The 57,671-nt window shown below is 68.7% G+C and carries 50 protein-coding genes; 20 read left to right on the plus strand and 30 right to left on the minus strand.

Annotated elements, in window-relative coordinates:
- Positions 1-471: 471 nt before the first annotated feature.
- Together bluB and AC069I_RS19665 are read right to left on the minus strand one after the other, a co-directional pair.
- The gene (bluB, locus tag AC069I_RS19660) at positions 472-1,119 is read right to left on the minus strand and encodes a 5,6-dimethylbenzimidazole synthase (protein ID WP_478224636.1); all 648 of its coding nucleotides are present in this window, start codon (positions 1,117-1,119) and stop codon (positions 472-474) included.
- 21 nt (positions 1,120-1,140) lie between these two features.
- Positions 1,141-1,974 (minus strand): alpha/beta fold hydrolase, encoded by an 834-nt coding sequence (locus tag AC069I_RS19665; protein ID WP_478266143.1) that lies wholly within the window; start codon positions 1,972-1,974, stop codon positions 1,141-1,143.
- 98 nt (positions 1,975-2,072) lie between these two features.
- Here AC069I_RS19665 and AC069I_RS19670 point away from each other — a divergent pair, with 98 nt between their 5' ends.
- Positions 2,073-2,486: a winged helix-turn-helix transcriptional regulator gene (locus AC069I_RS19670; RefSeq protein ID WP_478232075.1), complete on the plus strand. Its 414-nt coding sequence runs from the start codon at positions 2,073-2,075 to the stop codon at positions 2,484-2,486.
- On the opposite strand, the gene AC069I_RS19675 is transcribed toward AC069I_RS19670, so the two are convergent.
- Together AC069I_RS19675 and AC069I_RS19680 are read right to left on the minus strand one after the other, a co-directional pair.
- Positions 2,468-2,890 (minus strand): hypothetical protein, encoded by a 423-nt coding sequence (locus tag AC069I_RS19675; protein WP_478224639.1) that lies wholly within the window; start codon positions 2,888-2,890, stop codon positions 2,468-2,470. The two genes, AC069I_RS19670 and AC069I_RS19675, sit on opposite strands and share 19 nt — an antisense overlap.
- Positions 2,887-4,110, minus strand: coding sequence for a hypothetical protein (locus AC069I_RS19680; RefSeq protein WP_478266144.1), 1,224 nt, complete (start codon positions 4,108-4,110; stop codon positions 2,887-2,889). The genes AC069I_RS19675 and AC069I_RS19680 overlap by 4 nt, the downstream gene beginning before the upstream one ends.
- Positions 4,111-4,292: 182 nt before the next feature.
- On the opposite strand from AC069I_RS19680, the gene AC069I_RS19685 reads away from it, so the two are divergent.
- Positions 4,293-4,736, plus strand: a complete 444-nt coding sequence (locus tag AC069I_RS19685; RefSeq protein WP_478224641.1) for a DUF1345 domain-containing protein — start codon at positions 4,293-4,295, stop codon at positions 4,734-4,736.
- A gap of 4 nt (positions 4,737-4,740) precedes the next feature.
- Here AC069I_RS19685 and AC069I_RS19690 read toward each other — a convergent pair whose 3' ends face one another.
- Positions 4,741-6,351 (minus strand): helix-turn-helix domain-containing protein, encoded by a 1,611-nt coding sequence (locus AC069I_RS19690; RefSeq protein WP_478266145.1) that lies wholly within the window; start codon positions 6,349-6,351, stop codon positions 4,741-4,743.
- Between the two features lie 202 nt (positions 6,352-6,553).
- On the opposite strand from AC069I_RS19690, the gene AC069I_RS19695 reads away from it, so the two are divergent.
- Positions 6,554-7,732 carry a phospholipase D-like domain-containing protein gene (locus AC069I_RS19695; protein ID WP_478266146.1) on the plus strand — a complete coding sequence of 393 codons (1,179 nt, stop codon included), beginning with the start codon at positions 6,554-6,556 and terminating at the stop codon, positions 7,730-7,732.
- 282 nt (positions 7,733-8,014) lie between these two features.
- Here the strand turns inward: AC069I_RS19695 and AC069I_RS19700 are convergent, their stop codons facing one another.
- Entirely contained in the window at positions 8,015-10,438 is a 2,424-nt protein-coding gene (locus AC069I_RS19700) for a glucan 1,4-alpha-glucosidase (RefSeq protein ID WP_478266147.1), read from the minus strand.
- 144 nt (positions 10,439-10,582) lie between these two features.
- Positions 10,583-11,167: a TetR/AcrR family transcriptional regulator gene (locus AC069I_RS19705; RefSeq protein ID WP_478266148.1), complete on the minus strand. Its 585-nt coding sequence runs from the start codon at positions 11,165-11,167 to the stop codon at positions 10,583-10,585.
- A gap of 99 nt (positions 11,168-11,266) precedes the next feature.
- Between AC069I_RS19705 and AC069I_RS19710 the strand changes: the two genes are divergently transcribed.
- Entirely contained in the window at positions 11,267-11,674 is a 408-nt protein-coding gene (locus AC069I_RS19710; protein WP_478224646.1) for a DUF6463 family protein, read from the plus strand.
- Between the two features lie 55 nt (positions 11,675-11,729).
- On the opposite strand, the gene AC069I_RS19715 is transcribed toward AC069I_RS19710, so the two are convergent.
- From AC069I_RS19715 to AC069I_RS19730, 4 genes are all read right to left on the minus strand, one after another.
- Positions 11,730-15,026 carry a fibronectin type III domain-containing protein gene (locus AC069I_RS19715; RefSeq protein ID WP_478266149.1) on the minus strand — a complete coding sequence of 1,099 codons (3,297 nt, stop codon included), beginning with the start codon at positions 15,024-15,026 and terminating at the stop codon, positions 11,730-11,732.
- Between the two features lie 398 nt (positions 15,027-15,424).
- Positions 15,425-15,715, minus strand: coding sequence for a hypothetical protein (locus AC069I_RS19720; protein ID WP_478266150.1), 291 nt, complete (start codon positions 15,713-15,715; stop codon positions 15,425-15,427).
- Positions 15,716-15,761: 46 nt separating this feature from the next.
- Entirely contained in the window at positions 15,762-15,914 is a 153-nt protein-coding gene (locus AC069I_RS19725) for a hypothetical protein (protein ID WP_478224649.1), read from the minus strand.
- A 355-nt stretch (positions 15,915-16,269) separates the two neighbouring features.
- Complete coding sequence (locus AC069I_RS19730; protein ID WP_478266151.1) at positions 16,270-16,848, minus strand: hypothetical protein; 579 nt, start codon at positions 16,846-16,848, stop codon at positions 16,270-16,272.
- A 546-nt stretch (positions 16,849-17,394) separates the two neighbouring features.
- Between AC069I_RS19730 and AC069I_RS19735 the strand changes: the two genes are divergently transcribed.
- On the plus strand, positions 17,395-17,574 hold the full coding sequence (locus AC069I_RS19735; protein ID WP_478224651.1) for a hypothetical protein: 180 nt from the start codon (positions 17,395-17,397) through the stop codon (positions 17,572-17,574).
- On the opposite strand, the gene AC069I_RS19740 is transcribed toward AC069I_RS19735, so the two are convergent.
- From AC069I_RS19740 to AC069I_RS19750, 3 genes are all read right to left on the minus strand, one after another.
- A complete protein-coding gene (locus tag AC069I_RS19740) occupies positions 17,549-18,442 on the minus strand; it encodes an aminoglycoside phosphotransferase family protein (protein WP_478224895.1) in 894 nt (297 codons plus the stop codon). The two genes, AC069I_RS19735 and AC069I_RS19740, sit on opposite strands and share 26 nt — an antisense overlap.
- A gap of 224 nt (positions 18,443-18,666) precedes the next feature.
- On the minus strand, positions 18,667-19,791 hold the full coding sequence (locus AC069I_RS19745; RefSeq protein ID WP_478266152.1) for an HAF repeat-containing protein: 1,125 nt from the start codon (positions 19,789-19,791) through the stop codon (positions 18,667-18,669).
- A 1,241-nt stretch (positions 19,792-21,032) separates the two neighbouring features.
- Positions 21,033-24,485, minus strand: coding sequence for an indolepyruvate ferredoxin oxidoreductase family protein (locus tag AC069I_RS19750; RefSeq protein WP_478266153.1), 3,453 nt, complete (start codon positions 24,483-24,485; stop codon positions 21,033-21,035).
- A gap of 162 nt (positions 24,486-24,647) precedes the next feature.
- Here AC069I_RS19750 and AC069I_RS19755 point away from each other — a divergent pair, with 162 nt between their 5' ends.
- Positions 24,648-25,118: an Lrp/AsnC family transcriptional regulator gene (locus AC069I_RS19755; RefSeq protein WP_340688386.1), complete on the plus strand. Its 471-nt coding sequence runs from the start codon at positions 24,648-24,650 to the stop codon at positions 25,116-25,118.
- 94 nt (positions 25,119-25,212) lie between these two features.
- Here the strand turns inward: AC069I_RS19755 and AC069I_RS19760 are convergent, their stop codons facing one another.
- Positions 25,213-26,184, minus strand: coding sequence for a helix-turn-helix transcriptional regulator (locus AC069I_RS19760; RefSeq protein ID WP_478266154.1), 972 nt, complete (start codon positions 26,182-26,184; stop codon positions 25,213-25,215).
- 56 nt (positions 26,185-26,240) lie between these two features.
- Here AC069I_RS19760 and AC069I_RS19765 point away from each other — a divergent pair, with 56 nt between their 5' ends.
- Positions 26,241-28,589 (plus strand): excinuclease ABC subunit UvrA, encoded by a 2,349-nt coding sequence (locus AC069I_RS19765; RefSeq protein ID WP_478266155.1) that lies wholly within the window; start codon positions 26,241-26,243, stop codon positions 28,587-28,589.
- Positions 28,590-29,102: 513 nt separating this feature from the next.
- Here AC069I_RS19765 and yidC read toward each other — a convergent pair.
- Together yidC and AC069I_RS19775 are read right to left on the minus strand one after the other, a co-directional pair.
- On the minus strand, positions 29,103-29,882 hold the full coding sequence (gene yidC, locus AC069I_RS19770; RefSeq protein WP_478224656.1) for a membrane protein insertase YidC: 780 nt from the start codon (positions 29,880-29,882) through the stop codon (positions 29,103-29,105).
- Positions 29,883-29,948: 66 nt separating this feature from the next.
- Positions 29,949-30,257, minus strand: coding sequence for a DUF6412 domain-containing protein (locus AC069I_RS19775; protein WP_478224657.1), 309 nt, complete (start codon positions 30,255-30,257; stop codon positions 29,949-29,951).
- Positions 30,258-30,320: 63 nt separating this feature from the next.
- Here AC069I_RS19775 and AC069I_RS19780 point away from each other — a divergent pair, with 63 nt between their 5' ends.
- Positions 30,321-31,940, plus strand: coding sequence for an ABC-F family ATP-binding cassette domain-containing protein (locus tag AC069I_RS19780; protein ID WP_478266156.1), 1,620 nt, complete (start codon positions 30,321-30,323; stop codon positions 31,938-31,940).
- A gap of 127 nt (positions 31,941-32,067) precedes the next feature.
- The gene (locus AC069I_RS19785; RefSeq protein WP_478224659.1) at positions 32,068-33,081 is read left to right on the plus strand and encodes a YdcF family protein; all 1,014 of its coding nucleotides are present in this window, start codon (positions 32,068-32,070) and stop codon (positions 33,079-33,081) included.
- Between the two features lie 681 nt (positions 33,082-33,762).
- On the opposite strand, the gene AC069I_RS19790 is transcribed toward AC069I_RS19785, so the two are convergent.
- On the minus strand, positions 33,763-34,683 hold the full coding sequence (locus AC069I_RS19790; RefSeq protein ID WP_340683814.1) for a proteasome assembly chaperone family protein: 921 nt from the start codon (positions 34,681-34,683) through the stop codon (positions 33,763-33,765).
- A gap of 106 nt (positions 34,684-34,789) precedes the next feature.
- Here AC069I_RS19790 and AC069I_RS19795 point away from each other — a divergent pair, with 106 nt between their 5' ends.
- Both AC069I_RS19795 and AC069I_RS19800 read left to right on the plus strand, forming a co-directional pair.
- A complete protein-coding gene (locus AC069I_RS19795; RefSeq protein ID WP_478226419.1) occupies positions 34,790-35,329 on the plus strand; it encodes a PH domain-containing protein in 540 nt (179 codons plus the stop codon).
- A complete protein-coding gene (locus AC069I_RS19800) occupies positions 35,326-36,840 on the plus strand; it encodes a PH domain-containing protein (RefSeq protein ID WP_478266157.1) in 1,515 nt (504 codons plus the stop codon). Before AC069I_RS19795 ends, AC069I_RS19800 begins: the two co-directional genes overlap by 4 nt.
- On the opposite strand, the gene AC069I_RS19805 is transcribed toward AC069I_RS19800, so the two are convergent.
- On the minus strand, positions 36,831-37,739 hold the full coding sequence (locus tag AC069I_RS19805; RefSeq protein ID WP_340683817.1) for an SDR family oxidoreductase: 909 nt from the start codon (positions 37,737-37,739) through the stop codon (positions 36,831-36,833). The two genes, AC069I_RS19800 and AC069I_RS19805, sit on opposite strands and share 10 nt — an antisense overlap.
- A 111-nt stretch (positions 37,740-37,850) precedes the next feature.
- Between AC069I_RS19805 and AC069I_RS19810 the strand changes: the two genes are divergently transcribed.
- From AC069I_RS19810 to AC069I_RS19825, 4 genes are all read left to right on the plus strand, one after another.
- A complete protein-coding gene (locus tag AC069I_RS19810; RefSeq protein ID WP_478226418.1) occupies positions 37,851-38,630 on the plus strand; it encodes an IclR family transcriptional regulator in 780 nt (259 codons plus the stop codon).
- 134 nt (positions 38,631-38,764) lie between these two features.
- Positions 38,765-39,259, plus strand: a complete 495-nt coding sequence (locus AC069I_RS19815; RefSeq protein WP_478226401.1) for a GNAT family N-acetyltransferase — start codon at positions 38,765-38,767, stop codon at positions 39,257-39,259.
- A 111-nt stretch (positions 39,260-39,370) separates the two neighbouring features.
- The gene (locus tag AC069I_RS19820; RefSeq protein ID WP_020631236.1) at positions 39,371-39,565 is read left to right on the plus strand and encodes a hypothetical protein; all 195 of its coding nucleotides are present in this window, start codon (positions 39,371-39,373) and stop codon (positions 39,563-39,565) included.
- On the plus strand, positions 39,544-39,966 hold the full coding sequence (locus AC069I_RS19825; RefSeq protein WP_478266158.1) for a VOC family protein: 423 nt from the start codon (positions 39,544-39,546) through the stop codon (positions 39,964-39,966). The genes AC069I_RS19820 and AC069I_RS19825 overlap by 22 nt, the downstream gene beginning before the upstream one ends.
- Before the next feature lie 177 nt (positions 39,967-40,143).
- Here the strand turns inward: AC069I_RS19825 and AC069I_RS19830 are convergent, their stop codons facing one another.
- Together AC069I_RS19830 and AC069I_RS19835 are read right to left on the minus strand one after the other, a co-directional pair.
- The gene (locus tag AC069I_RS19830) at positions 40,144-40,629 is read right to left on the minus strand and encodes a pyridoxamine 5'-phosphate oxidase family protein (protein WP_478226399.1); all 486 of its coding nucleotides are present in this window, start codon (positions 40,627-40,629) and stop codon (positions 40,144-40,146) included.
- Positions 40,626-41,501: an NAD(P)-dependent oxidoreductase gene (locus AC069I_RS19835; protein WP_478266159.1), complete on the minus strand. Its 876-nt coding sequence runs from the start codon at positions 41,499-41,501 to the stop codon at positions 40,626-40,628. Before AC069I_RS19835 ends, AC069I_RS19830 begins: the two co-directional genes overlap by 4 nt.
- A gap of 83 nt (positions 41,502-41,584) precedes the next feature.
- On the opposite strand from AC069I_RS19835, the gene AC069I_RS19840 reads away from it, so the two are divergent.
- On the plus strand, positions 41,585-42,589 hold the full coding sequence (locus AC069I_RS19840) for a GlxA family transcriptional regulator (protein ID WP_478226397.1): 1,005 nt from the start codon (positions 41,585-41,587) through the stop codon (positions 42,587-42,589).
- 6 nt (positions 42,590-42,595) lie between these two features.
- Here AC069I_RS19840 and AC069I_RS19845 read toward each other — a convergent pair whose 3' ends face one another.
- The 9 genes from AC069I_RS19845 to AC069I_RS19885 all read right to left on the minus strand — a co-directional run bounded on the left by AC069I_RS19845 (position 42,596) and on the right by AC069I_RS19885 (position 53,760).
- Positions 42,596-43,867: an aminotransferase family protein gene (locus AC069I_RS19845; protein WP_478266160.1), complete on the minus strand. Its 1,272-nt coding sequence runs from the start codon at positions 43,865-43,867 to the stop codon at positions 42,596-42,598.
- A 132-nt stretch (positions 43,868-43,999) separates the two neighbouring features.
- A complete protein-coding gene (locus AC069I_RS19850; protein WP_478226395.1) occupies positions 44,000-44,695 on the minus strand; it encodes a GntR family transcriptional regulator in 696 nt (231 codons plus the stop codon).
- 4 nt (positions 44,696-44,699) lie between these two features.
- Positions 44,700-45,485, minus strand: a complete 786-nt coding sequence (locus tag AC069I_RS19855; RefSeq protein WP_478226394.1) for an SDR family NAD(P)-dependent oxidoreductase — start codon at positions 45,483-45,485, stop codon at positions 44,700-44,702.
- A gap of 2 nt (positions 45,486-45,487) precedes the next feature.
- Complete coding sequence (locus AC069I_RS19860; RefSeq protein WP_478226393.1) at positions 45,488-47,197, minus strand: hydantoinase B/oxoprolinase family protein; 1,710 nt, start codon at positions 47,195-47,197, stop codon at positions 45,488-45,490.
- Positions 47,194-49,254, minus strand: a complete 2,061-nt coding sequence (locus AC069I_RS19865) for a hydantoinase/oxoprolinase family protein (protein ID WP_478226392.1) — start codon at positions 49,252-49,254, stop codon at positions 47,194-47,196. Before AC069I_RS19865 ends, AC069I_RS19860 begins: the two co-directional genes overlap by 4 nt.
- Positions 49,251-50,882 (minus strand): thiamine pyrophosphate-binding protein, encoded by a 1,632-nt coding sequence (locus tag AC069I_RS19870; RefSeq protein ID WP_478226391.1) that lies wholly within the window; start codon positions 50,880-50,882, stop codon positions 49,251-49,253. The genes AC069I_RS19865 and AC069I_RS19870 overlap by 4 nt, the downstream gene beginning before the upstream one ends.
- Before the next feature lie 107 nt (positions 50,883-50,989).
- The gene (locus tag AC069I_RS19875) at positions 50,990-51,613 is read right to left on the minus strand and encodes a pyridoxamine 5'-phosphate oxidase family protein (protein ID WP_478226390.1); all 624 of its coding nucleotides are present in this window, start codon (positions 51,611-51,613) and stop codon (positions 50,990-50,992) included.
- Positions 51,606-52,763 carry an NAD(P)/FAD-dependent oxidoreductase gene (locus AC069I_RS19880; RefSeq protein ID WP_478226389.1) on the minus strand — a complete coding sequence of 386 codons (1,158 nt, stop codon included), beginning with the start codon at positions 52,761-52,763 and terminating at the stop codon, positions 51,606-51,608. Before AC069I_RS19880 ends, AC069I_RS19875 begins: the two co-directional genes overlap by 8 nt.
- Positions 52,747-53,760, minus strand: coding sequence for a glutathione S-transferase family protein (locus AC069I_RS19885; RefSeq protein WP_478266161.1), 1,014 nt, complete (start codon positions 53,758-53,760; stop codon positions 52,747-52,749). The genes AC069I_RS19880 and AC069I_RS19885 overlap by 17 nt, the downstream gene beginning before the upstream one ends.
- Before the next feature lie 95 nt (positions 53,761-53,855).
- Between AC069I_RS19885 and AC069I_RS19890 the strand changes: the two genes are divergently transcribed.
- The 4 genes from AC069I_RS19890 (at position 53,856) to AC069I_RS19905 (ending at position 57,615) form a co-directional block, all read left to right on the plus strand.
- The gene (locus AC069I_RS19890) at positions 53,856-55,232 is read left to right on the plus strand and encodes a WS/DGAT/MGAT family O-acyltransferase (protein ID WP_478231888.1); all 1,377 of its coding nucleotides are present in this window, start codon (positions 53,856-53,858) and stop codon (positions 55,230-55,232) included.
- A gap of 459 nt (positions 55,233-55,691) precedes the next feature.
- Entirely contained in the window at positions 55,692-56,117 is a 426-nt protein-coding gene (locus AC069I_RS19895) for a hypothetical protein (protein WP_478231889.1), read from the plus strand.
- 74 nt (positions 56,118-56,191) lie between these two features.
- A complete protein-coding gene (locus tag AC069I_RS19900; protein ID WP_478266162.1) occupies positions 56,192-57,346 on the plus strand; it encodes a PLP-dependent cysteine synthase family protein in 1,155 nt (384 codons plus the stop codon).
- Positions 57,343-57,615 carry a hypothetical protein gene (locus tag AC069I_RS19905; RefSeq protein WP_478226384.1) on the plus strand — a complete coding sequence of 91 codons (273 nt, stop codon included), beginning with the start codon at positions 57,343-57,345 and terminating at the stop codon, positions 57,613-57,615. Before AC069I_RS19900 ends, AC069I_RS19905 begins: the two co-directional genes overlap by 4 nt.
- Positions 57,616-57,671: the final 56 nt, after the last annotated feature.

Consider the following 57,671-nt stretch of genomic DNA (forward strand, 5'->3'; position numbering starts at 1 on the left):
GTGACCCCCGTACGGCGTTTTCCGGGGGGGGGTGGGGGGGGTTTTTTGGCTCCCAACCCAAAACCCCCCCCCACGACCCCCTCGGGAAAGCGCCTATCCGTGCATCAATCGGACATTGAGTCAGCGAAAAGTGTCCTTGGTGGACACTCAGGGGCGCAGTCGGCTCCCGTCGGCAAGGGCAACCGAGCGCGTGACCTGCGGCAACCCTCACCGCTTACGATCAAGACCCCCATTCAAGATCAACTTAAGCTATGCGGCATTGCGTTCTAACCTCAAATCGGGCACTTCCACTTCGAGAAGTGTCCCTTGTGGACGGTCGAGAAGATGTCAGCTCTCCTGCGTCCGGCCGCAGGCCGGCCACCCCTCGGCACGTGCTCCCCCACGCGGTACACGACCGCCGCGCAGCCGCACCATCAGACCATCGTCGACGGCCGGCCCCAGGCAGCGCGACCGTCCTTGACGAAACGATGATCATCCACCGGATACGTACCGTTCGTAGTGCAACACGGCGTCGAGCGGAAGACGTTCCCGCCAGCCGTGCCGCTCCAGATCGGGGACGGCGGGCAGGTCTCGCACCGGGCCGACGCACAACCACGCCACCGGACGGACGTTTCCGGGGAATCCCACCAAATCGCGCAGGAACTCTTCGCGGTAGAAGCTGACCCAGCCGACGCCGAGCCCCTCGGCGGTAGCCGCCAGCCAAAGGTTCTGAATGGCCAGGCACACCGAATACAGGCCGGCGTCGGCGATCGCGTGCCTTCCCAGCACGTCGGGCGCGCCGCGTGCCGGGTCGTAGCCGACCACGATCCCGGCGGAGGACTCGACGATCCCCTCGATCTTGATGTTCGCGAAGACACGGGCCCGCTCGACGTCCAACCGGTCTTCGAACACCTCGCGTTCGGCCAGCACGTGCTCGCGAAACCGCTTTCGAAGGTCCATATCGGACACCACGACGAAATCCCAGGGCTGGGACAGGCCCACACTCGGCGCGGCGTGCGCCGCGCTCAGCACTCGGCGCAGCACCGCTTCCGGAATCGGCTCGCCGGTGAACTCGCCCCGGGTGTCCCGTCGCCGGAAGATCGTGCCGTACACCGAACCGTCCTCTGTCTCACGCGTCATGTGCCTGATCGTGCCGGGGCCTCAGAGGGTGGCGAGGAACGGGGTCAGCAGGCGAAGCAGTTCCGCGGGCCGGTCCAGCGGGATGATGTGGCCACAGTCCTCGATGAGGTGTCCGGTGAGGTCGTCGGCGACGGGACACAATTGCCGTTCCAGCGCATGACCGACCGGGTGGGCACCGATCGTCATGGTGGGCATCGTGAGCCTGCTGCCCGTCACCGCTTCACCGATCTGGCGGGCGGTGACCGGCAGTGCGCGATAGTAGGAGAAGGCGCAGCGCAGGGCGTCCTGCCCGGTGTAGGCGTCGACGAAGGCGTCACGGATCTCCGGCGGCACACCGCGTCCGAGCGTTCCCGCCGCGAGGAACCAGTCGATGTATTCCGCCTCGTGCCCGATCAGGACCTTTTCCGCGAGACCGGGAACGGCGTGGAAGCCGAACCACCACGGCCGCCCGCCCGCCAGGAAGTCCTCGGCGCCGGGCAGCGAACCCACCAGCGACTCCATCACGACGAGCCGCCGCACCAGATCCGGCCGCCGCAGGGCGAGCAGGAAGGCGACCGGCGTGCCGGCGTCGATGGCGACGACGTCCGCCTCGGTTTCGCCAAGGGCGTCGAGGATGCCTTCGGCGTCGGTGACCAGCGTGCTCGCGTCATAGCCGTCCACGGCGCGGGTGCTGTCGCCGAGCCCACGCAGATCCGGGGCGATGACCCGGTGATGCTCGGCCAGCGGGCCGCTGATCTCACTCCAGAGCCGCCAGGTATGCGGGAAGCCGTGCAGCAGCAGGACCGCGGGCCCACTGCCCACGATGGTCACGTTGACCTCGATGCCGTTGATGCCGATCCGTCGCAGCTGGGGCACGTCGCCTCCGTAGTGGTTACCATTGGTTACCAGAAAACCGTAGGTAACTTCCGGCGTGCCGCCAAGGCAGCACTTTCCCCACAGGTGGTGAGCTCCAGGTGACCTCCCGGCAGCCGCGCTCGACGACACGGCGCGGCGATCTGTTCGACCCCGAGTGCCCTACCCGCCGTCTGCTGGACCGCATCGGCACGAAATGGACGTCGATGGCGGTCAAGGTCCTCGCGGAGGCGGCTCCGCACGAGGTGCGTTTCGCCGAGCTACGGCGCAGGATCCCCGGCGTATCACAGAAAATGCTGTCGGTGACCCTGCACAGCCTGGTCCGCGACGGCCTCGTCGCCCGCCGGGTCGAGCCCACCGTGCCGCCCCGCGTGCACTACCGGCTGACCGACCTCGGCCGGTCGCTCGACGTGCCGCTGGCGGCCCTCCGGAACTGGGCCGAAGAGCATATGGCGCGGATCGACGAGGCCAACGCGATGGCGGACGACACCCCGGCTCAGAGCGGCTCCAGATAGGACCTCTCGGACCAGTCGTCGTCTTCGTCGTCCCGGGGACGACGGTTCCGCGCGGGCGGGTCCTGCGCCGGCGCGGACAGCTTTTCCAGCTCCGCGACGGCGTCGTCGACGTCCAAAGTGGCCAGTTCGCCGACCTGCCGCTCCAAGGACGACCAGGCTTCGCCGGCGAGCCGCTGACGTTCCTCGGCGGGCAGCGCGTCGATGACCTGCCACCAGCCTCGCGCCTCCTGGACGAACTCGTCCAGTACCGGGCCGTGGGCCAGCAGTTCGTGCGGCCGCCGTCGCCCGGCGAGCACCTCCCCCGCGAAGTCCCCGGCGGCACCGCCGGTCGCCGCCAGCAGCCGCATGGCCGCCTGCCGCGCCCGCTCGCCCTGCTCGGAGCCGAAGAGCTCGTGTCCCGTCACAGCCGCACCCGCCTGCTCTTGGCCGGGCACTCGGCGTCCCGGTGTTCGTAGTCCTGCGGCCACTGCGGCGGTTCGCCCATCGCGATGGTGGCTTCCAGCAGTTCGTCGAGCGTCTTCTCGCCCGCGAAGGCGTGTGCCAGCCCCAGCGCCGCACTGATCCAGGTCTGGATGATCCCGACGATTTCGTTGAACGACAGCACCAGGTGGATGATGTCGCGCAACTCGGGGTCCTTGAAGATGTTGACGAGCTTGCCTCGGCGTCCCAGCTCGGACAGCGCTTCGCTGATCACCTCCGCCACCCGGACCCCGCGCTCCAGCCCGAGTTTCTTGCCCTTGGTGAGGATCAGCAACGCGATGTCGATCGCCGAGCTGTAGCCGTGCCTGATCTCCTGCATCATGTGGTACGCGAGCTTCGCCAGTGCCTGGATAGCCCGGCACGCGCCATGGAAGTACTGGGCCAGCTGCAGCACGCAGGCGCGGTAATCGGCCAGCCAGTTCTTCGCCCGGTCGGCGGCCTCCCCTGCCCACACCCCCTGGATCCCGAACCGGCCCTGGTTGATGTTGGCCGCGATGTTCTCCAACCCGGTCGCGGCGTCGTGGTAGAGCACCGCCTGCTCCTGCAGCACGGTCCAGTCGCCGACGAGCAGGTCGGCGAGCATGGTGATGAAGTCCTTGTCGGCCCCGGTGAGCATCTTGATCACCTCGGCGACATCGCCCAGCGATCCCCCGAGATCGAGAAGCTTCTCGCGCTCCTGCTCGGCCTTCACCGGCCACCAGGTCGGGTCGGAGATGGCCACCGGGTCGGGTCCGCCGTAACCGACCAGGACGGCGTCGCGGAACGCCGCGGCCCCCGCCGGGTCGCGCACCTCGTCCGCCGGGATCCGCGGGGCGTCCGGCTCCGGGTTGAGCCGGTCCAGCAACTCGGCCGCGTGTGCGTCCACCACGCCGTACCAGTGCGCGACGCACCGCAGCTCGTGCCCGCCGCCCGCGGCGAGATCGGCCGCGAACCGCGACTGGCTCAGCGCCGTGCGCTGCCACTCGTCCAGTTTCGGCCAGGCGGCGGCCAGGAACCCTTCGCCGCGTTCGGTGTCGAACCCGGCCCCGGCACCGACCAGCCGATCGAACCACTGCCGATAGGTGTCCGCGCCCGCGCCCGCCCGCAGGACCAGGTCTCCGAGCGCGCGCACCGCGGCCGGCTCGACCGAGAACCCCTGCCCCATTCGTCCCCCTCGTACTCCGGAAGTGTTCCTTCGACGCTCCCGAAGTCTGACAGGTTGCCATGAAATGTCACATCACTGGAACGGAGTACCGCGTGCGAAACTGGCCCGGTCGACGGCGAAAGGAGACCACGCTGTCTCGCCAAACGGCTCGGATCTGGCTGTCCGAGCGCCGCAGGAGCGGCTTGAGCGTCGCGTTCGCGCTGGTCATCGCCGCGTTGGCGGTCGTGTTCCGCGAGGACGTGCTGTCGATCGCGATGGTCGACGCGGGTGTTCTGGTCCTTCTCGCGTATCTCGTCGGCTACCTCGTCGTGACGGTGGCCGCGTTCGGCGCGGCGACCTCCGAGCAGATCCAGGACTGGGCACGCCGGGTGCGCGCGTGGAAGTCGCGGTGGCGCTGGTCGTCGTCGGGTGGATCTGTGTCCTGGTGTCGTTCGCGATCGCCTACCACGCCGACGACGTGGTCGAACGAGGCAACGCCCTGCGGTTCCCCTGCGACGTTCGGGACGACCGACGTGGACGTCGTCTCCCGGGAGATGCGCAGGACGGTGACCACCCACGCGGCCATCGCCTTCGTGTTCAACACGGTGACCGTGGCGGCGGTCGTGTCCACTTTGAACAGCGGCTGAAGCCTCAGCCCAGTTTCAGCAGGACCGGGCTGCCGGTGACGGTGACCTCGGCGCCGGGTTCCGCCGGCGTGACGGCCCCGTCGAGGTCTTCGACCGACGTGGTGCCCTGAGCCGCCGGGATCCGCTCTGACCGGTCGATGGTCCACCAGATCAGGAAGGCTTTGCCACCCTGATCGAAACGGCACTGCCACAGGTGATCGGGTAATCCGGCCGCGTGCCCTTGCCCGCAGGAATGGATCCGGCTGCCCGACAACCAGGTGTGCAGGCGTTCCACGTGTCGCGCCGCCTTGGTGTGCGGGCCGCCTGCGGGCTGCAGCACGATGGGGACCTTGGCGCTGCCCCAGTTGTAGAAGTACATGCGGCGGTATTGCGCGTAGAGGCCGGAAAGGAAGAACCGGACAGCGTGCCGGGCACCCCGATCGGCGTCGACGGGCCGCTGCCTGTTCACGTCGTAGGCAGAGCCGGTGCTCCACAACCTGATGCCGGCGCCGGCTTCATGCAACACCTTCTCGATCTCCTGTGCCAGCGGCAGCATCGTCTCCGGTGGCTCGGAGTCGTTGCGGGGAGCCAGTTTCATCGCGGCGGCGTCGCAATGGTCGTAGCCGCCGAGCTTGGCGAACCGCCGGAACCCCTCGAACGCCGCGGGATCCCAGAGCTCGCCCATGGACGGGCAGACCACGGTGGCGGCGGGGTCGGCGGACTTGATCACCTGGCTCCCCTTGCGCGTCATTTCCACCAGTCCGGCCATCGAACCGGAGAAGAAGTCCTGATGATTGGCCATGTCCCACAGCTCGTAGGCGTCGATCCGGCCGCGATACTGCTCGACCACGGCCCGCACGAAACGTTCCCAGTCGGCGAGGTCGTCGGGCGGGCCGGTGCGGGAGTCGTCGGTGTAGACGGATTTCGGGCTGCTCGGGCTCGCCCAGGACGGGGTGCCGCCGAAGGTCAAGGCCACCGGGAAACCGGCACCACGGGCACCGTTGACGAGCCGATCGAGCGTCTTCCAGTCATAGCTGCCGCGGGCGGGCTCCAGGTTCTGCCACCGGGTGCGTGTGTTCCACAACCGGACGGATCCGACGCGGAACGTCGGCATCAGCCCGGTGTTGGAGTTCGCCGTCACCCCGACGAATTCCGGATCGAGTGTGCGTGGCGCGCTCGTCCACATCGCCGCCTGGACGGCGGGTGCCGTGACCGGCGCCTGCCGGTCCGGCGGGTTGGCCACGGCGCCTCCGGCGAGCAGGACGGCTCCGAGGACCACGACGAGCGCGACATGGGTCAGCGGCCGTCCGCGAGCGGGCTCCGCCACGTCGATCTCCCGGATGACCGGCGGCTCGGACACGGGGGTTTCGCCCAGGTCCGCACGCTCCCACACCCGGTACAGCTTCGCGAGATCCTCGCGGCTCGCGCCGCACACCGTCGCGATCGCCTCGATCGGCGCGAACGTCGTGGGCACGTTCCTCCCGGTGCAGTAGCGGTGCACGGTCGACCGGCTCGAATGCACCTTGCGCCCGAGCTGTTCGTAGCTCAGCCCACTCCGCTGTTTGTACTCGGTGAGAAGTGCCGCCAGCGTGGCAGCCGCCTCACTCGCCATCCCGCTGCGCCCCCTCCGCGCCATGTCCTGGATGGATAACAGTGTCCCATCGCGGGCCATTCGCCGCGCGAATTCGCGAGATCACGTCTCCCGGCCCGGCGTCACCGCAGGTCAGCGGCGAAGTTTCGTCCCAGCGTCCCATCCCGGGCGGTTTCGCTTGCCACGATGGGGCCGCGCTGGGGAGCGTGGACCCGCCAGCAGATCCGGCCATGGGGAGGGAATCGGCATGGAACCGCACAGGACGACCGCGCTTCGAGGAGCACTGGCAGCCGCGCTACTGGTGGCGGCGACCGGCGTCCCGGCCACCGCCGCGCCGTCGCGGCTGACCACGCGCGCGGATTTCAACACACCGGGCGGCGGCCAGATCGTCCAGCACCTCGAAAAGCTGATCCGGGGCGCACCCGAGAACTCGACCATCAAGACCGCGCAGTTCCTCTTGCGGGACAAGCCGATCACGGAGGCGCTCGCGGACGCCGCGGAGCGCGGGGTGCATGTCCAGGTCCTGGTCGACGGACGGGCGACGGGCCATCCGAACTACCAGGATCTGAAGAACCGGCTCGAGAAGACCGGCGACAAGAACTCGTGGGCGAAAAACTGCGAGAACGGCCGAGGGTGCAACGGCGGGAACGCGATGCACAACAAGTTCTTCCTGTTCGACCGGACGCTGGACGCGCCGTCGGTGGTCGCGACCGGATCGGCGAACCTCAGCGAGAACACGACGGGCGGCATGGGCGGCTGGAACAGCTACTACACCGACGTCGGGAATGTCGGCCTGTTCGCCAGGTACAACGACTACTTCGCCGACCTGCGCAGGGTCGCGGACGGGGGCACGGCGAACCCCGGCTACTACGAGGCCAATCCGCCCGTCATCACCGGCAACACCAAGAGCTACTTCTATCCGCGACTCAAGGACGCGGGGAACGACACCGTCGAGAACTCGCTGAAGGAGGTCGGCTGTTCGGCGGAGAAGTCCAAGATCCGCATCGGGGTATGGTCACTCACCCGGATGAAGATCATCGAACGGCTGCGGATCCTGGCCGCCCGGGGCTGCTCAGTGGACATCGTGGCTTTGCGGATGACCAAGGGCTCCTGCGAGGCGCTGATGAAGGGGCAGCCGGACCGCGTGCGGCTGCGTGGCTTCAAGAAGGGGAACGAGGCAGGCATCCACGAGAAGAACATGATGATCGAGGGTGACTACCTGAAGCCGGGGACCAAGGTCGTCTTCACCGGCAGCCAGAACTTCAACAACCCGTCCCTGCACGAGAACGACGAGAACGTCATCCGGGTCTTGGACAACGACGGGATCTACCGGAGCTTCGTGCGGAACTTCGAGCAGGTGGCCCAGGCCGCCGACGAGGAGATCAAGTCGCCTGGGGACTGCGGGAAGATGGTGCCGACCGACTGATCCGGCCGCGGTTGATCCCAAGCCCGGTCCGTGAAGGCCTCCTTCCCTACCCTGAGGGTTGGCAAGGAGGCCTTCACTACCTTGGTGACTGCCACGGTAGTGAAGGCCCCTTTGTTGCGCCTGGCGCAACAAAGGAGGCCTTCATGTACTCGGGCGAGCACACGACACCGATGTGCGGGTGACGGTTTCGCGTGACTGGACGGACGACTCGCGGGTGGCCGGGGATCACGCGAGTCGTGAGTGGTAAGGGCGGCCGGAACCGTCCTTACCACTCACGAGGACTCAGGGCCGCCAGGTGTCGTTCAACGCCATCGTGCAGCCGCCCGAAGCGGTGCCCGCCCGGTTGGCACCCGATTCCCACGTGACGGTGCCGCCCTCCTTGCGGATGTACTTGTACTGGAAGGCGACTCCCTTCGGCATCGAGACGTTCGCCGTCCACAAGGGATAGTCGGCCGACGCCATCGGGACGGCGTTCGCCGGGTTCCACGCACCGAGTTCAGGCCGGTCGCCGACGACGAAGATGTTCTGGCCCCACGAAGTCGTGGCGTTCACCGTGAACTTCGCCGAAACGGCCGAGCACGCCGCGCTGTACCGCTGCTTGACCACCGACGGCGTCTCGACCGGGGAACCCGCGTCGATCGAATGCGCCAGCCGGACGAACTGCGCCATCGACCAAGCCAGCGGCGTCGCCGAGCCGGTGCCTTCGCCGAAGGTGAAGCCACCGGTGCTTTGCCGGTCCCAGACCTGTTCCGGAATCAGGAAACCGGGATTCGCCGAAGCGGCCATGGCCGCCAGATGCGTCGTCGCCGGGCGGCCGTTGGCCAGTTCGTACTCCCCGCGTTCGCCGGTGAGCAGCGGCCACAGCCGTCCGACGCCGGCGCCGGTGTACGGACCACCGGAAGCGGTTTCGCCGTAGCCGTCGTGATTGTAGCGGTACCACATCGGGCCGTTGGGAGTATTCACCTTCAGCGTCGAGTCCACTTCGGACAGTGAAGCGGCGACATCCGGATCGGCCGCCGGTTTCACGCCGAGGCGGACGAGGTCCAGGAAGCCCGCGTCGATGATGGCGCGTTCGTCGTGGTTTCCCCCGCCGTTCTGCAGGAAGACGTTCTGGCCGTCGTTGGGATTGCCGTTGCCGTCGATGCGGTGGAAGTACCGGCCGTCGCCGAGCGGACCGGACGTGGTGAACGTCCAGGCGCTGACCTGCGCCTGCCACCGGTCCGCGGTTTCGCGGTACCGGGCGGCCGCCGTCGTGTCGCCGTTGCGTTCGGCGATGTCGGCGGCGCAGATCAGTCCGGCGATCTCCGCGGCGATGGTGGACGGCGAGTAGCCGCCGTTCTCCTCCCAGCGTTCCTGCGGGGTGGAGGGACCGTTCGCGACGAGGAAGTCCGCGGACTTCTTCACCTTCGCCCACATCCCCGCGTCGGACCGGCCCAGCTGCCACGCGAGCACGATCGGGAAGGCGACCTCGTCCATCTGCAGGCTGGTCCAGCAATTGGTGCCGTCGAGCCGGGTGTTCTGCGGGAACGAACCGTCCGGCCGCTGCTGGACGGTGAACAGGTAGTCGACCGAACGATGGGCCGCCGCCGAGTCGCCCGCCGCGATCTGCGCGGTCGAGACCTGGTAGAGATCACGGGACCAGACCGCGTGGTACCCGCAGTCCCCCGTGCCGTTCGCATCTTTCGCCTCACCCCAGGGATTGGTGAGCGAGGCGACGTTCGCACCCGCGTAGGTCTTGTCCTCGTGGGCCTTGAGGGTCATCAGCGCCACGTTGTACTGCGTGGTCAAGCCGGCGCCGGTGATCGAACGGGGTACCGCGGCCAGCGAGGAGAGATAGCCGCTCCAGCCGGACCGGTACGCGGTGTCCGCCGCCCCGAAACCACCGGCGAGCGAGGCCGTCGCGTTCGCCGACGCGGCGCCGCGATCACCGCCGAACCCGATCGCGAGGGTGAAGGTGGTGTCGGTGCCCACAGGGATCTGCCCCAGCTGCACCAGGTTCCCGGGCGTCGAGGCCGAGTCGTACTGTGCGCCGAGAACGTGATCACCGCTCAGGTCGACGTAGCCATCGCTCGCGGTCCCGCTGTAGCCACTGGTCGCCTTGACGAAACCGGTGGAGGCGGCCAAGGCGCTGGACACCGGCCCGTCCGAAGCGACCAGCTGCCCGCCGGCGGTGGCGCCGGTGTCCCCCATCCCGCTGTTGTTCAGGGACGGGTTGTACAACGCGTACAACTGCAGCGGACCCCCGCTGAGCACCTCGAACCTGGTCTGGATCAGCACGGTGGACCGGGCCGGATCGGCGGTGTGGGTCTTGGTGATCCGGTACCGGCCGTTGGTGGCGGTGTTGATCTGCCGGTAGCTCAGGGAACGCGGATCGGTGAGCACCAGCTGTTTGGTGGTGTGGTCGCGTTCCAGCTGCGTGAAACCGGCACCGTCGGACACCACGTACTGCAGGTCTTGGACGTTGGCGACGTCCACGGTCGGGTAATAGATCTCGTGATTGACGCCCTGGCCGAGGGTGAACCAGACCTTCGACGCCGCGTTGGTGGCGGTGCCGAAGCCCTCCTTGCCCCCGGTCGTCCAGGCCGCCCCGGTACCCGGTGCGCCGGGCGCGTCCGCCAGCGGTGCGGCACTCACCGGCGTGGACGCCAGGAGCGCCGCCGCGGTCAACAGCGCGACTGTCGCGCGACGCCGCTTCGGAGATTTCATGTCGATCCTTCCCACAGGCTTCATCGACGGCAGGATTTGTTGTTAGCGGCAACTTATTCGCTGACCGTCTTCACCGGCAGGGCCGATCGGAGTAACCCGGACCACTCGCGCTGGTGGTCCGGTCGAGGCGGCGCGCGCCTCGGCTCACGGACCGGCGAATCGACTGGGGTCGCTGGGCGGGCCGTTGAGAATGAGATCCGCCGCGCGGGCGAGGACCTGTTCACGAGTCCGGCCGTGATGGTCCGCGGCGAGGAAGTGGCTGCCGATGGCCGCACAGAAGGCGAGCAGGGCACGGGCTTCGACCTCGTCGGGGGCGGCACAGAAGGTGCTGATCCCGTCGCGGGCCAGCTGCATGCGCCGGTTGTCCACGCGCCGCAGGCGTTCGGCCACGGCCTCGTCACGTCGAGCCCAGTCACGAACGGCAAGGTCGATGGGCAGCAGCCGGCCACCGGAGAAAGTGAGCCGACCGGCCAGCCGGACCTTGTCCCGCGCATCGCACCCCTCCCGCTCGACGCGAGCGAGGATCTCGTCGACACTTTCGTACTCCCAGGCTTCCAGCATCGCCTCCAGCAGGGCCGCACGGTCGGCGAAGTAGCCGTAGAATCCGCCTTTGGTCACGCCGAGCGCCTTGGCCAGAGCCTCGACACGCACGGCGTCCACTCCACCCTCGGCGAGGGCCCGCAAACCTTCTTCGATCCACTTCTCACGCGGTGTGCGCAATGCGCCCATGCCGTGGCCCACCTCACCTCTCCACTGGTTGTACGCCGCCGTATAACCGGTCTAACCTGAACTTATACGCCACCGTATAACATGGGCTGGGGAGTTGACATGATCAAATGGGCAGGCTGGCTCATAACGCTGTTCGGCGCGGCGCACACCTTGGGCGCCCTCACGGTGATGAAAGCCGCTCGCCATGCCGGCACGTGGTTCAGCGGGACATTGTGGAGGGACGACCTCGCCGCCATGAACCCCGCGAACAGCGCCTTCTGGCTGAGCGCGGCCAGCTTCGGCGTGCCGCTCGTCCTGGTCGGCCTGACCGTGCTGTGGCTGGACCGGCGGGGCATCACACCGCCCTTGTTCATCGCGTGGGCATTGGGGATCTGGACCCTGCTCATCGCCGCGGTCCTCCTTTTCACGCCCTGGCCGATCCTCCTGGTCGCGACCGTTCTGCTGCTGCTCGGAATCCGCCGCGGCACCCGCCCTGGCGACCCAGCCCCGGCCCACGCCGGACGATGACGGGATCCGGCCCCGCCGCGAGATGCGACGGGGCCGGATCAGGGCTTTCGTGGGATCAGCCGACCGGACGCGGCTTCAGGTTCACCTCCACCGTGTTGCCGGGACCGGAGGCGACACCGCTGACGATGTCGTTGAGGAATCCACAACCCTGCAGCGGCGGCAGGGTGTAGGAGCCGGTGAGCTTGCCACCGGCCAGCGGGTCGAAGCCGGCCTTCGACTGGAGCGGGATCTGGGCGGGCGTCTTCGTCTGGCAGGCCGGGCTCGCCGAGACCGGGAAGCCGAAGACGCTGATCCGCGGCAGCTTGACCGTCACCGCCGAGGTCGACTTGAGCACCCCGTCGGCCAGGGTTCCCGTGGTCTTGCCCGCCGAAGCGAACTCGATCTTCGCCTTGACCGGGACGAACCCCCAGAGCGTGAGGTTCGCGCTCGTCGGGTTCAGCGTCAGGTCGGCGTCGAAGGTCCCGTTCGCCAGCGTGATCGCGGCGTTGATGCCGCCGCGCAGGTCGATCGGGCCCGCGAGCTTCTTCAGCTGCGTCTTGCCGGTCAGGTCGTAGCTGTACTTGACGACCGGGGAGGTGTTCGGCTGGGTCTTCGCCGTGACCGGCGTGCTGGCGGCCGACTTGTTCCCCGCGGCGTCCTTGGCGACGACGGTGAACGAATACTCCGTGTCGGCCGTGAGACCGTCCACGATCACGGAGGTTCCGGTCACCGACTTCACCAGCGCGGAGCCGTTGTAGACGTCGTACCCGGTGACACCGACGTTGTCCGTCGCGGCATCCCACTCGAGGCTCACGCTGGTCTGCGTGGTTCCCGTGGAGCGCGGGTTGCCCGGCACGCTGGGAGCCACCACGTCGGGCGCGGCCTGCGTCCGGACGGTGACGGCGGCGCTCGGAGTCGAGAGGTTGCCCGCCGCGTCCTTCGCGACCACGGTGAACGAATACTCGGTGTCCGGCGCGAGACCGTCCACAGTGGCCGAAGTGCCCGTCACCGACTTCACCAGCGTGGTGCCGTTGTAGACGTCATAGCCGGTGACACCGACGTTGTCCGTCGCCGCGGTCCACTCAAGGCTCACGCTGGTCTGCGTGGTCCCGGTGGAGCGCGGGTTGCCCGGCGCGACGGGCGCCTGGGTGTCGGGCGCGGCCTGCGTCCGCGCCGTCGCGGCGGCACTGGGCGCCGAAGCGTTGCCCGCCGCGTCCTTCGCGACCACGGTGAACGAATACTCGGTGTCCGGCGCGAGACCGTCCACAGTGGCCGAAGTCCCCGTCACCGACTTCACCAGCGTGGTGCCGTTGTAGACGTCATAGCCGGTGACACCGACGTTGTCGCTCGACGCGTTCCAGGACAGCGCGACACTGGACTGGGTGACGTCTGTCGTGGCGAGACCAGCCGGAACGCTGGGCGCTTCGGTGTCGGGGACCGTGGCGGTCCGGGCGGTCACCGCCGCGCTGGGCTCCGACCTGTTGCCCGCCGCGTCCTTCGCGACGACGGTGAAGGTGTACTCGGTGTCGGCGGCGAGACCGTCGACGGTGGCGTTGGTTTCCGTCACCGACTTCACCAGGGTGCCGCCGTTGTACACGTCGTACCCGGTGACACCGACGTTGTCACTCGACGCGTCCCACGCCAGGCCGACGCTGGAGGCCGAGGTACCGGTGGAGTGCAGGTTGCCCGGCACACCGGGAGCCTGCGTGTCGGGCGCGGCCTGCGTCCGCGCCGTGACCGCGGCACTGGCGGCCGAAGCGTTGCCCGCCGCGTCCTTCGCGACCACTGTGAAGGTGTACTCGGTGTCGGCCGTCAGACCGTCGATCGTGGCCTGCGGTTCCGTGACCGACTTGACGACCTCGGTGCCCTTCAAGACGTCGTAGCCCGTGACACCGACGTTGTCACTCGACGCGTCCCAGGCCAGCGTCACGCTGGTCTGGGTGGATCCGGTCGAGTGCACGTTCGCGGGTGTGGTCGGCGCCTGCGTGTCCGGGGCCTTCGCGGTCCGGGCGGTGGCAGGCGCGGTGGCGGGCGAGACGTTGCCCGCCGCGTCCTTCGCCTTGACCGTGAACGAGTACTCCGTGTCCGGGGTGAGACCGTCGATCATGGCCGACGTCCCGGTCACGGACTTGACGAGGTTCGCACCCTCGTAGACGTCGTAGCCGGTCACGCCGACCTCATCGGTGGCGGCGCCCCATGACAACGCGACGCTGTTCTGGGTGACTTCGCCGACTGTCACCGCACCGGGAGCCGAGGGCGGGGTCGTGTCCGCGGCCGCGGTGACGGTGAAGGTGTGCAGCACGTTGGCCTGGCCGTTCGCGGGAGTACAGTCCGCGACGAAGGTGCCGAGGCCGGTCTCCGCGCCGGAAGCCGTCAACGGCGTCATGGTGAGCACCAGATCGTGCACCGAAAGCGTCGCCGTCCCCGGCTTGTCGAACCGCAACGACGGCGCCGCACCGCTCGCGTTGACGATCAGGTCGTTGCCCGTCGGTGGGATCGGCTGCAGTGGGACGGCTGTCGGCACGCCGACCGCGAGATGTCCCTGCGGGCTGGAGACCAGCGAGGTGGCCAGCGCCGATCCCTTGATCTTCTCGGCGCCGACGAGCCGGAGCCCTTCGGTCGCGGTCTTGCCCGCGTTGGAGACGGCCGTGATGTCGATCCTGGGCGTGAACTGGCCGACCGGGATCGTGTCGGGCAGCGTAGCGTTGATGTCGACCGTGACGTCCTGGTTCCCGATCAACGGGAACGGGCAGCTGTAGACCTGCCGCAGCGGCGGGTGGTTCCCTGTGCCGACAACGGCTTCCGGGGTGACCGGCGAGCCGGTCACCGTGTAGGTCTGCAGGACGGTCTCGGCCCCGGCCGCCAGTGTGCAGTCCGAAGTGAAGGTGCCGAGACCGGTCGGGGTGCCGTCGGCCTTCAGCGGGGTCATCACCAGCTGGAGGCCGGTCACCGCGAGCGACGCGGTGCCCGGCTGATCGAACCTCAGCGCGGGCGCGCCGCCCGTCGCGTTGACGACGAGATCGTTGCCCGCGGGCGGGATGGGCTGGTTCGGCACGTCGGAGTCGACCTTCACCGTCATCGTGCCCTGGCTGCCGGGCATCGTCACGGTCGAAGTCGCCTTCGCGGTGCCCTTGATGGACTCGGCGCCGACGAGACGAAGGCCTTCCGTCGCCGTCTTGCCCGCGTTGGACACGGCGGTGATCTCGATGGCGGGAGTCAGTTTGCCGGTCTCGATCGTCGAAGGCTGAGTGGTCTTGATGGTGACCGAGACGTTCTGATCACCGATCAACGGGAATGGACACGAGTAATTCTGCGTGAGCTCACCCGGAGCCGCGGCACTGGTGCCCGACCCTATCGCGAGTCCCAGTGCCACCAAGGCCGCCGTGCTGACGACGGCGATGCCCCCAGTGGCCAGTCTTCGACTACGTCTTCTGTGTTTCACAGGTACCTCTCCAACACATGGACCACGCCCGCCGAAACCACCGGACAAACGATTAATGCCCGCTTTCGCGGGCTCTTCCCAGCGGGCGCGTGCACATATTCACGGGTATGCCACAGGGAATTAACACACCCGCGCGGCACGCCAGGCAAGCAAAATCACAGAGCCCACGCGACCATTCTTCGTCTTTGTCATGCGCGGTCGATTCACCGTTCGCGAATCTGTCAGCCACGACCCCAAAACGTCCGCCGCCATCTCGGCGAGGGTGGTTACTGGCCAACATGGCCGCGATCAGGTCAAGGGAGAGGGGCCGCTCCCCCGGCTTCGCCCGCTCACTTGGCCGCGCGCCAGGGCGGCACCCAGCCGAGCCGTTTGCAGACCGGGTCGGGGTCGGTCAGGCTCCGGCGGTCGGAGAGGTTCGCCGACCGCGGTCCGAGGATCTGCATTCTGTCGACGACGGGCTCGCACATGGCGCGCCTCCGCGTGGAGATCCGTTCGCGAACCTGGTCGGCGCTCTGCACGCGGGTTTCGAGACGGCGCGCGGCCAGTGCGAACATCCCGGCGACCACCGCCGCGGAGACCGATGCGACCGCTGCGATCACGGCGACGACGATGGCGGACATGTGGTCGATCCAACCATGGATCGGCGGCGGGACACCGGCCGTCGCGTCAGGTGGTCGCGTCGATCGGCTCCCGGATCGCGGCGATGCCCCTGGCCACCCGGTACGGCGACTCCGTGCCCACGGAGATGCGGACATACCGGTCGCACGACTCTCCGTACGCGATGCCCGCCACCACGCTGACCGCGCTTTCCCGCAGCATTTCATGAACCTACGAGGAAATCGAAATCGCCCATGCGGCAACGGCATCACGCCACGAGGCGGCCACCAGGGCACTCGAAGACGCCGATGCCCCGCGGCGAAGGCCTTCGAGCCTTTCGCGGCGGGGCGGGAAGACCAGCGCCTGGCCCGAGCAGTCTCGGCGCGTCGAGCATGTCATCCGGTACCGACGAACCACACTTGATCATCGCGACGTTCTCTCCGCGTTCTCGCCCGCCGCGTTGCAGCGAGGCAGCGGATTCGGGCCACCATTGTCCGGATACAGGTGCCACGACGTGATCCGACACCAAGACCGTTCCGAAGCCGACGTGAACGCCAAGCCGAATGCCCGTTCCGGCTCACTGATAGGAGCCGGGAGTGCATGCCCCGTTGGCCCAGTCCCTGAAGTTGACGCCGGTGAAGTAGATCCGCTTCAGGCACAGGCCGGATTTGGGTTCAGGTGCCGGCCAACCTTGCCCGCACGAATTCGGTCCTGGCACGGGCACGAAATCCCCAGACGTCGCTACGGAGTCCTCTACCGCGCCTGACCTCGCCAGCACCATACAAAGGTTGTAGTCAGGGAGGTCGAAGGGTGCGTCATAGACCTGATCGGGAGGTCGTCCGGTCCACTGTGTAGTGGCCAGGAGGTAGACGTCCTGCGGATTCAAGATCGTGCCACTGGGGATCTGGGCGAGCATGAACATTTCCGGCCCGTGGCGAACCAGCACGCTACGGCCACCGATGTCGACCGGGACGGAGTGACGATTTCCGATTTCGATGAACTCGCCGTACGGCGGACCGGCGGCAGAGATTTCGTGCAGGTGCCCGCCGAGTGGCTGCGCTTGCCTGTCAGGCATTGCCGAGGTCGAGGCGCCGGCGGTACCTGGCGCGAGCAGCATGACGCAGGCCACGGCAAGTGCGGCATATGCGCGTCCCATGACAGAACCCCCTAGATCTTCGGCACCCACGTGCCTTTCATCGATCAACTCTCGCGGACACTTTGATCCGGTGCGCCGGAACCGTTCCGGTACCTCGGGAAAGACTGGCGCCAAATCCAGTGAGCGTTCAGAAAACCGACAAGCATAGAGGCCATGTTCCGGGCCATCCTCAAACCCCTGGCCCCGGCGCCGGTCTCGGTGTGGTCCGGGTCGACGACCCCGAGCGGCTCCGCGAGATGTTCGCCTTCACCCGCGACACCAAGGCGCCCGTGGACGCGGACGATCCTCTGCTCACCGACTCGACGTTCACCGCGATACTGCGGGACACCCACACCGCGCTGAGCTTGCGGGACGGCTGGACGCACACCGAGTACATGCTGACCGGCGACCGGCGTCGCCCCCCGGCATCCTCGCCGGCGGCGCGGCGTGCGGTCACGATCTGGACGTGCGCCCCACCAGGTGGCGAGTGGCCGGGATCCGTTTCTGCTACGTCGACCGGCGCGACACGGCCATCGCGTCGAGTCCCCGGCGACGCTACCGTCCACAGTGGACCAAGCGGTCGACGTCGCCCGGCCCGGCGCCGTGGTGCCCCCTCCACCGAAGGGAACGGTCTGGGGCCGCGTCGCCTACGTCACCGCTGTCGCCGATCCGCTCGGCGAATGCGCAAGGACGCTCGATGCCGCCCAGGCGTCGCCGCGCATCACCACCGCGTGTTCAGAGGACTGAGGATCTCGCCCAGGACGCGACGCGCGTCCACGGCTTCCTCGTCGGCGCGGCCCCTCGTCCGAGCGCAGGTGACCAGCGTCTTCCACAGCGCCCAACCGCGCCCTCGCGCCCACGTCGCACTGTCGACCGAAAGTCGTTCGCGGAACGCCTCCCGGCCGTCGGCGGTCAGCAACGTCCAGGCGATGGCCATGTCACAGGACGGATCGCCGACGCCGCAGGTGCCGAAGTCGATGACGGCCGCCAGTTCCCCGCCGTCGAGCAGGAGATTCCCCGGCGCGATGTCGCCGTGGAACCACCGGTCCGCACCGTCCCAAGGGGTACGCAGCGCGGTCTTCCAGCTCTCGCGGGCCGAGCCGACGTCGATCTCGCCGTCCAGCGCCGAGAGCGCGCGCTCGGCCAGTGTGTCGTAGGTGCGCAGGGTGGCTCCACGGAACCAGTTGTGCTTACCTGGCTGAGGACCGTCGGCGATATCGACGTTCCGCAACGCCGCGAGGAAACCGGACAGGTCGAGAGCGAACCGGACCGGGTCGGAAATACGGTCCGCGCTCGCGGGCTCACCGTCAAGCCACCGGTAGATCGACCACGGGAAGGGATAGCCAGCGCCGGGGCGCCCCTTCGCCAGCGGGACAGGAACAGGAAGCGGGAGCCTGGGAGCCAGCACCGGAAGCCAATGCTGTTCCTTGTCCACCGCCAAGGCGTACTCGGCGGCGCTCGGCAGCCGCGCCACCATTGCGTCGCCGAGACGGAAAGTGAAGTTGTCCCAACCGGACCCGGCCACAGGCCGGACCGGAAGACCGGCCCACTCCGGGAACTGCTCGCCGATCAACCGGCGCACCTGCGCCACGTCGACGGTGATCCGCCGCGGCATCGGACCGAGATCCGGCGTGCTGCTCAAGACGACTTCCTTGCTCGATGGGCTCCCCACCAAGTCTCGTCATGCCGTCCAGCGGATATTCGGCGGACTCGGGCCCGGCGGATCACGGTCGCGCCGGCCGGGTCGCGGCCCGGCCGGCGCGACCGGCAGCGTGTCGTCCGTGCACACACGTGATCAGGCGGACGGCACGCTCATCGAACGGACTCACAGGACAGCGCTTAGCCGAGTGTCCAGTACACCGCGTGGGACTTCCCGGCGGCGTTCGAGGCGACTCCGACGACGCGGCCGTTGTCGGTGATCCGATATCCCTGGCCGCGGGTGCCGCCGGGCAGCGTGCCGAGCTGCCTGCGTTCCCCGTTCCGGAACCAGACCGTCGCCTGACTCCGGAAAGTGCCGGCCACGGTGCCCTGCGCGTTGACCGCTTCGGCCTCAGCGCCGAGACCGTCGTCGGGCAGGGCGGCGACGTGGCCGTCGAGGTCCCAGATCAGGGCCGATCGGCGAGGCGGGTTGAGGTACCCGGAACCGACGACGTAACCGGTGGGGCCGATCCCGTAGATCCAGACCGAGTGGGGGCTGGGCCAGTCCATGGGATGGATCACGCCGTCCCGATCCCACTTCGCCGGGACAGGGGGCCCGCTGCTGGTCTCACGCAGGACTCCGGCGGCCACGCCGTCCTTGTTGATCCGGCCCGCCCCACTGCTCACGCCCTGCGGCGCCAGCTCGGTGATCGGCCCGCCGTTCACCCACCGCACGGCTTGGTTCGCCGCGGAGCGGACGGCGCTTCCGGCTATGATGGTGCCGTCGCCGGAGATGCCCTCGGTCATGCTCCAGGTCTCGCCGGGCAACGTGCCCAGGTCGGTGGCCGCGCCATCCGGGTCCCAGCGGAACCCGTGGAACTGGTTGTCCGGCGTCAGCCAGTTCCCGATGACGACGCCGGTGTCGCTGATCGCCCACGCGGTGGCGTTGTGATAGCCGGGCGGAAGCTGCAGCGAGGTCGCCTGGCCCGCGGCGTCCCAGCGAACCGGCACTGCGGTGGTCGCGGTCAACACGTAACCGGCGGACGCCCCGTGACTGTTGATGTCGCGCACCTGTCCCTCGGTGCCGCCTGGCGTGGGCAGCGCCATGATCCGGCCGTCGGCGTCCCAGCGAACCGGATGGCTGCGTTTCGGGGTCGGGCCCGCCAACGACAGCCCGACCATCTCCCCTTCCTCGTTGACCGCGAGGACCGTACTCTCGTCGTCCCCGGGCAACGTACCGAGATCCACCGGCCCCACCGGGGTGGCCCGCGCGGTCCCCGTCACCGCGCCGGTGACCACGACAAGAGCCGCTACCAGCGAAAGCACCCGTCTTCGCGCAACTGGCACACAATTCCTCATCACGATGACTCCCCAATCTCGATCCAGTGGCGTGCGATGTGCGGACCCCCGGTGCGACAGTAGTGCACTCCCTTCACGAATAGCTTCCACGGCGATCGCTTTCCACACGAACAGCCGACTGGTTCCGTCTCAAGGTCGTTCCTCTGACCGACGCGAATATTGACAATCGAGCTCCCGTCTCGCCGAAAACCCAGCACATTCGTGACACAAGAAGGGCGGGATACCCGGAAAACGTCGTCGGGAAATACAAAAGACCGACAGCATGATTCCGGTCGGCGACCCGCCCGTTCCCGAAGCAGTGAACCCATATCGGAAATCGAGCACCGCCGTGACACGCCACGAGGAAACAAATTTTTCCGTCTGCCAGGCGTAACCTTCGGCAATGCGTCGTACGGTTTGCCGACGATCGCCGTGGACGGGCCCGCCGACGAGGCGGCCGCCCGCCAGGCCCGGAGCAGGTACTCGCCCGCCGGACTCGCCGAGATATTGAGGGGTAGGGCAAAGGTGGCATGTTGCGAAAGCCTCTTTCGCAACGTCGTGGCGGCAGGGGTGGGCGGTCGTTCCAGGTGGTCGGCGCGTGAAGGCCCCTTCACGTACTTCATTCAGGCGATCTGAGCGGTGCCGCGGTGGGCTGGTGCGGGTGTGTCGACCGTCGGGTTCGAGTGGCACCGCCTTGATCAACGGAGGATGGGGGACGTTGAGCGTCCCGGATCTTCCGTTGAGCAAGGTCCGGGACGGGGGTCACCTCGCGTCGATGAAGGAATCGGGACGTTGAGTGTCCTGATTCCTTCATCAACGGTCCCGATACCCGCGGGGATCGTCGCCCTCCTGCGGGTCAGCAGCAGGTAGGCGAATACCGGCCCGTTCCAACCGTCCTTAACACTCACGAGCCCTCGCCACCTAAGCCACCTTTGCCCTACCCCTCAATAACACCCGGCCGGGGTGCTGGAGACCATGATCTCCGCGTTGCACGGCGAGAGGTCAACGTCATCGCGACCATCGGCCGCGACCGGGAGCGGTTCGGAGCGCGGCCCGCCGGGGTGCGTATCGAGAACTTCTTTCGCCAACGACGAATACTGCCGTATGTCGACGTGCCGCTGGTGGTCTCACCGCTGGCCAGTTCGACATGGCCGCCCGGATCGCCGCGATGCCGGAACCGCCTCCGTCCTGGATCAGCTGCCGAAGCACGCGAACCTTCCCTGAAGCCGTCAGGTGCTCGCGCCGAGCCTGTCCCCCTGCACGAGTTCGGCGAGGAGCGCGGACTGTTCCCGCCGGTAAGCCTCGACGTTCGCGAGTTTGATGTCTTCGTATCCGCGAACGAGATCGGGCAGCTCGGCCAAGGCGAGGATCCGGCCGCGATCGGCGCCTTCGGTGTTGAAGGCGGTGAGGACCGTGTCGCGGTATTGGGTGATGAGTTCCCGTTCCACCTTCCGGACCTGTGCTTTGCCGAACGGGTCCCAGCGGGTGCCGCGCAGCTTCCGCGCTGCACGTAGTGCGACGAACACCGGGCGGAACTTCGGGCCGAGTGCGATCTTCCGTTTCATGCCCAGCGCGCGCAGGAAGGGCGGGTGCAGGCGGTAGGCGTAGCGGCTGCCCACGCCGAACTCCGCCTCGATCCCGGCGAGCACGGCCGGGTCGAGCGAGAGCCGCGCGACCTCGTACTCGTCCTTGTAGGCCATCAGTTTGTGCAGATTGCGGGCCACCGCTTCGGTGACGGCGGTCGTATCCCCTTCCAGGACCCGGACTTGTTCGACGAACTCGGCGTACTCCCGCGCGTACCGCACGTTCTGATACCGGACGAGTTCGGGGACGCGGATGTCGAGCAGCCGCGCGAGTTCCGAACCCGGCTCGGCGTGGACGAGCGCGCGGGCACGCAGCGCGGCGGTCGACGGGGCGGGGGTCGCGGCGACGGTGGGCGGGGCGACGGTGGCGTGCAGGGTGGCGGGGTCGGCGACGAGTTGCCTGCCGCGCCGGAACGCCTGGAGGTTGCCCGCGACCGCGACCCCGTTGAGCTCGATCGCGCGCTCCACGCTCGCCGCGTCCAGCGGGATCGCACCGGTCTGATAGGCGGCGCCGAGCTGGAGGATGTTGGCGAACTGGTCGTCGTCGAACAGGGTTTCCGCCAGCGCCCGCGCGTCGAGCGCCACCGTCCGCGCCGCGCTGTCGGAGATCGCCCCGCGCACGGCCGCCGCGTCGGGAAACGACACGGTGGTGTCGACGACCATCCGGCCGGTCGGGACCTCGGTCGTGGAGACCACCGCGATGGTCCGGCCGGGATCGGTCACCGACAGATGCGCCGGGTCGGCGCCGACGAGGACGTCACAGGCCAGGTAGAGATCGCATTCCCCGGCCGCGAGTTTCGGCGCCTGCGGCACCGGCTCGGCGGTGATCTTCAGATCCGAGACGACAGCACCGCCCTTCTGCGCCAGCCCGGTCATGTCCAGGGTCCGGACCTGCTTGCCCTCGATCACCGCCGCGGTGGCGAGGATCTGCGCGACGGTGACCACGCCGGTCCCGCCGACCCCGGTGATCCGCACCGTGACATCAGTGCCGCCGGTGGTCTGCGGCATGGGCAGTTCGGCCGCCGTGATCTCCGCGAGCCGCGCCCGGTGTTTGCGCCCGGTGGGCACCACCGTCATGAACGACGGGCAGTCCCCCGCCAGGCACGAGTAGTCCACGTTGCAGGACGACTGGTGGATCGCGGTCTTGCGGCCGAACTCCGTGGCGACCGGCTGCACCGACAGGCAGTTCGACTTCTCGCCGCAGTCGCCGCAGCCTTCGCAGACGCGTTCGTTGATCACGACCTTGGTGGCGGGGGTGGCCAGTTTGCCCCGACGTCGTTTGCGGCGCTTCTCCGCCGCGCACTCCTGATCGTGGATGAGCACCGTCACCCCGGGAACGCGAGCCAGTTCCTCCTGCGTGGCCAGCAAAGCATCCCGATGCCGGACCTCCACACCCTCGGGCAGCCGCACACCGCGGAGCCGCTTCGGCTCGTCGCTGGTGATGACCACCCTCGCCACACCCTCCACCAGCAGCAGCGACGCCAGCCGGTCCACCGGCAGCCCGCCGACCGCGTCCTGACCCCCGGTCATCGCGACGGTCGCGTTGTAGAGGATCTTGTAGGTGATGTTCACCCCCGCGGCCACCGCCGCCCGCACCGCGAGACTGCCCGAATGGGTGAACGTGCCGTCACCGATGTTCTGCACGAAATGCGAGGCCGCCACGAACGGGTCCATCCCCAGCCACTGCGCCCCCTCACCACCCATCTGCGTCAGCCCGACCACATCCCCGACCTGCTCCGGCTCCATCAACAACGCCATCGCATGACAACCGATACCGCCGCCCACCACGGTCCCCTCGGGCACCTTGGTCGAGGAGTTGTGCGGGCAACCGGAACAGAAATACGGCGTCCTGGCCAGCAACGGCACCGAAATCCGCTCACGACGACGACGCTGCCGCCACGCCGTCACCGACGGGATCTCATGATGCTCACCCAACCGCCCGGCCAGCACCCTGGCGACGGCGTCCGGGTCGAGCTCACCGAGTTCGGTGCACAGGGTGCGGCCGTCCGGGCCGGTCTTGCCGTACACCGGCGGCGCGCCGACAGTGCCGTACAGGATTTCCTTGATCGCCGACTCCACGAAGGAACGCTTCTCCTCCACCACGACGATCTCGCTCAGTCCGCCGGCGAACCGGCGGACGATCGACGGTTCCAACGGATGAATGACGCCGAGTTTGAGGATCCGGATCCCGTGCCGGGACAACGCTTCGGAGTCCAAGCCGAGCAGCCGCAACGCTTGCATGAGGTCCAAATAGGACTTCCCGGCGGTGACGATGCCGATGCGGTCGGCGGGTCCTTCCTGGACGATCCGGTTCACCCCGCTCGCGCGCACGTATTCGACGGCCAGCGGCAGCCGTTCGGTGTACAGGCTGCGTTCGAGCGCCATCAACGTGGTGCCGAGCAGCCGGGAACTGGGCTTGTGCCGGTACGCGGGCAGCGCCAGCTCCGGCGCCGTCCACCGGGGGCGGACGTGGGCGGTGGACGCGGCGTCGGCCACGTTCGCCACCAGCTTCATCGACGACCACAGACCACTCGCCCTCGACAACTCCACGGCGTGCAGCCCGAAATCCAGCACGTCCTGCGAATCCGACGGAAAGAACACCGGCATCGCCAGGTCGGCCAGCGCGAGCTCAGACGCACACGGCACCGACGACGACTTCGCGTTCGGATCATCACCCACCAGCGCCACCGCACCACCCGCCGGATCCGTGCCCGCGAGATTCGCGTGCCGCAAAGCATCCGTCGCCCGATCCAGGCCAGGAGCCTTGCCGTACCAGAACCCGGTCACCCCACCCCGCGACGACCCCACCGACGACGTCAGCTGACTCCCCATCACCGCCGTCGCGGCCAGCTCCTCGTTCAAACCAGGGCGGTGCACGACGTCATGCTTCTCGAGCAGGACGGAGCGGCGGCCGAGCTCGAGGTCGTATCCGGCCAGCGGGGATCCCTCGTAGCCGGAGACGAACACGGCGGGCGAGGCCCCGGCGGCGCGGTCATGCCGCACCCGGTCGAACAACATCCGCACCAGGGCCTGGACACCGCTGAGATAGACGGTGCCGTCCTCCCGCAGATACCGGTCCTCCAACGTGAACTGCTCCACCAGACCTGCCTCCTTCGGCACCCCCGCGCGACGTCACGACAGGAGACCCGACCTCGCGGGCCGCCGCAACAGGCGGCAGTCTATTGGCGCCCGGCACGCAAAAAATCCGGCCCATCTTCTCCGGTGGCCGATATCTGTTGCGTCTGCGTACCATCCTGGCTTATGGCGGACCAGCTCATCGACGAGACCGATCGCGAGATCCTCGAACTGTTGCGGGAGGACGCCCGGCGCACGCTGGGCGACATCGGGGCCCGTGTCACGCTGTCGACCGCGGCCGTCAAACGCCGCATCGACCGCATGCAGGAGAATGGCGTCATCGTCGGCTACACCGTCCAGATCGACCACGCCAAACTCGGCTGGGCCATCGAGGCGTTCACCGAGCTGCGGTTCACCGGGACCACCAAGGTCGGCGAGATCGTCCGCACCACCACCCGGATGCCCGAGGCCCAGGCGGTGTTCACCATCGCCGGCGACCCCGACGCGCTCGTCTGGCTGCGGGTGCGGGACATGGGCCACCTGCAGCAGACCATCGACGAGATCCGGCGACACCACCAGGTGACGGGCACGAAGACGCTGATGGTGCTGGACTCCTGGACGCGGGGGCAGCAGTGGCCCCACCCGGAACACCCGTGATCCCAGCCGGAAGACACGGCCCCAGCGTGTTCGCCCTCCAATCACGCGAGTTCCGTCTTCAAACACGCGAGTCGCGCCAAAGCCACGGCGCCGGTCAGTCCCGTGGGCCGGGTTTCTTGCTCCCCCGCATCAACCGGTCCCCCGTTCGCGCGAGGTACTCGCCGAATTCCGCCGGTTCCTCCACCGTGAACCCGATGTCGGTGAGCAAGAGGACGACGGCCAGCCACTCGAAGGAGTCGACATGGGCGACATACCGGCACCTGTCGTCGCCCAGGGCTTCGAAACTCCCGTCGATCCGATGCAGACGGGCGGCGGCCTCCTCCGCGCCGACGTCCAGGGTCAGCGTGATCCGGAGCGATTTCGGGCTGTGAAAGCGTTCCTGTAGGTGGGCCGCGACGTCGTCGACCGGGAGCTCACGCGGCTCGAACGCCACGTCCGTCGTCCTCGGCCCGGCGATCCGGTCGAGCCGGAAGCTCCGCCAATCCCGCCTGCCGAGGTCCCACGCGTACAGGTACCACCGTCTGCCGAGCTGGACGAGGCGCATCGGCTCGACCGTCCTTGACGACGGGCCGCCCTTCGCCGTGTACGCGAATTCGAGGCATCGACGAGCCGCGATCGCCGCGGCGAGGACGTTCAGGACGTCTTGGGTGACCCGCGGCTGTTCACCGCTCCCGAACTCGACCGCTGCGAGCATTTCGTCGGTCCGCCTGCGCAGCGCCGCCGGCAGGACACGCCCGAGTTTCGCGGCGGCGCGGTCCGCCGATTCGGCGGTCAAGTCGACGCCGGTGCCGCCCGCCGCGGCGAGCCGCAGCCCGAGCACGGTGGCGATCGCCTCGTCGTGTTCCAGCATGAGCGGCGGCAGCGCGCTTCCCGCGACGAGCCGGTAGTTGCCGCCAGGGCCGCGGCTGCTCTCCACCGGATAGCCCAGACCGCGAAGGTGGTCGATGTCCCGGCGAAGCGTGCGCGGCGGGACTTCCATGGCCGTCGCGAGTTCGGCGGCGGGCCACGCCCGGCCGGACTGCAGGAGGGACAACAGCCGCAGCATCCGTTCCCGTGGTGCCGTCACGACGCCTCCCGTAATTGTGGCCGAAAACCGGCCACATCTCATCGTAGCCTCGGTTCATGGCGAAAGTTCAAGCAGACCGTGGCCGGTGGATCGCGGTGGAAGGTGCCCGGACGCACAACCTCCGCGACGTTTCGGTGCGGGTGCCGAAACACCGGCTGACGGTCTTCACCGGTGTATCCGGGTCCGGGAAGTCGTCGCTGGCCTTCGACACGATCGCGGCCGAAGCCGAACGCCTGGTCACCGGGAGCTATCCCGCCTTCGTGCGGAACCGGCTGCCCCAGCATCCGCCCGCCGACGTCGACCGGATCGACGGGCTGGTCTTCACCACGATCGTCGATCAGCGGCGGTTCACCGGCAACGCGCGGTCCACCGTCGGCACGGCGAGCGACATCGCGCCACTGCTGCGTCTGCTCTTCTCCCGCGTCGGCGAACCGAACGCCGGATTCTCGCCCGCCTACTCGTTCAACGATCCGGTCGGGATGTGCCCGCGCTGCGAAGGGCTCGGCGTGGTCGACGAAATCGATCTCGACCGGCTGCTCGACCGCTCGCTGAGCCTGCGCGAAGGGGCCGTGCGGTTCCCGACGTTCGCCCCCGGGACCTACCGGTGGAAACGGCTCGTCCACTCCGGACTCGTCGACCCCGATGTCCCGTTGGAACAATTGCCGTCGGCGAAGGTCGAAACGCTGCTGCACGCCGAAGGACTCCCCCTCGACTCCCCTGGCTCCGACTACCCCAAGCACGGTCTCTTCGACGGTATCGTCCCGCGGTTGCGCGACACGTACCTGCGCAAGACCCCCTCACGACTCACCGCCGAGGAACAGGAAGGGCTCGCCGGAGTCGTCACCCGCGGCGTCTGCCCGGAGTGCGCGGGAACCCGCCTGTCCGACGCTGCGCGCGGCAGTCTGATCGACGGACGGTCCATCGCGGACTGGTCGGCGCTGCCGGTCGGCGAATTGCGAGACGTCGTCGCGAAAGTGTGCGATCCGTCGGTGGCGCCGCTGCTGCGGGCGATCCGGGAACGCCTCGACGCCCTGGACTCGGTCGGTCTCGGCTACCTGAGCCTGTCCCGCGAGTCGAGGACGCTGTCCGGCGGCGAGGCCCAGCGCGTCAAGATCGTCCGCCATCTCGGCAGCGCGCTCAGCGACGTCTGTTACGTGTTCGACGAGCCCAGTACCGGCCTGCACCCGCACGACGTGCATCGTCTCCTCGAACTGCTGGCCAAGCTCCGCGACGCGCACAACACGATCCTCGTGGTCGAGCACCATCCCGCGGTCATCGCGGCCGCGGATCACGTCATCGACCTCGGGCCCGGCGGTGGTGACGGCGGAGGGCGGATCCAGTTCGAAGGCAGTCCCGGCGGACTCATCGCGGCGGGCACCGAGACCGGGCGGATTCTCGGTACCCCGCTTCACTTCCGGCAGCGGACGCGCACCGCGCGCGGCGCCGTGACGATCTCCGGCGCCCGCAGCCACAACCTGCGTGACGTCACCGTCGACGTGCCGCTCGGCGTCCTGACCGTCGTCTCGGGTGTCGCCGGTTCCGGCAAGAGCACCCTGATCACGGGTGAACTTCCCCGGCAGCATCCCGATTTCGCCGTCGTCGACCAGGCCCCGCTGCGCGGTGGCATCCGGTCCACACCCGCCACGGTGCTGGGCGTCGCCGAACCCATTCGCGAAACGTTCGGCAAGGCCACCGGGAAAAATCCGTCGTGGTTCAGCGCCAACGGCCGCGGCGCGTGCCCGGTCTGCAAGGGGAAGGGCGTCATCATCACCGATCTGGCCTTCCTCGACGACGTCCAGACCGGCTGTGACGCCTGCGGCGGCACCCGGTTCAACCCGGACGCGCTCGCCGCGCGCTTGAACGGCCGGACCATCGCCGACGTCCTGGCGATGAACCCGGCGGACGCCGCCGCCCTGTTCGGCGAGCGGTCAGCCACCGGCAGGCGGTTGCGCTGGCTGGACCGGGTCGGGCTCGGCTACCTGACCATCGGACAGAGCCTCGACACCTTGTCCGGCGGCGAACGGCAACGGCTGCTGCTCGCCCGCCATCTCGCCGACGCCGGCCCCGCGGAAGAACTGCGCCTGGTGCTCGACGAACCCACCGCCGGACTGCACGGCAGCGACGTCGACCGGTTGCTCGCCCTCTGCGACGAACTCGTCGACGGTGGCGCGACACTCGTCCTGATCGAACACGACCAACGGGTGATCGCGCACGCCGACCACGTCATCGACATCGGGCCGGGCGCGGGAGCCGACGGCGGGACAGTGGTGTTCGAGGGCACGCCGTCGGCACTGGCCGAGGACTCCGCGTCGATCACCGGGCGTCATCTGCGAACGCGTTCCCGGCGCCGGACGGCGCCGGGAACACCCACCCGCCCGGGAACAGTTCCCGGGCGAGCGCGATGATTCCCCATCGGGCTTTGCCCGGCACGCCGGTACCGAACAGTTCTTCGCTCGATCCCGTGTGATCTAGGCGACCAGCTCGCACTCCTGGTTCGCCTTCATCGCCTGGTCGAGCCGGGCACCTTGCCGGTCTCGACCGCGGGCACGTGCGTAACCAGGTCGACCCCGCTCAGGTCGAGGGCGGCCTTGGCGTATTTCACCCGCCCCTCGGCGGCAGGGTGCGGTACTCGGTCACTTTCCCCTGGAGTTCCCGGGAGAAGGCGAGCTCTGTCGTACCCCTAGGCCAGGCTGTAGACGACCAACCGCATGTCCTTGACCGCACCGCAGTACCCGCCCACCCAGGAGACCAACGCCGGATCCGGGCTGCTCGAAGACGGCGAGCGCCACGATCACCCGAATGCACGCTGTCATCCGGCTCTTCCTCCGGCAGACCGTAAAGCTGCGCGGCGGGACCCGTCCCGGCGGGAGGACGAAATGACCTGGTCGGCTACGACACCGAAAAGAACCGGTTCGCTCTCACCTGGCTTCCTCCCTGTCGACGATCCTGGTGAGGAAATACTGCTGTCCCAGCGTCCACACGTTGGTGGCCAGGAAGTACAGCAGCACCCCGATCGGCACCGGGAAGAACGCTCCCGAGACCAGCATGCCGATCGGCGCCAGGTACATCATCAGCTTGGTGATCCCCGCCGCCTCGGGGGCGGTCGCGGTCTGCCGGGTGAGTCCCGAGCGCATCGAGAAGAACGTGGCCAGGCTCGCGATCAGCATCAGCGGCACCCCGACGGCGATCATGTGGACGTGATCCGTGCCGAACGCGGCCAGCTCCCCCGCCGGTTGGGAAAGCCAGTTGCCGAGCTTCGCGCCGAAGAGGTCGGCGTTCAAGAACGACCGCACCCCGGCGTCGTCGAACACGTGGTTCGACTGCGCGCCCGGGGTGAAGTCGCGCAAAACCCAGTACAGGGAAAGGAACACCGGCAGCTGGATCAGCGCCGGGAGACAACCGCCCAGCGGGTTCGCACCGGTTTCGGCGTGCAGTTTCCGGATCTCTTTCGTCATCCGCTGGCGATCCTTGCCGTACTTGTCCTTGATCTCCCGCATCCGCGGAGCCAGCGCCTGCATGCGGCGGCCCGCGCGCAGCGCGGCGAGGGCAGGTTTGACCAGCAGCAGGCGCAGGGTGAAGACGAGGAAAACGATGGACAGCACCCAGGCCACACCGGAGTCGGGACTCGAAAAGACGCCGAAAACCTTGTGCCAGAACCAGAGAATGGCGGAAACGGGGTACAGGAAGACATCGAACATGACCAGGTCACTCCGTCGGTCGAAGGGGTATGGGCAGGAGTGACTGCCTCACCTTCGGACGGAAGGTCAGGCAGTCGCGATGCCCAGTGACGGAGCTCGGGGCCGGACGCGGCCACGCGCGTCGGGATCGCGCAGGCTCAGGAACAGCTGCGCGCGTTCGCGCAGGCTGATGGCGCGCACCCGCATCGCGGCGGCGGCCGGTTCCAGGCGGAAGTGCGCCGCCAGCGCGAGCAGGACGGCGGCGAGGGACGCGGTCAGGGCGGCGGCCAGGCCCAGCGGGTTGATCCCGCCGACGACCGGGAGCACGACGAACAACCCGGGCAGGAACAGCGCAAGCACCAGCTTGAGCCGCACGCCGAAGTAGGTTCGCTCCACGTCACCGACACTACCGGAGATATCGCGTTGCGTGATTCCCGGCGGCGCGGGCAGTCTGTCGAAATGGGTCACGTCGAGGTCGCGCACGTCGAGTACCACCTGCCCGACGGACGACTGCTTCTCGACGATGTCTCGTTCCGGGTCGGGGAGGGCAGCGTCTGCGCGCTCGTCGGCGCCAACGGGGCGGGCAAGACGACGTTGCTGCGGCTGATCTCGGGGGAACTGTCTCCCAGCAGCGGCTCGGTGACCATCAGCGGCGGGCTCGGGGTGATGCCTCAGTTCGTCGGCTCCGTGCGGGACGAACGGACGGTGCGGGATCTGCTCGTGTCGGTGTCGCCGGAAGCGCTCCGCGCCGCCGCCCGCGCGGTCGACGAGACCGAACTCGCCTTGATGGAACGCGACGACGAAGCGAACCAGATGGCGTACGCGCAGGCGCTCGGCGATTGGGGCGACGCTCGCGGCTACGAAGCCGAAGTCGTGTGGGACAAGTGCACGACGGCGGCGCTCAACCTGCCGTACGAGAAGGCGCGCTGGCGCGAGGTGCGCACGCTGTCCGGCGGCGAACAGAAGCGGCTGGTGCTGGAGGCGCTGCTTCTCGGCGGATCCGGCGTCCTCCTGCTCGACGAGCCGGACAACTACCTCGACGTCCCCGGCAAGCAGTGGCTGGAAGAGCGGCTGCGTGAGACCCAGAAGACCGTGCTGTTCGTTTCGCACGACCGGGAGCTTCTCGCGCGGGCCGCGAACAAGATCATCAGCGTCGAACCCGGGCCCGCCGGCGGCGACGTCTGGGTGCACGGAGGCGGCTTCGGCGGCTACCACCAGGCCCGCGCGGAACGCTTCGAACGCCTCGAGGAACTCCGTCGCCGCTGGGACGAAAAGCATGCCCGGCTCAAGAAACTCGTGGCCGACATGCGGCAGTACGCCGCGCGCAGCGACGAGATGGCGTCGCGGTATCACGCCGCGCAGACACGTCTGCGGAAGTTCGAGGAGGCCGGAGCGCCCGCCGCTCCCCCGCGCGAACAGAAGATCACGATGCGCCTGCGCGGCGGCCGGACCGGTGTCCGCGCCGTCACCTGCGAAGGGCTCGAACTCCGCGGCCTGATGAAACCCTTCGATCTGGAGGTCTTCTACGGCGAACGGGTCGCGGTGCTCGGTTCGAACGGCTCCGGCAAATCACATTTCCTGCGACTGCTGGCAGGCGAGGACGTCGCGCACGACGGACTGTGGAAACTCGGTGCCCGCGTCGTCCCCGGCCACTTCGCGCAGACGCACGCCCATCCCGAACTGCTCGGGCACACGCTTGTCGACATCCTCTGGACCGGCTACGCGCGAAGCCGCGGTCCCGCGATGAACATTTTGCGGCGCTACGAACTCGACGGCCAGGGCGACCAGCGGTTCGAGAAGCTGTCCGGCGGCCAGCAGGCGCGGTTCCAGATCCTGCTGCTGGATATCGGCGGCGCGACGATCCTGCTCCTGGACGAACCGACCGACAACCTCGACCTCGCCTCGGCGGAAGCGCTGCAGCAGGCGTTGGAAGCCTACGAAGGCACCACGATCGCGGTGACGCACGACCGGTGGTTCGCGCGCTCCTTCGATCGGTACCTCGTGTTCGGCTCGGACGGACACGTACGCGAAACCGCGGAACCGGTGTGGGACGAGCGGCCTGTGCAACGCGCCCGGTGACACACTCGGGCCAGGAAAGGCGACACACCCGCGGGAGATGCGCCCAGCGGTTCCGCCGTGTGTTTGAATGCCGCCGCACCGCGTGCCGACACCCGAGTGCCCGCATCGTCCCCAGGCTGGAGTTCTCGTGAAGGCCGCTGCAATCCCCTTCGCCATCGCGGCCTTGTGCTGCGCGGCGTTCCTCGTGAGCTTCCTGCGCGACCGACGCCGGCTGCGGAACGGCTTTTACCTCTTCTTCGCGCTGCTGTTCCTCGGCGTGACCTTCATCGCGCTGCTCGCCTCGGTGTCGCCCGAGGCGGCGGGGTTCGTCGCGGTCGGCGTGATCCTGATGATCATCCCGACGGTTCTGGCGCTCACGGTCTTCCTGATCTGCAACGGGATCACCATGCTACGCCGCGAGGGACGGCGGCTGGCCAACGTCCTCTCGCTGCTGACGGGGCTCGGCATCTGCGCGCTGATCGTCTTCAACGCGACGGTCACGCAACTCGCCTGGGAGCCGCTCGACATCGTCCGGGGCATCCTGAACGGAATCGTCGTCTACTTCTCGTTCCTCTTCGTCTGCTTCCTCCTGTACTCGGTCGTCTACGGCCGCATCCGCACCGAAAAGGGCGTGGACTTCGTCGTGGTGCTGGGTTCGGGCCTGCTGGACGGGCACCGGGTGCCGCCGCTGCTGGCGGGCCGCCTGAACCGGGCCAAACGCGTCATCGACGCCGAAGCCCGGCGCGGCCGGGAGCCGATGGTGGTCACCTCGGGCGGGCAAGGACCCGACGAGGACCTGCCGGAGTCCCATGCCATGGCGGGCTACCTGGTCGAAAACGGACTGCCGAGGGAGCGGATCCTCCTCGAAGACCGCTCGCGGACGACCTTCGAGAACCTCACCTTCAGCACCGAGATCATGAAGCAGCGGAAGGCGGACTACCGATGCACGGTGGTCACGAACAACTTCCACGTGCTCCGCGCCGCCCTCATCGCCCGCCGCGCCAAGGTGAACGGTCAGGTCATCGGATCGCCGACGGCCTGGTACTTCTGGCCGAGCGCCACCCTTCGCGAATTCGTGGCCATCCTGGTGGACCACAAGTACAAGAACCTGGTCTTCTGCGGGCTCATCGTGCTTTCGCAGGTCTCCCGTGCCTTTTCGTGAGTGGGTACCGTGTCTCAGGTACGTACTGCCAGGTCTCGTGAGTGGTAAGGACGGTTATTGAGGGAAAGGTCAAATGTGGCGTTCCGGAGTTGACGGCAGGAGCGGGACTCGCCGACCAGGCACCTTTCCAACTGTTCATAACGGACTTTTTCCGCGGTGACAGCGTCCGACTTGGGTGATTTGCACGGTTCGGCGAGGGGGTCGTGAGTGGCATTTCGGGTTCTAGCCCGAAACGCCACTCACGACCCCCTCGTGAAATCGCCCATCCGGGCATCAATCAGACATTGAGTCGGCGAAAAGTGTCCTTTGTGGACACTCGGGGGCGCGGTCGGCTCCTGTCGGCCAGTCCAGAACCACGGCCGCGAAGGCCGCCTCTGCCTTGAGCCAGTGAAGGGGTCCTTCACCGCAGAGGCTCGGTCACGCCACATTCGCCCTTCCCCTCAATAACCCGAAACACCACTCACGACGTGCAGCACCGGCGATGTCGCGTGATCCGGCGGACGACACGCGTGACTGGATGGACGACACACACGTGGCCAGGGGGCCGCCGCGAGTCGGCCGTCCAGTCACGCGTGTCGCCAGCGCACCGGCAGAACGCACCTAAGCGAGCGTGGCAGCCCCAGAGGTGGTGAAGGCCGCCCATCACCCCCAAGTACATGAAGACCAACGCTATTGGAGCCCTCAGCGCTCCGGGGTCTCCCCGCCGTTCTGCTCGGCCAGGAACCGCTCGAACTGGTTGCCCAGTTCCTCGGCGGTCGGCATGTGCTCGACCGACTCCGCGAGCAGGCTCTCCTTGCCGGACGCCTCCATGAACGTGTCGTACTGCTGCTCCAGCGCGCGTACGACGTCGGCGACCTTCTCCGATCCGGCGACCTGGCGGGCGATCTCGGCCTCCGCCTCGTGCGAGGCCTCCCGCAGGTCCCCGTCCGGCAGGTTCAGCCCGGTCGCCGCGGCGACGGCGCCGAGCAGGTTCAGCGCGGCGCTCGGGTACGTCGAGTCCGCCAGGTAGTGCGGCACGTGCGCCGCGAACCCGGACGCGTCGTGCCCCCACTCGCCGAAACGGAACTCCAGCAGCCCGGCGATACTGCCCGGCACCTGCATCCGGTTCGGCAGCGGACGGTGTTCGCCGACGAGTTCGTTCCGCGTCGCGTGCGCGGTCACGCCGAGCGGGCGGGTATGCGGCGCGCCCATCGGGATGCCGTGGAAACCGGTGGTGAGCCGGACGTCCCAGCGTTCGACCAGCCCGCGCACGGCCGCGCAGAACCGCTCCCAGTCGTGGTCCGGTTCCGGCCCGGTGAGCAGCAGGAACGGCACGCCGTCGGCGTCGTGCAGCAGGTGGACGACCAGTTCGGGGGCGTCGTAGGCCTCCCAGTGGTCGATCGAATAGGTCATCGCCGGGCGGCGCGAGCGATAGTCGATGAGGCGGTCGACGTCGAAGCGCGCGATCACCCGGTGCTCGGAGGAGTTCAGCAGCTGCTCGGCGACGAGCTTGCCCGCCGAACCCGCGTCCATGAAGCCGTCGAAGTAGTGCAGGAGCACGGCCCCGCCGAGGTCAGGGACGTCCGAGTCCACCTCGTACAGGTCTTCCGGGTCCAGCGCCACCAGATCCTCCAGGTTTCGTGGGTACGACCGTCTAGCAGGTGGCAACGCCCCGATAGGGGGTATCCATTCCGCCGACGGTGGCTTGGATCCTATCGGTCCGTGACAGCTGTCGTGGGCGGTCCACTCGGACGTGGTGCAGGCTGGAGGGGTGACAGAAGAGACGCTCGGCCTGCGCCCGCCCGCCAACCGGGTGAGCAGGCGCGCCATCGGCTACTGGACGGTGTGGGCCGCGGTCGGCTGGGTGATCCTCATCGGCGCGCAGGCGGTGTTCGTGATCACGAGCGACGACGCGCCGACGTGGCTCACGGTGACCTTGACGATCTCCTGCGTGGTCGCGCCGCTGCATCTGCTGGTCATGCCGCAGTGGCGCTACCGGGTCCACCGCTGGGAGGTCACCGGCGAGGCCGTGTACACCCAGGAAGGCTGGCTCAGCCAGGACTGGCGGATCGCGCCGATCTCGCGGATCCAGACCGTCGACATCGAACGCGACCCGGTCGAGCAGTTGTTCCGGCTGGCGAAGATCACCGTGACGACGGCGTCGGCCGCGGGTCCGGTCAAGATCGCCGGTCTCGACCACGCCGAAGCGCTGAAGCTCGCCGCGGAACTCACGAAGACCACGCAGGCCACTCCCGGTGACGCGACATGAGCACCGAGGCACCACCGGACGCCGCCGTCGGCCAGTGGCGCCGGCTCGATCGCCGGATGCTGCTGATCAGGCCGGTGCTCGACGTCGTGAAATCACTGCCGGTGCTGATCGGGACGGTGGTCCTCGGCCGGGGCAACGGCTGGGAATGGTTCGGGCTCGGCGTCACCGCGCTGACCGTGCTCGTCGGTGTCTCGCACGTGCTCACTTCCCGGTACCGCATCGCCGACGGCCAGGTGGAATGGACCACGGGACTGTTGCTGCGCAAGCATCGCGCGATCCCGCTGGACCGGGTGCGCACGGTCGACGTCACCTCGGAACCCAAGCACCGGTTGTTCTCCCTCAGCGCCGTGCGCATCGGCACCGGACGGCATTCGCCCGCCCAGGGCGCGAACGGCGATCAGCTGGTGCTCGACGCCGTCAGCCAGGCCGAGGCCCACCGGCTGCGCACGGTTCTCTTGCACCGCAAGGAGACCACTGAGACCGCCCCGCCTCCCGAGCAGGTCGTGGCCGAGGTCGACCGCAAATGGGTTCGGTACTCGCCGTTCACGCTGTCCGGGCTCGCCGTGGCGGGCGCGATCTTCGCCGCGGTCTGGCATTTCGCGCACCAGCTGAACATCGCCCCGGAGAACGTCGGCCCGCTGCGGGATCTCATGGACGATCTGGCGAACACGGCGGTGTGGCTGATCGTGGTCGTCGCGGCGGTCGCCCTGCTCGTGGTCGTCTCCCTGCTCTCCGTCGGCGGCTACGTGCTGTCGTTCTGGAACTTCAAGCTCACCCGGGAGACGGAAGGCACCCTGCACGTCCGGCGCGGGCTGATCACCACGCGTTCGGTGTCCATCGAAGAAGACCGGCTTCGCGGCGTCGAGGTGAAGGAGCCCCTGCCGCTGCGGATCGCCGGCGGGGCGCGGCTCACCGCGATCGTGGGCGGGCTGCGTGAGGGCAAAGGCGGGGACAAGGGCGGTGGGCTTCTGCTGCCGCCGGCGCCCGTCGGCCGGGTCCACGAGGTCGCGGCCGAAGTGCTGCGGGAGAACTTCGACCCGGCCACCGTCCCGCTGAACCGGCATCCGTGGCGGGCGCTGACCAGGCGGCTCACCCGCGCGGTGGGTGGCGTGCTGATCCTGGCCGCCACCCTGTTCGGCTTGGCGTGGATCGATTTCCTGCCGTCGTGGATGTGGCAGGTCGCGCTCGGCCTGGTCCCGCTCGCCGCGCTGGTGGGCTGGGACCGCCACCGCAACCTCGGCCACGCGATCGTCGGGCGGTACCTGGTCAGCCGATCGGGTTCCCTGGCGCGGGCGACGGTGGCGATCCGGCGCGAGGGGGTCACCGGCGTCGTCGTCAGCCGTTCCTTCTTCCAGCGCCGTGCCGGATTGATCACCGTGACGGCCCCGATCGCGGCGGGCAAGGGCGGTTATCAGGTGGTCGACGTCGGCGAATCGGCCGGGCTGGCGATGGCGGAGCAGGCCGCCCCCGGCCTGCTCACGCCGTTCCTGCGCCGGGAGGTTCAGCGGTAGCCGGTGACGTCCGCGGGCAGACCGGGGTCCTGGACCTCGACGAGATAGCGCCAGCAATCGGGACGGCTGCCGTCGAGGTCGGTGAATCCGTATTCCTTCGCCAATTCGCCACTGGACACCGATTTCCCGTTCCAGCGGGCGACTTCCGCGTCACCGGCCAGTGCGGCGACCGCCCGGCCGACGAACGCCGGGCTTTCAGAAATGGCGAAATGCGGCTGCACCTTCGTCGCGTCCCGCCAATTCTCTTCGGTCACCCGATAAGCGTCGAGCATCGCTTCGGAACGCAACCAGCCCGGCGTGACGGCCACCGCGGTACCGCCATGCGGTTCCAACTCGTGCCCGAGCGCGAACGCCATCCGGTTCACCGCGGTCTTGGCGAGGTCGTAGAAGAACGAAACCCGGTAGTTCTCCGAGTTGTACCCGGCGGTCCCGTCGTTGACCTCGACGACCAGCGCGCCCGGATTCCTGATCATGAGCGGGAGCGCGAAATGGCTGGTGATGGCATGGGTGTCGACGGCGAGCCGCAGCGTCCGCAGCCCGACGTCCAAAGTGGACTCCCAGACCGTCTTGCCCCATTCGATGGGCGCCCCGTAGATATCGTTGACCAGCACGTGCAACGCGCCCTGTTCGGCGTCGATCCGTTCCACCAGTTCGCGGACCTGGTCCGCCGCCAAATGGTCCACACCGATCGCGATCCCACGCCCGCCCGCTTCGTCGACGAGCGCCGCGGTCTCCTCGATCGTCTCCGGGCGATTCATTTCCGATCGCCGGGAACCGGTACTGCGACCGGTCGCGTAAACGGTCGCGCCCGCGGCGCCCAGCTGGACCGCTATTCCCCGCCCGGCCCCGCGAGTCGCCCCGGCGACCAACGCGATCTTGCCTGCCAAGGGCTTTTCCATGGGCCGAACCTAGCAAGAAGTCCGCTTGTTCGTGGACCAAAGACCCTGGTCGGCAATTCACACAATGTGCTAGTTTCTTGACTCTTCGTGATTCTCCGGCGAGAGGTCGAGATGACGCCTGCCGCACGATCCCTGGACACCACCGCCCCGCCGAAACGCACCCCCGGCGCCAGCAGCTCGCGCAAAGTACTGCAGCTGCTGCTCTCCTTTTCCGAACGCCGCTGGGACGCGAGCGTCGCCGAGCTCGCGGCGAGGATCGGCACCCCGGTCGCCACGACCTATCGCTATGTCGCGCTGCTGAAGGAACTCCAGCTCCTGGAGGAGGGCCGGACGGGGCGCTACCACGTGACGAGCCAGGTGATGCCGCTCGCGCGGGCCGCGCAACTGGCCAACGACCTCGCCCGGCTGGCCCGTCCGGCGATGGAGGAGGCGGCCCGCGACCTCGGCGAGACAGTGCTGCTGTTCCAGCATTTCGGCGAATCCGCGGTCTGCGCGGACCGGGTCGAATGCGAACGCGCGATGCGCTTCACCTTCCAGCCGGGGCATTCAGTCCCGCTCGGCACCGGCGCGTCGGGCAAGATGCTGCTCGCCATGCTGCCGGAGGGCGAACGCGAAAGGCGCCTTTCGTCGATCGTCCAGCGCCGCGGCCCGAGCGTGCGGGAAGAGGTCAAACGCGCCGGGGCGAACCGGTTCGCGGTCAGCTGGGGCGAGCTGGACGACGGCGTCTGGTCGTGTTCCGTGCCGATCCCGAGCACCGGGCACCGGCCCGCGGTGCTGACACTGGCCGCCCCCGCCACCCGGATCGGCGACGCCGCGAAGCGGGCCGCGATCGTCGCGCTCCAGTCGTACGCGAGAAGGATCCACCGCGCCGTCTCATCGTTCGCCCTCTGATCACGCGAGATCGCCCTCCAATCACGCGAGATCGCTCCCCAATCACGCGAGATCGCCCTCCAAACACGCGTGTCCCCCGCCGAAGCCCCTAATTCACGCGCCTCCACGCGCCGCGGCGAGGTAGAACTCGATCCGTGATCCGACTCGCCACCTCCGAAGACCTTCCCGTACTCCAGGACATCGAACGCGCCGCCGGCGAACCGTTCCGCGCGCTCGGCATGGCCGCGATCGCCGACGACGACCCGCCATCGATCGCGGACCTCACGACCTTCCAGCGCGCGGGCCGGGCCTGGGTGTGGGACGCGGGCGACGGGCCGGTGGCGTACCTGCTCGCCGAGGTCGTCGACGGCCACGGCCACATCGAGCAGGTGTCCGTCCACCCGGATCACGCGCGCCGGGGCCTCGGGCGGCGGCTGATCGAGCACGCCGCGGAGTGGGCTTCGCGCGAAGGGCTCGCCGGGCTGACGCTGACGACGTACGCCGAGGTGCCGTGGAACGCGCCGTACTACGCCCAGCTCGGCTTCGCGACGCTCGACGAGGAGACCCTCACAGAGGGCCTGCGTGCCGTCCGGGACCACGAAATCGCCCGTGGCCTGGACGCGTGGCCACGGGTGACCATGCGTCGATGACCCGCGCGGGGGGCTGGGTTGGCGACCAGTGTCGAACATGTGTTCTACTGTCGGCGCCGGCCCCGGAGGGGGAAGCTCCGCGGGCCGGCACCGGACTTCAGGGAGGCACGGATGGCGGTCAAGATCACCCATCTCACCAACGGGCAGCAGGTGCGCTTCGCCAACGCGGACGGTGCCCGGCGCTACGCCGAGATCATCGGCGGCGGGGTCGACAAATGGCGGTTCACCGTGGTCAGCGGGCATGACCGCCCGGAATTGTCGGGGCGGGTCGTTAATGTGCCGGTATGGCGTATGACTTCCAGGTGACCGTGGACTCCGCTCATCCGCACGACCTCGCCGACTGGTGGGCCGAGATGCTCGGCTGGCAGGTCGAGCGGAGCAATGAGGAGTTCATCCGCGAGATGGTCGCCAAGGGATATGCCCCGGAAGAGGCGACGACCACGCACAACGGCGTCCTGGTGTGGAAGGACGGCGCGGCGATCGTCCACCCCGAGACCAAGCAGCGGTTCCTCTTCCAGCTGGTGCCGGAGGGGAAGACGGTCAAGAACCGCCTGCACCTCGACATCCGGATGGGGGCGGACAAGATCGAGGCCGAGCTCGAGCGGCTGACCGCGCGCGGTGCGACGTTCCTGCACCGCGGCAAGCAAGGGCCCGCGGAGTGGATCACCATCGCGGACCCGGAGGGCAACGAACTCTGCCTTTCCTGAGGCGGGCCCGCGAGGGCCCGCCACTGGGGGTGTCATGAAGGGACCTGGTCCCGTCGGCTGTGCCCTTCATGACCGAGCGCGCGGCCCTCGTGCGCGTCGCGCCTCGCGTGAGGCGTGGCAGGAGGTCGTGGGTGTTCCAGGTCGTTCCGGCGGCCCGGAACACCCACGACGACCCGGCTACTCGTTCCGGTCCGCTCGCCAGATCCGGCTGCGCAGGTCGGCACCGCGGATCACCTGAATCCGCCACGGCGTCAGGCGCAGCACATGCAGCCGCGGATCGGACGGCGCATGCCAGAAATTGCCGAGGGGGTAGCCGGCGCCGCGTGGGCTGGTCTTGCGATACAGGTCCCACACATGCTCCTTGACCGAGGGCTCGTTGTCCCAGACGGCCACCGCGTCGACCGCCACCGAGTTGTTCCCCGGCGCCCAGTAAGAGAAATTGGTATGCGGGTTGCCCTCGAGATGGGCCGCCTTCACCGGGGTCCGATAGGTGGCCAGCCAGCCGAGCGGACGACCGTCCACCGTCTCCCACACCGGGATGAGCACCCGGGTTCGCGGGCGGTTCTCGGCGTCGACGGTCACCATCGTGGCGTAGTTGATGGCTCCGACGTAGGTGTCGAACTCGGCTTCCAGCTCACCGAAGTCCCGGGTCGTCGTGCTCATGCGGCGCTCCGGAAGGACTCGACGGCACGCGAGAGGCTGGCCGCGCCGTGTCCGGCCGCGATCTGCCGGTCGATCAGGTCCTTGATCGGGAGCAGGGTGTCCGCCGGAACGTCCAGCGCCCCGCTGGCCCGGATGATCGTGCTCAGCCCCGCCTGGTTCATGGCCAGGCTGGACTCGCCACCGGTGTATCCGCCGCGGTCGATCTCCTCGGCGAAGGTGGTCAGCGCCGGGAACGAATCCGCCAGCCAGGACAGCAGCATCGGCGTCAGCTCGGTGGCGCGCACCCCGGCCGCCGACGCCATCGCCGTGGCGTGCAGGAAACCGCCGATCATGCCGTACATCCCGGCCAGGATCGCAACGTCGTAGCCCGACGCGAGACCGGCGTCGGCGCCGAGGAAAGTGCCTTTCCCCAACAGATCCAGCTTCGGCTGCCAACGCCGGTGAACGGCCTGGTCACCGCTGTAGCTGATCGACGATCCGGCGGTGCCGATCGTCTGCGGCACCGCGTAGACGGCTCCGTGCAGGTACCGCGCGCCGTGTTCAGCCGCCCAGGTGGCCAGTTCCCGCGCGTCCTCCGGCCCACCGGAGGTGACGTTGACCAGCGCGCGCCCGGCGACGGCATCGCCTGCCGTCGTCAGGACCTGCCGGGCGACGGTGGCATCGAGCAGCGCGACGATCACGAGGTCGCCCGCCGCGATCGCCTCCGCGGCGGTCGCCGCCGCCGTCGCGCCTGCCGCGACGAGCGCGTCCGCCTTGGTGGCGTCGCGGTTCCAAACGGTCGTGGGAAGCCCTTGGCGCAAGAAGGTTTCAGCCAGCGCGTGGCCCAGGTTGCCGAGGCCGATCACGGTGACGCGCTCAGGTTTTGTACTCATGGGACCAGCCTCGTGGCCGGCACTTCGCGCTGCCAGTGACACTGATGACCGGAAACACCAAATTCGTGCCATAGGATGTGGCCATGAGCGCTGGTTCGGTCGCCCTGGTCGTCCCCGAGGAGATCGGGATCGCCTTCTGGGACCTGTACGAGGTGAGCATCCCCGCCACCGTTTTCGGGATGCCCCAGCCCGATCTCGCCGATCCCTGGTACGACCTGCGGTTGTGCGGAACCGGCGACCGCGCCGCGGAAGCGGCCCCCGGGTTCGCGCTGCGCACCCCGTACCGGCTCGACGACATCGTCGGCGCCGAGACGGTCATCGTGTCGTCGGTACCGGACGAGGTTCTCAGCGACGGCGCACCGGTCTCACCCGAGCTGATCAGCGCGTTACGGCGCGCCCACGACGCGGGCGCGCGGATGGTTTCCCTGTGCTCCGGCGCCTTCGCCCTCGCCGAGGCCGGGCTGCTCGACGGCCGTCGAGCGACCTCGCACTGGATGCACACCGCACAGCTGGCCGAGCGGTTCCCCGAGGTCGAGGTCGACGACTCCGTGCTCTACGTGGACGACGGCGACGTGCTCACCAGCGCCGGGATGACCGCCGGCCTCGATCTGTGCCTGCATCTGGTCCGGCGCGACCTCGGGGCACATGTGGCCAACCAGCTCGCCCGCCGGATGGTCGTGCCCGCGCACCGGCCGGGCGGACAGGCCCAGTTCATCGATCTCTCCGTTCCCGCCACCGACGATCAGGGGCTGGCACCGGTGCTCGACTGGGCGAGGGCACATCTCGACCGGCCGTTGACGATCGAAGATCTCGCCCGGCGCGCCATGATGAGCCGCCGGACCTTCTACCGGCGTCTCCAGCAGGCGACCGGTACGACACCGCTCCAATGGCTGCTGACCCAGCGGCTTTCCCGGGCACAGAGCCTGCTGGAATCGACCGCCCTGCCGGTGGAGAGGATCGCGGAACTCAGCGGTCTCGGCACCGCGAACAACCTGCGCCACCACTTCCTCAAGCAGGTCGGTGTCTCGCCCGGCGCCTACCGGAACGCGTTCCCGCGGCAGCCACAGGTGACCGCCGCCGCGGGGTGACCGCGCCTAGACGAGCTTGTCCAGCGCACGCGGCAAAGCCGTCGCGAGCAGGTCGAGTTCGGTCTCGCCGGCGATCAGCGGCGGTGACACCGCGATCCCCTTCGCCAGGTTCCGCACGAGGACGCCTTCGTCCCGCGCCAGCCGTTGCAACCGGTTCGCCGCGCCGGGGTTCGCCTCGACGACGTCGGCCTTCAGCTCGACCGCGCCGAGGAAGCCCAGCCCGGACCGGACCTCCGCCACCAACGGATGCGAAGCGAGCCCGGAAAGCGCGTCCGCCAGCGGCTTCTCCAGTTCCCGCCCGCGTGGGATGAGCCCGTCGCGCTCGTAGATGTCCAGCGTCGCGTTCCCCGCGGCGCACGCGACCGGATGCCCGGCGTAGGTCGCGCCGTGCCGCAACACCGGCGCACCCGGCGCGCCGGTGAAGAACGGTTCGGCCACCCTCGGCGCGACGATCAGCGCGCCGAGCGGGATCGTCCCGCCGGTGATGCCCTTCGCGGTCGTGATCATGTCCGGTTTCACGGCCCACCGGTCGATTCCGAACCAGGTACCCAGCCGCCCGAACGCGGCGATCACACAGTCCGCGACGAACAGCACGTCGTGCTTGCGGCAGATCTCGGCGACCGTCTCGATGTATCCGTCCGGGGGAAGCAGGACACCGCCCGCGCCGATCACCGGTTCGCAGAAGAACGCCGCGACCCGCTCCGGCCCGACCCGCAGGATCTCCGCTTCGAGCGCTTCGGCGCTGTCGTAGGGCACATGCGAGATGTCGCCCGGCAACGGACCGAAGCCCGCCGCGTTGGCCGCGATACCGCCGACGGCCGTGCCGAAACCGTGCGTGCCGTGGTAACCCTGCACCCGGCCGATGACGTGCACCTTCTCCGGGCGCCCGGTGTGCGCGAAATACGAACGGGCGATCTTGACCGCGGTGTCGATGACGTCACCGCCGCCCGAACCGAAGAACACCTTCGAGCCCGGTTCGGGGGTCAGCGCGGAGACCCGTTCGGCGAGTTTCAGCGCGGGCTCGTTGGCGTTGTAGCCGAACAGGTTGTACGAATCGAGCGTCCGCAACTGGTCCGCGACGGCCTGCGCGATCTCCTCGCGCCCGTGCCCGAAGTTCGCGTACCAGAGCGACGCTGTCGCGTCGAAGTACCGCTCGCCCTCATCGTCCCAGACATAGGAACCCTCACCGCGGGTGATGACGAGCCGGTCGCCGTCGACCGCTCCCATGTCCGCGAAGGGGTGCCACAGCGGATTGCGCGCGGACGCCGACGAAACCATGATCTCCTCCTCGTGCTCGTGCCCCCATCCTCACCCGGATCCGGCCGGGACGCGAACACTCCATCGTGCACAGTTCGCGCCACGGATCTGTCCGGTCTGGAGCCGCGACGCCCAAGATCTGCCCGCCGGCACTCACGACTCCCGGCGGTCGTAAGCGGCCAGAAGCTGCTTCTCCGCATCCCGCAGGTACTTCTCCAGCGCCGTCTCAGCCGGTCCGAAGCGCCCCCGTTCCAGATCCCGCAGGATCCGCTCGTGCCGCTCCAAAAACGGCTCGAAGAACGCCCGCGTGTTCTCCGCCAGCACGAAGAACAGCCGCGTCTCCGCCAGGACCTGGCGCATCGTAGTGCTGACCCGCTCGCTGTCCGCCAGGTCGCCCACCGCCTGGTGGAACGCGATACTCGCGGTCCCGACGGCCTGCCAGTCGCCTTCGTCGGCCGCGGCACGGCCCTCCCGGACCGCGGCCTCGATCGCCGCGAGATCCACAGTGGACAGTTCGGCCGCGCGCCGCAGCGCACCGCATTCGGTGACCCGCCTCATCACGTACAGATCCGAGATATCCTGCGCGGTCAGTTCGCGGACGAATACGCCGCGGTTGAGTTCGTGCACCGCGAGCCGTTCGTGCGCCAGCAGCTGGAAGGACTCGCGCAGCGTGTTGCGCGAGACGCCCAGCGCGGCGCTGATCGACGGTTCCGAAAGCCTCGACCCGGGCGGGAAGACGCCTTCGGTGATGCGCTGGCGCAGGATCTCGGCGACCCGTTCCGCTGTCCCGCTCCGTTCGAGCAAGGGTCTGTCGCGGGCCAGTGTCTCCTCGGCGGCAGGAGTGGACATGGCTTTACCTGACACCGAGTTCGAAGTCGAGGCTGTACCGGTTGCCCGGCATGGCGCCGGCGGCCCTGGCGCCGTCGATCGGGAGGGCGACCCCGTTGACGAACCGCGATTCGTCGCTGGCCAGGAAGACCACCGCTTTCGCGACCTCCCACGCCTCGCCGACCCGCGCCGCCGGTGTGCTCGCGGTCAGCTGGTGTTGCTTGGCTTCGAAGTCCTCCGGCGACGCGAGCGTGCCGCGCAGCATGTCCGTGTCGATCGCGCCCGGGTTGACCGTGTTCGCCCGGATCCCCTGGTGCGCGTGCGCGACGGCGATCGACTTCGTCATGCCGACCAGCGCGTGCTTGGTGGCGTTGTACACCGGGTCGCCGGGGCGGCCCATCACGCCGCCGTTGGACGACGTCGTGACGATGCTGCCCGCCTTGTTCGCGATCATGTGCGGCAGTACCGCCCGCGTGCCGAGGAAGGCCGCGCGCACGTTCAGCGCGAAGATGTTGTCGAACTCCGCCAGTGTGGTGTCCACCAGTGGTTTTCCGAGGTGGATACCGACGTTGTTGAACAGTACGTCGATCCGTCCGGTTTCGGCGATCACACCGCGCACGAATTCGTCGACCTGGCCTTCGTCAGTGGCGTCCACAAGGGACTGACGGGCGCCTTCGACGGCTTCCGCGGGCTCACGGATGTCGCTGGAGAACACGGTCGCGCCCTCGGCGACGAACTCCTTCACGGTGGCGAGACCGATGCCCCGCGCTCCCCCGAAGACCACCGCGACCTTGCCTGCCAGCCGGCCCATGCTCATTTCCTCCCTCTCGACGAAACCGCTTCGTAGTCCTCCGGAAGACGCACCAGCGCCTCGGGATCTCCGTGATAGGTGACCTCGACGCCGTACAGTTCGCGCGCCGCTTCCACCGAGACGTACCCGTCGACGACGTCGGCGAGCACGGCCGCCGGATCGCGCTCGCGTGGGTCGCCGTAACCGCCGCCTCCCGGGAGGATCACGTTCACCACGTCGTCGGGGCGCAGGTTCACCCGGCTCTTCGACGGCAGGGCTCCGCGGGCGAGCTCGAACCGGCCCACCGCGCCGTCATGTCCCGAGTCCACACCGGACGCCGGACGGCGCACCCGGTCGACGTTCCCGTTGACGCTCCACGAGATCTCGCCGCGGGCGGCCATGGTGGTGCACTGGCCGAGGCCGCCGCGACATCTCCCGGCGCCGCCGGAATCCATGCGCAGCACGCGTTCGCGCTGGATCAGCGGGGCCATCGTCTCGATGACCTCGGTCGGCGTGGACCGCAGCCCGCTCGGGAATCCGGTGGTGCTGAGACCGTCCTTGGTGGCCCGCGCGCCGATCCCGCCGGTCTGGAACACGTTGAGCATGAATTCGCGGCCCTCGGCGTCGGTTCCGCGCCAGATCGTCATCCACAACGCGTCCGCGCTGTGCGCCAAGGCGTTGCCGGGCAACGCTTCGTGCAGAGCGGTGATCAGCAGCGAGGGCAGGAAGTGGCCGATCAGGTGCCGGGACGCGACCGGCGCGGGCGGGGTGCAGTTGAGCACCGAGCCCTCCGGTGCGGTGACGTGCACCGGCCGGAACGAACCCGCGTTGTGCGGCACCTCGGGCGAAATGGCCGCCTTGACCGCGAACGAGGCATAGGCCCGGGTGTAGTTCAGGACGACGTTGATCCCGCGGCGGCTCTGCGGTGACGAGCCGGCGAAATCGAGGTGGATGTCCTCGCCGTCGATGGTCACGGCGACCTTGAGGACGACCTCTTCGTCGTCGGATCCGTCGGTCACCAGCTCGCTGGTGTAGGTGCCGTCCGGTAGTTTCGCCAGTGCGTCCCGCAGCGCCCGCTCGGAGCGGTTCATGATCTCCGCGGCGACGTCGTCCAGCGAATCGAGCCCGAATTCCTCCAGCAGCCGAACCAGGCTGGCGGCCCCGACCTCGTTGCCGGTGACCTGGGCGTACAGATCGCCGATGGTCTCCTCCGGGGTGCGGACGTTCGCGCGGATCAGCAGTTCGAGATCCGCGTTGACCTCACCCGCGCGGAGGAACTTCATGATCGGCAGGCGCAGGCCCTCTTCGAAGACCTCGCTGGCCTCGGCGGAGACCAGGCGCCCGCCGATGTCCGGGGCGTGGCAACAGGAAGCGAACCACGCGACCAGCCGCCCCCGCAGGAACACCGGCGTCGCGACGGTGATGTCGTTGATCTGCCCGGCCGTCTGCCAGGGGTCGTTGGTGAGCAGGACGTCGCCGGGTTCCAGTGTCTCCGGCGGGTACGCGGCGACGAAATGGTGCATCCCGGTCGCCATCGCGTTGATGTGGCCGGGCGTCCCGCCGACGGACTGGCCGATCATCCCGCCGCGGGAATCGAACACCGCGCAGGCGAGGTCGAGCGATTCCCGCACCACGGAGGAGAACGCCGTGTTGACGAGCGCGTTCTGCTGTTCGGCCAGGATGGAGTGCAGCCGGTTTCCCAGTACCCCGACCAAGATCGGGTCGACGCTCACACCGTCACCACCAGACCGGCGTCCTCGCCGACGACACAGCGCGCATCCGGCGGAACGACCACGGTGGACTCTCGTTCCTCCACAATGGCCGGGCCTTCGACGCGATCACCCGGCTTGAGCCGGTACCTGTCGAACACCGCCGTGTCGGCAAAGCCACCTTCGGCGGGGAAGTACGCGGGACGGCTCCCCTTGCGCGCGTCGCCCTCGGCCTCGGCGCGCGCGAGTTTCAGCGTGACCTCGGGCGCCGGGCCGCTGGAGACGACGCGCCAGTTCAGCACCTCGATCGCGACGTCCGGCCCGGTCCGCCGGTACAGCGTCCGGTAGGTCTCGGTGAACGCGTCGATCAGCGACCCCGGCCAGTCCCCGCCCTCGACCGGCACCCGGATCTCGTAGCCCTGCCCGGAATACCGCATCTCGGCGATCCGGCGGTGCGTCACGTCCGCACCGTCCACACCGGACTTCTCCAGCAGCTCCGCGCCCTCGGCCTCCATCTCTCCGAACAGCGCGTCGACCTGTTCCCAGGAGAGTTCGAGCACCGCGGAGCGCGCCGAACGCACGAAGTCGAACGCCGGCGGCGCGGTGAGGAATCCCGCCGCGCTGAGCACTCCGGCGGCAGGCGGCGCGACCACCTCGGGCGCGCCGAGCGCCCGAGCCACCCCGACGCCGTGCACCGGACCGGCGCCACCGAAAGTGAACATCGGCAGCTTCGCCGGATCCTTGCCACGTTCGACGGCGTGGACCCGGGCGGCGTTGGCCATGTCCTCGTTGACGCTGGTGTGGATGCCCCAGGCGGCCTCTTCGACGCTGACTCCGAGCGGTCCGGCGATCTTCGAGCGGATCGCTTCGCGCGCGCCTTCGAGGTCCAAAGTCATTCCGCCGCCGAGGAAATACCCAGGATCGAGATAACCGAGCACGAGGTCGGCGTCCGTCACGGTCGGCTCGGTGCCACCTCGGCCGTAACAGACCGGGCCGGGCTCGGATCCCGCCGAATCGGGCCCGACGGTGAGCAGGCCGAGCGCGTCGATCCGCGCGATCGAGCCGCCGCCGACCCCGATCTCGATCATGTCCGTGACCGGTACCTTGACCGGCAACCCGGATCCCGGCAGCAGCCGGTACTTCCGGTCCACTTCGAACTCGTGCGTCACCAGCGGCGCGCCACCGGAGATCATGCACAGTTTCGCCGTCGTGCCGCCCATGTCGAAGGCCAGCAGATCCTCGACGCCGGCGGCCGCCCCGATCGCGGACGCGGCCAGCGCCCCGCCCGCCGGCCCGGATTCGAGGATGCGGATCGGGTAGCGCGCGGCGGTATCGACGGTCGCGATGCCCCCGTTGGACAGCATGATGTGCGGTGACGGCCGCACCCCGGCCTCGTGCAGGCGTCTCTCCAGGTCACGCAGGTAACGTTCGGTGAGGTCCTGGACATAGACGTTCGCGACCGTGGTCGACATGCGTTCGAACTCGCGGATCTCGGGGACGACCTCGCTGGAGAGCGCGACCCGTAACCGGGGCGCGGCCTCCCGCAGCACCTCGGCCGCCCGTCGTTCGTGCGCGGGATTCGTGAAGGCGTGCAGGAAACAGATCGCCACGGCGTCGATCCCCCTGGCGTCGAGCTCCCGGCCGAGTCGCGCGACGTACTCCTCGTCCAGTCCTGTGTGGACGGTCCCGTCGGCGAGGATCCGCTCGGGGACGTCGAACCGCAGGTGCCGTGGCACCAGCGGGGCCGGCAATTCGATGAGCAGGTCGTACAATTCGTACCGGTGCTCGCGCCGCATCTCCAGCACGTCACGGAAACCGGCCGTCGCCAGGAGGGCGGTACGCGCTCCCTTGCGTTCGATCAGCGCGTTCGTGACCAGTGTCGTGCCGTGCACGAACTGCTCGACGTCGCCCGCGTCCAGCCCGGCGTCCGCGAGTGTCCTCTTGAGACCTTCCTCGACCGCGCGAGCGGGTTCGTCGTGCGTCGTCAGCACCTTGCCGACGGCGACGACGCCGGTCTCGCCGAGAACGCAGAGATCGGTGAACGTGCCGCCGATGTCCACGCCGACGCGGAGCCCGGTCACGGGGATTCCTTGCGGTACCAGCGCGGCGAGGTGTTGAGCGGGGGCGCCATCTTCGCGCGCACGACCAGCACGTTGGGCTCGTCGGACTCGACGAACTCACCGAGCAGCCGCCGGAACGCGCGCCCGAATCCGGAAACGCGGTCCGCGTGCACCCCGAAAGACCGCGCCAGGCCGACGAAATCAGGACTGTCCCAGTCGACACCCCGGCGCGGCAGCCCGGCGCGATCCTGGTCGTAACGGAGCATCCCGTAGCCGCCGTCGTCGACGACGATCACCGTGACCGGCAGCTGTTCCTGCGCCAGCGTGTGCAGATCGCCGCAGCCGAACAGGAAGCCGCCGTCACCGCTGACGCAGATCGCGCGGCCGACGCCCGCGGCGCCCGCGCCGAGCGCGGCGGGGAAGCCGTAGCCGAGGGTGCCCCAGCCCATCGGATACGCGAGCTTGCGCGGCGCGCGGACGCGATGGAATCCGCCGATCCAGTACCCGGCCACGCACATGTCCGCGACCACGACCGCGTCCTGCGGCAGCACCTCGTCCAAAGTGGACAGAAGGTCCGCGGCCTGCGGCTCTTCCTCCTTGATCCGCCGCCGGACCCGGGCGGAGACCTTGGCGAGCCTGCCGACGAGTGCCGCGATACCGGGCCGTTCCTCGACTTTCAGCGCCTCGACGAGCACCCGGGCGTCACCGACCAGCGTGATGTCCGGCCGGTAGTTCTTGGCCGCGTCGTCCGGGTCGACGTTGATCGCGATGAGCTTCTTCGGCTGCGGCATCAGCCAGTTCTGCGTCATCAGCCCGTCGAAGTCGGTGCCGATCGCGAGGACGACGTCGGCCTCGTCCCACAGCGCGCCGACCTCGGGCGCGTGCACCGGATTCGGGGCGAGGCAGGGATGATCGACCGGCAGGAGCCCGCGAGCGCCGAACGTGGTGAGCACCGGCGCGGCCAGCCGTTCGGCGAGTTTCCCGATCGCCTCACCCGCCTCGGCACGCAGGGCGCCGCCGCCCGCCCAGATCAGCGGCCGGTCGGCGGTGGCCAGGAGCGCCTCGGCCTCGGTGAGTTCCGGGATCTCGGACGGCCGGGCGTGCGACCGCGGCGGGCGGCGCGCGGGCGTCCGCTCCGACAGGAAGTCGGCGGGGATGCCGAGGTAGACCGGCCCGCTCTGCGGCTGGAGCGCGAGCCGGGCCGCGCGATGGAGGGTGGCGGCGACCTGGTCGGGGCTCGTCACGGTGAACCCGGCCTTGGTGACCGGCGCGAACATCGCCTGCTGGTCCGACGACTCGTGCAGCACGCCGCGGACCACGCCCGGCCGCCGGAGCGTGGACGGGATGTCGGTCGCGATGATCAGCACCGGCGCGGCCGACGCCATGGCCTCGCCGACGGCGGCGAGCGTGTTCGCGGCGCCGGGCCCCGTGGTCACCAGCGCGACGCCGAGCTTCCCCGTGGCGCGGGCGTAACCGTCGGCCGCGTACCCCGCCGTCTGCTCGTGCCGGACCCCGACGAGCCGGATGTCCGTATCGGCCAGCGCCTCCCATAACGGCAGGTTGTGCACGCCGGGGAGACCGAAGACGACTTCGGTCCCCAGAGCGGTCAGCGCGTCGGCGAGATGCTGGGCTCCGGTGGGTGCAGGCACCTCGCCGATAGTGCCAGATCGTTCAACGATCCAGCAACCACCGCTGTCCGTGAAGGCCTCCTTCCCTACCCTGAAAGTAGGGAAGGAGGCCTTCACGGACAGTGGCGTCAGTACAGGCCGGCCGAGTAGGCGGCGGGGGCGTAGTACGCCTCGAGGTCGGCCATGCTGTCGTCCGGCCGCTCGAAGGTCTTCGCGATCGCCGCCCGCGACGGCAGCGCGCCGGGCGTCCAGCTCTCCGGCGACCACAGCTTCGACCGCATGAACGCCTTCTGGCAGTGGTGGAAGATCTCGTCGATGTCGACGACCAGCGCGAGCTTCGGCCGGTTGCCCTTCACGATCATGTCGTCGAAGAACGGCGCCTCCCGCACGAGTCGCGCGCGGCCGTTGATCCGCAGCGTGTCGCCGCGGCCAGGGATCAGGTAGAGCAGCCCGACATGCGGATTCGACAGCACGTTGTGGAACCCGTCGGCACGCCGGTTGCCCGGCCGCTCCGGGATGGCGATCCGCGTGTCGTCCAGCACCAGCGTGAACCCGGCCGGGTCGCCCTTCGGCGAGACGTCGCAGGTGCCGTCGGCCGCCGACGTCGCGATCAGCACGAACGGCGACTCCGCGAGCCACTGGCGGTCCAGCTCGTGCAGCTTCGGGCGCGCCTTGTTCGCGGTCCGTTCCAGCGGCGGCGGCAGGATCTCGCGCAGCTCGGCCTCGGTGGTCACTTCGACGAACTCAGACAATGTTGTGCTCCCTCGTCACGGCCCGGTCGCCGGCGAACCGGCGGACGTCGAGCCCGGTGATGTCGATGGCCGGGACCCGCCCCAGGTAGAGGTCCCGCACGAGCTCCCCCACGGCCGGGCCCATCTGGAACCCGTGTCCCGAAAAGCCGGTCGCGTAGAAGAACCGCGACAGGTGGACGCTTTCCCCCACGATCTGGTTGCGGTCGGGGGTGACCTCGTACAGTCCGGCCCAGCCGCCGCGGATCCCCGCGTCGAGCACCCCGGGCACCCGGCGCGCGGCGATCTCGGCGAGTTCCGGCAGCCAGTCGCCCGGCTGATAGCGGGTGTCGAAGCCGGGGTCGCCGTCACCGTCGCAGAAGGACATCGCCAGGCCGGGGCCCTCGCGGTGGAAATAGAAGGCGGACGGCATCTCGATGGTCAGCGGCACGGACCCGGGCAGATCCGCGACCGGGCCGGTGAACACGACCTGCCGCCGGAACGGCCGCACCGGGAGGTCGACACCGGCCAGTTCGCCGATCCGGCCCGACCACGCGCCCGCCGCGCAGACCACGGCTTCCGTCCGCACGAAACCATCGCCGGTCCGGACGCCGGTGATCTCGTCGCCGTCGCGTTCGATCCCGACGACCTCGACGCCGGTCCTGAGCACCGCGCCGTGCCCGCGGGCCGCCCGCGCGTAGCCCTGGACGGCGGAGTCCGGGGTCGCCTTGGCGTCGTCCGGCGACCACAGTGCCGCGACGACACCCTCGGTGTCGATCAGCGGGGAGAACCGCCGCGCTTCGGCGGGCTCGACGAGGCGGCTGCGGACACCGTAGGAGTTCTGCAGTTCGGCGCAGCGCTCGAATTCGGGCAGGTCCGCGGGGTCGGTGACCAGGTACAGGTAGCCGTCGCGACGGAAGTCGATCTCGGTCCCGTACGTCTCGGCGAAGGAGGCGTACTCGGCCAGCCCTCGCAGCCCGATCTCGATGTTGACCCGGGTGGTGAACGACGACCGGATCCCGCCCGCCGCCTTCGCCGTCGAGCCCGCGCCCAGGATGTCCCGTTCGAGCAGCAGGACCGAGACCCCGGCGGCGGCGAGCCGGTACGCGCAGCTGACCCCGATGATGCCGCCGCCGATCACGACGACGTCGGTGCGCTCAGGGAGTGACTCCATCCGTGTCCCCGATCCGTTCGTCCTCGGGCGGCGGTCCCGGCGGCGTGCCGTCGCCGAACGGGCGCCCGCCCAGCTGCTCCCGGTGGTGCGGCGTCGTCCAGCTGGACAGGTCCGGTCCCAAGGGGACGATCCGGGTCGGGTTCACCTGCTCGTGCACCGCGTAGTAGTGCCGCTTGATGTGGTCGAAGTCGACGGTGTCACCGAAGCCCGGTGTTTGGAAGAGGTCGCGGGCGTAGGCCCACAGCACCGGCATTTCGGTCAGTTTGTCCCGGTTGCATTTGAAGTGCCCGTGGTAGACGGCGTCGAAGCGGACGAGGGTGGTGAACAACCGGATGTCCGCTTCGGTGATCGTGTCACCGACGAGGTAGCGCTGCTTTTCGAGCCGGTCGGAAAGCGCGTCCAGCATGGCGAAGAGCCGGGTATAGGCGTCCTCGTACGCGGCCTGCTTGGTCGCGAAACCGGCTTGGTACACGGCGGCGTTGACGTCGGCGTAGACCCCCGCGTTGACGGCGTCGATCTCGTCGCGAAGCCGCTCTGGGTAGAGGTCGGGCGCGCCGGGCCGGTGGAGGCTGGTCCATTCGGTGGACAGATCGAGGGTGATCCGCGGATGGTCGTTACTCACCAGCCGTCCGCTCGGAATGTCCACAATGGCCGGAACGCTGATCCCGCCCATGTAGTGCGGATCGGCCGCGTGATAGGCCTCGGCCAGGTACTTGATGCCGAGCACGGGATCCCGGTCGCCGGGATCGAGGGTGAACCGCCAGCTCTTCTCGTCCTGGATCGGGTCGGCCACGGCCACGCTCAGCGCGGACTCGAGGCCGAGCAACCGCCGGACGACCAGCCCGCGGCTGGCCCAGGGACAGGCCCGGCTGACCACCAGCCGGTATCTGCCCGCCTCCACCGGCCAGCCGTCGCGGCCGTCGGCGGTGACACGAGCGTCGAAATGGTTGGCGGACCGACGGAACTCACCCGTCTGCGGATCGGTCGGGATCGTCATGTGAGCCACCCTAAAGCGTGAGATGGTGGTTTCGGTGTGCGTAGACTCTGGCACCCGGCGTGTTCGCACGCCGCCGCGCGGAAGGTGGTCCGACGATGCCGTTCATGCCCGTGACCGACTCGATGTTCCTTCTCGTGGAAACGCGCGAGCATCCGATGCACGTCGGCGGACTGCAACTGTTCAAGAAACCCGAGGGCGCCGGCCCCGACTATCTGCGTGACGTCCGCAAGAGTCTGCTCGAGTCCGACAACATGCGCTCGGTGTTCCGGCGCCGTCCCGCCCGGCCGGTCAACACCGCCGGGCATATCGCCTGGGCGACCGACACCGATCTCGAACTCGACTACCACTTCCGCCATTCGGCGCTGCCCCAGCCCGGCCGGATCCGCGAATTGCTGGAACTCACCGGACGGTGGCACAGCACCCTGCTCGACCGGCACCGCCCCCTGTGGGAGATCCACCTGGTCGAGGGTCTCCAGGACGGCCGGTTCGCGATCTACAGCAAGATCCACCACGCGCTGATGGACGGCGTCTCGGCACTGCGGCACCTCCAGGGCACGCTGTCGGACGACCCGTTCGACCTCGACTGCCCGCCGCCGTGGGGGCGCCGCGCCAAACCGGACGGCGGCCGCAACGGCAAGGCGTCGCCCTCGGTGTTCAGCACCTTCGGCAAGACGGTCAACCAGCTCGCCGGCATCGCGCCCGCCGCGATGAAGGTGGCGCGGGAGGCGTTCCAGGAGCACACGCTCACGCTGCCGTCGCAGGCGCCGAAGACGATGCTGAACGTGCCGATCGGCGGGGCCCGCCGCTTCGCCGCGCAGTCGTGGTCGCTGGACCGGGTGCGCAAGGTGGCGACCGCCGCCGGGGTGTCGCGCAACGACGTCGTCCTCGCGATGTGCTCGGGCGCGCTGCGGGACTACCTGATGGAGCAGAACGCGCTCCCCGACACGCCACTGACCGCGATGGTCCCGGTTTCCTTGCGGCGCAAGGACAGCGGTGACGCGGCGGGGAACAACATCGGCGCGCTGCTGTGCAACCTCGCCACCCATCTGACCGATCCGGCCGCCCGGCTGGCGACGATCAACGCGTCCATGCGGAACGGGAAGAAGCTCTTCTCGGAGCTGACCCCGCTGCAGACGCTGCTGCTGTCGGGGATCAACGTGGCCCAGCTCGGCGTGTCGCCGATCCCCGGCTTCGTGAACAACACGAAACCGCCGTTCAACCTGGTGATCTCCAATGTGCCTGGGCCACGCAAGCAGATGTACTGGAACGGCGCGGCGCTCGACGGCATCTACCCGGCGTCGGTGCTGCTGGACGGGCAGGCGCTGAACATCACGCTGACCAGCAACGGGGACAACCTGGACTTCGGTGTCACCGGCTGCCGCCGGAGCGTGCCGCATCTGCAGCGCATCCTGACCCACCTGGACACCGCGCTCGCCGAACTCGAACACGCCGTCTCCGTCCCCCGCCTTTAGGCCATTCGGCCCGTCGGCCTCCCGCCGGATGGCCGCTACCGGATCGCGGCTGTTACGTTCCGGCTCCGGAGGAGGCGCGATCAACCTTGGCCGACGTCAAGCCCTCACCAGCCTGGCTGCCCGACATCGATCCTTGCCATCGCGACGAAAGCTTCCCCTCCGGACGACATCCGTTCCCGCGTCCACTCCGGAACCATGGACACCCTCGGCCTCCACGAGGCCATCGCCCAGTACTTAGTGGACAGACACCGCGTCTTCACCAGCACCGGCCAGGCCGACCAGCTCGCCGAAGCACTTCCTGACGTGGCCCTCGGATTCCGAAGGTAACCCCGCGATCCGGTTCCTTTCGGCGCGAGCGATTTCCTGCCCAACGCCAAGCAGAACAAGGTACCGCCATCCGGCAGTCATCCATCCGCCGGATGGTGACCGCAAGATCGTCGCTGCTACGTTCCCGTGCCTGTGAGAAGCACATCGGTCACTTCACGTCGCACTCGTTGGCGGGTCGCGCTCGCGGTCACCGTGCTGCTGTCTTTCGTCTTCCTGTACCTGACTCCCTGCGGAATGTCGCATTCCCACCACCACGACGAAACGGCGGAACAAGCGACAACCACCGCAGCCGATACCGAGACCGTCCACGTGTCCTCGCGGGACGGTGATACACCGGACCATCACCACACCTGCCACGGAGCAGGTGAAATGTTCTGCGCGGCGACACGCACGGCGAACGGTTTCGCCTGGCTGACCATGCTGCTGGCGGCGGTCGCCACACTCGTCATCGTGGCGGACGGCCATGGCGCGACCGGTTCACTCCGATGGCGCGTGGACAGAGATCTCGGCCGCACCGGACGGCTCGTTCTCCTGCAACTCTGCGTCACGCGGATCTGATCGGTCTCATCCCCCAGACCACAAGTCAGAATTCTTGCGCCGTATTCCCGGCGTCCGCGTGAAGTGAGAACTCGATGCCCTCCACCCTGTCGAACAACGCAGTCGTGAGCTCGTCTCGGTCCTCTACAGCACAACTGATCAGCAGCGCGCCGCGCTGCCACAATCCCGCCACCACCGCGGGCAACACCCCGGTGCTCTGGATAGATCAGCCCTTCGCCCCGCCCGGGCGCGGCTTCTGGGCCAAACTCGAAGGATTCAACCCCGGTGGCGTGAAAGACCGCCCCGCTCTGCACATGATCGCCGCGGCCAAGGAGCGCGGTGAGCTGCGCCCCGGCGCCAGGATCGTCGAGTCCACCAGCGGCACCTTCGGCCTCGGGCTCGCCCTCGCGGGCACCGTGCACCGGCACCCGGTGACGCTGGTGACCGATCCCGAGCTGGAGCCGAACATCCACCGCATGCTGACCGCCTACGGCGCACGCGTGGAGACCGTGTCCGAACCCGACCCCAGCGGCGGCTGGCAACAAGCCCGCCGCGAACGCGTTCAGGAAATCCTCGACGCGACCCCTGACGCCTATTGCCCAGACCAATACCACAATCCCGACAACATCACGGCCTACGCTCCCTTGGCGCTGGAACTGGTTTCCCAACTCGGCCGCGTCGACATCCTCGTGTGTTCAGTAGGCACCGGGGGCCACTCGTCCGGCATCTCTCAGGTACTGCGGGAGTTCTTCCCCCACCTGACTCTGATCGGCGTCGATACCATCGGGTCCACGATCTTCGGCCAGCCTGCCCAAAGTCGCTTGATGCGCGGACTCGGGTCCAGCATCTACCCCCGCAACGTCGACTACGCCGCCTTCGACGAGGTCCACTGGGTCGCTCCCGCCGAAGCGGTATGGGCCTGCCGGGCACTCGCGACCACACACCACGCCAGCGGCGGATGGAGCACGGGAGCAGTCGCCCTTGTCGCCGGCTGGGCGGCCCGAACCTGCGACCTCGACACCAGGATCGCCGCGGTGTTCCCGGACGGACCGCACCGGTACTTCGACACCGTCTACAACGACGATTACTGCGCCCACCACGATCTGCTCACCGTGCCGCCACCGTCCACACCGGACACCATCGCCCGCTCCGCCGACCGGATCGTCTCGCGCTGGACCCGCTGCGGCAACGTCGTCGACCCCATCCAAGCAACGGAAATCATGCGACCGCGGGTGGGGATTCTCCCGTGAAGCAGATCCTGAACCGGTTCACCATCAACGTCGGCTTCTCCATGCTGATGCCCCACCTCGCCGCGCACCTGTCCGGCGACCTCGAACCGGCGGCCTGGACCGTCGGCCTGATCCTCGGCGTCCGGAATTTTCCCCAGCAGGGCATGTTCCTCATCGGCGGAACATTCGCCGACCGCTTCGGCTACAAGCCCCTCATCGTCGCCGGCTGTGCCCTGCGCACCGGCGGGTTCGCACTGCTCGGCCTCGCCACTCCGTCCCGGCACTGCTGATGGCGTCCGCCGCAACCGGTTTCGCCGGGCGTTGTTCGATCCAGCCGTACGCGCCT

The organism is Amycolatopsis sp. NPDC043885 (genome assembly GCF_056435685.1).

Bases quoted from the DNA above. Each gene is read 5' to 3' on its own strand.
- bluB (WP_478224636.1), bottom strand. From the start codon at position 1,119: ATGACGCGTGAGACAGAGGACGGTTCGGTGTACGGCACGATCTTCCGG.
- AC069I_RS19680 (WP_478266144.1), bottom strand. From the start codon at position 4,110: ATGGGGCAGGGGTTCTCGGTCGAGCCGGCCGCGGTGCGCGCGCTCGGA.
- AC069I_RS19690 (WP_478266145.1), bottom strand. From the start codon at position 6,351: ATGGCGCGGAGGGGGCGCAGCGGGATGGCGAGTGAGGCGGCTGCCACG.
- AC069I_RS19695 (WP_478266146.1), top strand. From the start codon at position 6,554: ATGGAACCGCACAGGACGACCGCGCTTCGAGGAGCACTGGCAGCCGCG.
- AC069I_RS19700 (WP_478266147.1), bottom strand. From the start codon at position 10,438: ATGAAATCTCCGAAGCGGCGTCGCGCGACAGTCGCGCTGTTGACCGCG.
- AC069I_RS19705 (WP_478266148.1), bottom strand. From the start codon at position 11,167: ATGGGCGCATTGCGCACACCGCGTGAGAAGTGGATCGAAGAAGGTTTG.
- AC069I_RS19710 (WP_478224646.1), top strand. From the start codon at position 11,267: ATGATCAAATGGGCAGGCTGGCTCATAACGCTGTTCGGCGCGGCGCAC.
- AC069I_RS19720 (WP_478266150.1), bottom strand. From the start codon at position 15,715: ATGTCCGCCATCGTCGTCGCCGTGATCGCAGCGGTCGCATCGGTCTCC.
- AC069I_RS19725 (WP_478224649.1), bottom strand. From the start codon at position 15,914: ATGCTGCGGGAAAGCGCGGTCAGCGTGGTGGCGGGCATCGCGTACGGA.
- AC069I_RS19730 (WP_478266151.1), bottom strand. From the start codon at position 16,848: ATGGGACGCGCATATGCCGCACTTGCCGTGGCCTGCGTCATGCTGCTC.
- AC069I_RS19740 (WP_478224895.1), bottom strand. From the start codon at position 18,442: ATGCCGCGGCGGATCACCGTCGACGTGGCGCAGGTGCGCCGGTTGATC.
- AC069I_RS19755 (WP_340688386.1), top strand. From the start codon at position 24,648: ATGGCGGACCAGCTCATCGACGAGACCGATCGCGAGATCCTCGAACTG.
- AC069I_RS19765 (WP_478266155.1), top strand. From the start codon at position 26,241: ATGGCGAAAGTTCAAGCAGACCGTGGCCGGTGGATCGCGGTGGAAGGT.
- yidC (WP_478224656.1), bottom strand. From the start codon at position 29,882: ATGTTCGATGTCTTCCTGTACCCCGTTTCCGCCATTCTCTGGTTCTGG.
- AC069I_RS19780 (WP_478266156.1), top strand. From the start codon at position 30,321: ATGGGTCACGTCGAGGTCGCGCACGTCGAGTACCACCTGCCCGACGGA.
- AC069I_RS19800 (WP_478266157.1), top strand. From the start codon at position 35,326: ATGAGCACCGAGGCACCACCGGACGCCGCCGTCGGCCAGTGGCGCCGG.
- AC069I_RS19805 (WP_340683817.1), bottom strand. From the start codon at position 37,739: ATGGAAAAGCCCTTGGCAGGCAAGATCGCGTTGGTCGCCGGGGCGACT.
- AC069I_RS19810 (WP_478226418.1), top strand. From the start codon at position 37,851: ATGACGCCTGCCGCACGATCCCTGGACACCACCGCCCCGCCGAAACGC.
- AC069I_RS19820 (WP_020631236.1), top strand. From the start codon at position 39,371: ATGGCGGTCAAGATCACCCATCTCACCAACGGGCAGCAGGTGCGCTTC.
- AC069I_RS19825 (WP_478266158.1), top strand. From the start codon at position 39,544: ATGGCGTATGACTTCCAGGTGACCGTGGACTCCGCTCATCCGCACGAC.
- AC069I_RS19830 (WP_478226399.1), bottom strand. From the start codon at position 40,629: ATGAGCACGACGACCCGGGACTTCGGTGAGCTGGAAGCCGAGTTCGAC.
- AC069I_RS19835 (WP_478266159.1), bottom strand. From the start codon at position 41,501: ATGAGTACAAAACCTGAGCGCGTCACCGTGATCGGCCTCGGCAACCTG.
- AC069I_RS19840 (WP_478226397.1), top strand. From the start codon at position 41,585: ATGAGCGCTGGTTCGGTCGCCCTGGTCGTCCCCGAGGAGATCGGGATC.
- AC069I_RS19845 (WP_478266160.1), bottom strand. From the start codon at position 43,867: ATGGTTTCGTCGGCGTCCGCGCGCAATCCGCTGTGGCACCCCTTCGCG.
- AC069I_RS19850 (WP_478226395.1), bottom strand. From the start codon at position 44,695: ATGTCCACTCCTGCCGCCGAGGAGACACTGGCCCGCGACAGACCCTTG.
- AC069I_RS19855 (WP_478226394.1), bottom strand. From the start codon at position 45,485: ATGGGCCGGCTGGCAGGCAAGGTCGCGGTGGTCTTCGGGGGAGCGCGG.
- AC069I_RS19880 (WP_478226389.1), bottom strand. From the start codon at position 52,763: ATGGAGTCACTCCCTGAGCGCACCGACGTCGTCGTGATCGGCGGCGGC.
- AC069I_RS19885 (WP_478266161.1), bottom strand. From the start codon at position 53,760: ATGACGATCCCGACCGATCCGCAGACGGGTGAGTTCCGTCGGTCCGCC.
- AC069I_RS19890 (WP_478231888.1), top strand. From the start codon at position 53,856: ATGCCGTTCATGCCCGTGACCGACTCGATGTTCCTTCTCGTGGAAACG.
- AC069I_RS19900 (WP_478266162.1), top strand. From the start codon at position 56,192: ATGCCCTCCACCCTGTCGAACAACGCAGTCGTGAGCTCGTCTCGGTCC.